Source organism: Clostridium kluyveri DSM 555, from assembly GCF_000016505.1.
In the GTDB taxonomy this organism is placed as follows: Bacteria; Bacillota; Clostridia; order Clostridiales; family Clostridiaceae; genus Clostridium_B; species Clostridium_B kluyveri.
The window spans coordinates 2,475,886-2,533,556 of record NC_009706.1; the positions used below are offsets into that span (position 1 = coordinate 2,475,886).

52 protein-coding genes and 1 pseudogene (2 of these 53 only partly in view) are annotated in these 57,671 nt (G+C 32.8%); 17 read left to right on the forward strand and 36 right to left on the reverse strand.

Annotated elements, in window-relative coordinates; genetic code table 11:
- The 15 genes from CKL_RS11755 to CKL_RS11825 all read right to left on the reverse strand — a co-directional run.
- Positions 1 to 1,069: the 5' portion of an NCS1 family nucleobase:cation symporter-1 gene (locus CKL_RS11755; RefSeq protein ID WP_012102747.1), read on the reverse strand. Its footprint begins 431 nt before the window's first position; only the first 1,069 of its 1,500 coding nucleotides appear in the window; its start codon is at positions 1,067 to 1,069; its stop codon lies off the left edge, out of view.
- Positions 1,070 to 1,108: 39 nt separating this feature from the next.
- On the reverse strand, positions 1,109 to 2,335 hold the full coding sequence (locus CKL_RS11760; protein ID WP_012102748.1) for a Zn-dependent hydrolase: 1,227 nt from the start codon (positions 2,333 to 2,335) through the stop codon (positions 1,109 to 1,111).
- A gap of 129 nt (positions 2,336 to 2,464) precedes the next feature.
- Complete coding sequence (locus CKL_RS11765) at positions 2,465 to 3,823, reverse strand: aminotransferase class III-fold pyridoxal phosphate-dependent enzyme (protein WP_012102749.1); 1,359 nt, start codon at positions 3,821 to 3,823, stop codon at positions 2,465 to 2,467.
- Between the two features lie 11 nt (positions 3,824 to 3,834).
- Entirely contained in the window at positions 3,835 to 4,983 is a 1,149-nt protein-coding gene (locus tag CKL_RS11770; RefSeq protein ID WP_012102750.1) for an iron-containing alcohol dehydrogenase, read from the reverse strand.
- 228 nt (positions 4,984 to 5,211) lie between these two features.
- Entirely contained in the window at positions 5,212 to 6,426 is a 1,215-nt protein-coding gene (locus CKL_RS11775; protein WP_012102751.1) for a PucR family transcriptional regulator, read from the reverse strand.
- Between the two features lie 220 nt (positions 6,427 to 6,646).
- Positions 6,647 to 7,594, reverse strand: coding sequence for an agmatinase (gene speB, locus CKL_RS11780; protein ID WP_012102752.1), 948 nt, complete (start codon positions 7,592 to 7,594; stop codon positions 6,647 to 6,649).
- A 180-nt stretch (positions 7,595 to 7,774) separates the two neighbouring features.
- Complete coding sequence (locus tag CKL_RS11785) at positions 7,775 to 9,007, reverse strand: NAD(P)-dependent malic enzyme (protein ID WP_012102753.1); 1,233 nt, start codon at positions 9,005 to 9,007, stop codon at positions 7,775 to 7,777.
- A 106-nt stretch (positions 9,008 to 9,113) separates the two neighbouring features.
- Positions 9,114 to 10,580: an MFS transporter gene (locus tag CKL_RS11790; RefSeq protein WP_012102754.1), complete on the reverse strand. Its 1,467-nt coding sequence runs from the start codon at positions 10,578 to 10,580 to the stop codon at positions 9,114 to 9,116.
- Positions 10,581 to 10,683: 103 nt separating this feature from the next.
- Positions 10,684 to 11,862 carry a PDDEXK nuclease domain-containing protein gene (locus tag CKL_RS11795; RefSeq protein ID WP_012102755.1) on the reverse strand — a complete coding sequence of 393 codons (1,179 nt, stop codon included), beginning with the start codon at positions 11,860 to 11,862 and terminating at the stop codon, positions 10,684 to 10,686.
- Between the two features lie 165 nt (positions 11,863 to 12,027).
- Complete coding sequence (locus tag CKL_RS11800) at positions 12,028 to 12,939, reverse strand: ribonuclease Z (RefSeq protein ID WP_012102756.1); 912 nt, start codon at positions 12,937 to 12,939, stop codon at positions 12,028 to 12,030.
- A gap of 166 nt (positions 12,940 to 13,105) precedes the next feature.
- Entirely contained in the window at positions 13,106 to 13,327 is a 222-nt protein-coding gene (locus CKL_RS11805) for a helix-turn-helix domain-containing protein (RefSeq protein ID WP_012102757.1), read from the reverse strand.
- A gap of 115 nt (positions 13,328 to 13,442) precedes the next feature.
- The gene (locus CKL_RS11810) at positions 13,443 to 15,617 is read right to left on the reverse strand and encodes a methyl-accepting chemotaxis protein (protein ID WP_081428016.1); all 2,175 of its coding nucleotides are present in this window, start codon (positions 15,615 to 15,617) and stop codon (positions 13,443 to 13,445) included.
- 174 nt (positions 15,618 to 15,791) lie between these two features.
- A complete protein-coding gene (gene pdxT, locus CKL_RS11815) occupies positions 15,792 to 16,358 on the reverse strand; it encodes a pyridoxal 5'-phosphate synthase glutaminase subunit PdxT (protein WP_012102759.1) in 567 nt (188 codons plus the stop codon).
- A gap of 3 nt (positions 16,359 to 16,361) precedes the next feature.
- Positions 16,362 to 17,231: a pyridoxal 5'-phosphate synthase lyase subunit PdxS gene (pdxS, locus tag CKL_RS11820; RefSeq protein ID WP_012102761.1), complete on the reverse strand. Its 870-nt coding sequence runs from the start codon at positions 17,229 to 17,231 to the stop codon at positions 16,362 to 16,364.
- Positions 17,232 to 17,396: 165 nt separating this feature from the next.
- The gene (locus CKL_RS11825) at positions 17,397 to 18,725 is read right to left on the reverse strand and encodes an alkaline phosphatase family protein (protein ID WP_012102762.1); all 1,329 of its coding nucleotides are present in this window, start codon (positions 18,723 to 18,725) and stop codon (positions 17,397 to 17,399) included.
- 194 nt (positions 18,726 to 18,919) lie between these two features.
- On the opposite strand from CKL_RS11825, the gene CKL_RS11830 reads away from it, so the two are divergent.
- Together CKL_RS11830 and iadA are read left to right on the forward strand one after the other, a co-directional pair.
- A complete protein-coding gene (locus CKL_RS11830) occupies positions 18,920 to 19,906 on the forward strand; it encodes a biotin--[acetyl-CoA-carboxylase] ligase (protein WP_012102763.1) in 987 nt (328 codons plus the stop codon).
- Positions 19,907 to 19,987: 81 nt separating this feature from the next.
- Positions 19,988 to 21,154, forward strand: a complete 1,167-nt coding sequence (gene iadA / locus CKL_RS11835; RefSeq protein ID WP_012102764.1) for a beta-aspartyl-peptidase — start codon at positions 19,988 to 19,990, stop codon at positions 21,152 to 21,154.
- Here the strand turns inward: iadA and CKL_RS11840 are convergent.
- Positions 21,151 to 21,897, reverse strand: a complete 747-nt coding sequence (locus CKL_RS11840) for an ATP-binding protein (protein WP_012102765.1) — start codon at positions 21,895 to 21,897, stop codon at positions 21,151 to 21,153. The genes iadA and CKL_RS11840 overlap by 4 nt on opposite strands.
- Positions 21,898 to 22,020: 123 nt before the next feature.
- Between CKL_RS11840 and CKL_RS11845 the strand changes: the two genes are divergently transcribed.
- A complete protein-coding gene (locus tag CKL_RS11845) occupies positions 22,021 to 22,698 on the forward strand; it encodes a Crp/Fnr family transcriptional regulator (protein ID WP_012102766.1) in 678 nt (225 codons plus the stop codon).
- Between the two features lie 346 nt (positions 22,699 to 23,044).
- Here the strand turns inward: CKL_RS11845 and CKL_RS21575 are convergent, their stop codons facing one another.
- The 6 genes from CKL_RS21575 to CKL_RS11860 all read right to left on the reverse strand — a co-directional run bounded on the left by CKL_RS21575 (position 23,045) and on the right by CKL_RS11860 (position 27,010).
- On the reverse strand, positions 23,045 to 23,167 hold the full coding sequence (locus tag CKL_RS21575) for a sporulation protein YjcZ (RefSeq protein ID WP_148204844.1): 123 nt from the start codon (positions 23,165 to 23,167) through the stop codon (positions 23,045 to 23,047).
- Between the two features lie 311 nt (positions 23,168 to 23,478).
- Positions 23,479 to 24,234 (reverse strand): SIMPL domain-containing protein, encoded by a 756-nt coding sequence (locus CKL_RS11850; protein ID WP_012620672.1) that lies wholly within the window; start codon positions 24,232 to 24,234, stop codon positions 23,479 to 23,481.
- A 225-nt stretch (positions 24,235 to 24,459) separates the two neighbouring features.
- Positions 24,460 to 25,092 carry an HDIG domain-containing metalloprotein gene (locus CKL_RS11855; protein ID WP_012620673.1) on the reverse strand — a complete coding sequence of 211 codons (633 nt, stop codon included), beginning with the start codon at positions 25,090 to 25,092 and terminating at the stop codon, positions 24,460 to 24,462.
- Entirely contained in the window at positions 25,058 to 25,216 is a 159-nt protein-coding gene (locus tag CKL_RS20835; RefSeq protein ID WP_172634763.1) for a CPC_1213 family protein, read from the reverse strand. The genes CKL_RS11855 and CKL_RS20835 overlap by 35 nt, the downstream gene beginning before the upstream one ends.
- A gap of 10 nt (positions 25,217 to 25,226) precedes the next feature.
- On the reverse strand, positions 25,227 to 25,388 hold the full coding sequence (locus CKL_RS20840) for a hypothetical protein (RefSeq protein ID WP_155814028.1): 162 nt from the start codon (positions 25,386 to 25,388) through the stop codon (positions 25,227 to 25,229).
- Positions 25,389 to 25,453: 65 nt separating this feature from the next.
- Positions 25,454 to 27,010 carry a glycosyltransferase family 2 protein gene (locus tag CKL_RS11860; RefSeq protein WP_242649419.1) on the reverse strand — a complete coding sequence of 519 codons (1,557 nt, stop codon included), beginning with the start codon at positions 27,008 to 27,010 and terminating at the stop codon, positions 25,454 to 25,456.
- Between the two features lie 254 nt (positions 27,011 to 27,264).
- Here CKL_RS11860 and CKL_RS11865 point away from each other — a divergent pair, with 254 nt between their 5' ends.
- The gene (locus tag CKL_RS11865; protein WP_012102771.1) at positions 27,265 to 28,791 is read left to right on the forward strand and encodes a class I SAM-dependent methyltransferase; all 1,527 of its coding nucleotides are present in this window, start codon (positions 27,265 to 27,267) and stop codon (positions 28,789 to 28,791) included.
- Positions 28,792 to 28,920: 129 nt separating this feature from the next.
- On the opposite strand, the gene CKL_RS11870 is transcribed toward CKL_RS11865, so the two are convergent.
- On the reverse strand, positions 28,921 to 29,973 hold the full coding sequence (locus CKL_RS11870; RefSeq protein ID WP_041700973.1) for a glycosyltransferase family 2 protein: 1,053 nt from the start codon (positions 29,971 to 29,973) through the stop codon (positions 28,921 to 28,923).
- A 260-nt stretch (positions 29,974 to 30,233) separates the two neighbouring features.
- The gene (locus tag CKL_RS11875) at positions 30,234 to 32,783 is read right to left on the reverse strand and encodes a DNRLRE domain-containing protein (protein WP_012102773.1); all 2,550 of its coding nucleotides are present in this window, start codon (positions 32,781 to 32,783) and stop codon (positions 30,234 to 30,236) included.
- A 733-nt stretch (positions 32,784 to 33,516) separates the two neighbouring features.
- Here CKL_RS11875 and CKL_RS11880 point away from each other — a divergent pair.
- The 4 genes from CKL_RS11880 to CKL_RS11895 all read left to right on the forward strand — a co-directional run bounded on the left by CKL_RS11880 (position 33,517) and on the right by CKL_RS11895 (position 37,035).
- Positions 33,517 to 34,005, forward strand: coding sequence for a MarR family transcriptional regulator (locus tag CKL_RS11880; RefSeq protein WP_012102774.1), 489 nt, complete (start codon positions 33,517 to 33,519; stop codon positions 34,003 to 34,005).
- A gap of 221 nt (positions 34,006 to 34,226) precedes the next feature.
- Positions 34,227 to 35,519 carry an MFS transporter gene (locus CKL_RS11885; RefSeq protein ID WP_278184204.1) on the forward strand — a complete coding sequence of 431 codons (1,293 nt, stop codon included), beginning with the start codon at positions 34,227 to 34,229 and terminating at the stop codon, positions 35,517 to 35,519.
- 493 nt (positions 35,520 to 36,012) lie between these two features.
- A complete protein-coding gene (locus tag CKL_RS11890) occupies positions 36,013 to 36,381 on the forward strand; it encodes a metal-dependent transcriptional regulator (RefSeq protein WP_012102776.1) in 369 nt (122 codons plus the stop codon).
- A gap of 153 nt (positions 36,382 to 36,534) precedes the next feature.
- Positions 36,535 to 37,035, forward strand: coding sequence for an amidase domain-containing protein (locus tag CKL_RS11895; RefSeq protein WP_012102777.1), 501 nt, complete (start codon positions 36,535 to 36,537; stop codon positions 37,033 to 37,035).
- A 43-nt stretch (positions 37,036 to 37,078) separates the two neighbouring features.
- On the opposite strand, the gene CKL_RS11900 is transcribed toward CKL_RS11895, so the two are convergent.
- On the reverse strand, positions 37,079 to 37,834 hold the full coding sequence (locus CKL_RS11900) for a class I SAM-dependent methyltransferase (protein WP_012102778.1): 756 nt from the start codon (positions 37,832 to 37,834) through the stop codon (positions 37,079 to 37,081).
- A gap of 29 nt (positions 37,835 to 37,863) precedes the next feature.
- Entirely contained in the window at positions 37,864 to 38,184 is a 321-nt protein-coding gene (locus CKL_RS11905; RefSeq protein WP_012102779.1) for a heavy metal-binding domain-containing protein, read from the reverse strand.
- A 185-nt stretch (positions 38,185 to 38,369) separates the two neighbouring features.
- On the opposite strand from CKL_RS11905, the gene msrB reads away from it, so the two are divergent.
- Positions 38,370 to 38,819, forward strand: coding sequence for a peptide-methionine (R)-S-oxide reductase MsrB (gene msrB, locus CKL_RS11910; protein ID WP_012102780.1), 450 nt, complete (start codon positions 38,370 to 38,372; stop codon positions 38,817 to 38,819).
- Between the two features lie 157 nt (positions 38,820 to 38,976).
- A complete protein-coding gene (locus CKL_RS11915; protein ID WP_012102781.1) occupies positions 38,977 to 39,642 on the forward strand; it encodes an SdpI family protein in 666 nt (221 codons plus the stop codon).
- Between the two features lie 39 nt (positions 39,643 to 39,681).
- Here CKL_RS11915 and CKL_RS11920 read toward each other — a convergent pair whose 3' ends face one another.
- From CKL_RS11920 to CKL_RS11930, 3 genes and pseudogenes are all read right to left on the reverse strand, one after another.
- Entirely contained in the window at positions 39,682 to 40,428 is a 747-nt protein-coding gene (locus CKL_RS11920; protein ID WP_012102782.1) for a MerR family transcriptional regulator, read from the reverse strand.
- A gap of 84 nt (positions 40,429 to 40,512) precedes the next feature.
- Positions 40,513 to 41,004, reverse strand: a pseudogene (locus tag CKL_RS11925) (response regulator transcription factor); the annotation flags it as partial.
- 21 nt (positions 41,005 to 41,025) lie between these two features.
- The gene (locus CKL_RS11930) at positions 41,026 to 41,685 is read right to left on the reverse strand and encodes a sensor histidine kinase (RefSeq protein WP_012102784.1); all 660 of its coding nucleotides are present in this window, start codon (positions 41,683 to 41,685) and stop codon (positions 41,026 to 41,028) included.
- Between the two features lie 486 nt (positions 41,686 to 42,171).
- On the opposite strand from CKL_RS11930, the gene CKL_RS11935 reads away from it, so the two are divergent.
- Positions 42,172 to 42,783: an ABC transporter ATP-binding protein gene (locus CKL_RS11935; RefSeq protein WP_012102785.1), complete on the forward strand. Its 612-nt coding sequence runs from the start codon at positions 42,172 to 42,174 to the stop codon at positions 42,781 to 42,783.
- Between the two features lie 129 nt (positions 42,784 to 42,912).
- A complete protein-coding gene (locus tag CKL_RS11940) occupies positions 42,913 to 43,740 on the forward strand; it encodes an ABC transporter permease (RefSeq protein WP_012102786.1) in 828 nt (275 codons plus the stop codon).
- Between the two features lie 99 nt (positions 43,741 to 43,839).
- Here the strand turns inward: CKL_RS11940 and CKL_RS11945 are convergent, their stop codons facing one another.
- Positions 43,840 to 44,514, reverse strand: a complete 675-nt coding sequence (locus CKL_RS11945; RefSeq protein WP_012102787.1) for a MarR family winged helix-turn-helix transcriptional regulator — start codon at positions 44,512 to 44,514, stop codon at positions 43,840 to 43,842.
- 278 nt (positions 44,515 to 44,792) lie between these two features.
- Between CKL_RS11945 and hcp the strand changes: the two genes are divergently transcribed.
- The 3 genes from hcp (at position 44,793) to CKL_RS11960 (ending at position 48,247) form a co-directional block, all read left to right on the forward strand.
- Positions 44,793 to 46,445 carry a hydroxylamine reductase gene (hcp, locus tag CKL_RS11950; protein ID WP_012102788.1) on the forward strand — a complete coding sequence of 551 codons (1,653 nt, stop codon included), beginning with the start codon at positions 44,793 to 44,795 and terminating at the stop codon, positions 46,443 to 46,445.
- A gap of 287 nt (positions 46,446 to 46,732) precedes the next feature.
- Positions 46,733 to 47,680, forward strand: a complete 948-nt coding sequence (locus tag CKL_RS11955; protein ID WP_012102789.1) for a DUF3137 domain-containing protein — start codon at positions 46,733 to 46,735, stop codon at positions 47,678 to 47,680.
- 3 nt (positions 47,681 to 47,683) lie between these two features.
- Positions 47,684 to 48,247 carry a LemA family protein gene (locus tag CKL_RS11960; RefSeq protein ID WP_012102790.1) on the forward strand — a complete coding sequence of 188 codons (564 nt, stop codon included), beginning with the start codon at positions 47,684 to 47,686 and terminating at the stop codon, positions 48,245 to 48,247.
- Between the two features lie 173 nt (positions 48,248 to 48,420).
- On the opposite strand, the gene CKL_RS11965 is transcribed toward CKL_RS11960, so the two are convergent.
- The 4 genes from CKL_RS11965 to CKL_RS11980 all read right to left on the reverse strand — a co-directional run bounded on the left by CKL_RS11965 (position 48,421) and on the right by CKL_RS11980 (position 54,053).
- Positions 48,421 to 50,169 (reverse strand): ABC transporter ATP-binding protein, encoded by a 1,749-nt coding sequence (locus CKL_RS11965; protein ID WP_012102791.1) that lies wholly within the window; start codon positions 50,167 to 50,169, stop codon positions 48,421 to 48,423.
- Positions 50,162 to 51,922, reverse strand: a complete 1,761-nt coding sequence (locus tag CKL_RS11970; protein ID WP_012102792.1) for an ABC transporter ATP-binding protein — start codon at positions 51,920 to 51,922, stop codon at positions 50,162 to 50,164. Before CKL_RS11970 ends, CKL_RS11965 begins: the two co-directional genes overlap by 8 nt.
- Before the next feature lie 143 nt (positions 51,923 to 52,065).
- Positions 52,066 to 53,031: a helix-turn-helix domain-containing protein gene (locus tag CKL_RS11975; protein WP_012102793.1), complete on the reverse strand. Its 966-nt coding sequence runs from the start codon at positions 53,029 to 53,031 to the stop codon at positions 52,066 to 52,068.
- 182 nt (positions 53,032 to 53,213) lie between these two features.
- Entirely contained in the window at positions 53,214 to 54,053 is an 840-nt protein-coding gene (locus CKL_RS11980) for a pirin family protein (RefSeq protein ID WP_012102794.1), read from the reverse strand.
- A 126-nt stretch (positions 54,054 to 54,179) separates the two neighbouring features.
- Between CKL_RS11980 and CKL_RS11985 the strand changes: the two genes are divergently transcribed.
- On the forward strand, positions 54,180 to 54,476 hold the full coding sequence (locus tag CKL_RS11985; RefSeq protein ID WP_012102795.1) for a 5-fold beta-flower protein: 297 nt from the start codon (positions 54,180 to 54,182) through the stop codon (positions 54,474 to 54,476).
- Positions 54,477 to 54,997: 521 nt separating this feature from the next.
- Positions 54,998 to 55,759 (forward strand): flavodoxin family protein, encoded by a 762-nt coding sequence (locus CKL_RS11990; RefSeq protein ID WP_012102796.1) that lies wholly within the window; start codon positions 54,998 to 55,000, stop codon positions 55,757 to 55,759.
- A 203-nt stretch (positions 55,760 to 55,962) separates the two neighbouring features.
- Here the strand turns inward: CKL_RS11990 and CKL_RS11995 are convergent, their stop codons facing one another.
- Together CKL_RS11995 and CKL_RS12000 are read right to left on the reverse strand one after the other, a co-directional pair.
- On the reverse strand, positions 55,963 to 56,706 hold the full coding sequence (locus CKL_RS11995; protein ID WP_012102797.1) for a TIGR03943 family putative permease subunit: 744 nt from the start codon (positions 56,704 to 56,706) through the stop codon (positions 55,963 to 55,965).
- Positions 56,706 to 57,671 carry the 3' portion of a permease gene (locus tag CKL_RS12000; protein ID WP_012102798.1) on the reverse strand. The gene runs 705 nt beyond the window's last position, so the window shows 966 of its 1,671 coding nt (coding positions 706-1,671); the start codon falls outside the window, past its right edge; it ends in the stop codon at positions 56,706 to 56,708. Before CKL_RS12000 ends, CKL_RS11995 begins: the two co-directional genes overlap by 1 nt.

A 57,671-nucleotide genomic window follows, 5' to 3' on the forward strand; every position in this document is an offset into this window, starting at 1 on the left:
TTATGTGTTTAGGTGCCATATTTGAAAAATCATTTGCTGGAGAGACAATATTTGCCGCTATATTGACAGAAAGAGAAGCCACCACTATTCCGAAAAATCCAATTAATAATGCTACAGGATTAGTAAATTTAGCTATTATATCTACCGGATCCCACATGGCTTTGCCATATATAACTACGGTAGCAGAAGTTATTATTATACCCATTGCAGAAAATATAGTCATAGTTATAGGAAGCCCTAAAGACTGTCCCACCATTTGCTCTTTTTGTCCTTTTGCAAATCTTGTAAAATCAGGTATGTTCAATGAAAGAGTAGCCCAAAATCCTACCATACTGGTAAGTGCTGCAGGAAATACCTTCATAAAATCGCCCATAGTTTTAAGCTTACTTTCCTCACTTAAAAGAGGTCCAAAGCCATGTGCAGAGCTAACTGCCCAAATTACCAAAAATACGGCTAAAATTATTACTGCCGGTGCAGCCCAATTTTCAAATTTTTTAAGCTGTTCCATTCCTTTAAATATAATAAACATCTGTATGCCCCAGAATATCATAAATGTTATAGCCGCAGGCAAACTCAATCCCGCTATTTCAAAGCTTCCACCCAGAGTTTTCCATCCTGGAATTACAGCTGAAAATAATACATTTAACGCACTTCCACCTATATAAGTATTGATTCCGAACCATCCGCAGGCTACAACAGCTCTGAGTACTGCAGGTATATTGGCACCAAATACTCCAAAGGCCGCTCTAGAGAAAACAGGAAAATTTATTCCATATTTAGTTCCAGGATGAGCATTTAATAAAATAGGTATTAAAACTATAAGATTTCCAAAAGTAATGGTAAATAAAGCCTGTTTCCAATCCATTCCCAGTGATATTAAACTCCCTGCCAGCATATAGGTGGGTATACAGTGAGCCATTCCAATCCAGAGTGCAGTAAAATTATAAGTATTCCAGGTTCTCTCTTTAACAGGTACAGGGGCATTATCATCATTATATAATTTGCTTTCTGTAACATTTATATCTGATTTATCTAATTCATATATTTCTTTTTCCACCAGTTGTTCCATAATAATCCCTTCTTTCTTTTAATAAACAAATATATTGTTTTACATCTTATCTATATCTAATATAGTCTGAAGCAATACATTAGTCCCTTTTACACAGTTATCAAGAGGAGTTTTTTCTATTTCACAATGGCTGTGTCCGCCAATACTTGGAACAAATATCATAGTTACAGGCAGCATATCCGCTGCAAACTGGGCATCATGTCCTGGACCGCTGTACATTCTCATATTGGAGTATCTATAAAGATTTGCATTTTTTTCAACTAAATTCACCAATTCTTTATTAAAGCTGACAGTTTTACGTGCCCACAATTCCTTGTAGTTAACTTTACAACCTGCAAGTTCAAAGGGAATGTTCTTAATGATTTCAACTACCTGCTCTACTACTTTTGGCTCTTGGTGCCTTGCATCCAAAGTAAATTTAACATGCTCTGGTATAATTGTGTGCACATTTGGTGAGCAGCTAATTCTGCCAGTGGTATAAACTAGCTTGTCATCAAGTTTGTCAAGTTCTCTGTGAAGATACAAAATGGCCTCAGAGGCAGCTAGAAGGGCATCCTTTCTCATTTTTTGCGGGACAGTTCCTGCATGTCCAGCCTGACCTATAAATTCAAATTCATAGTTAACCATTCCAACAACACCTTCTACCACACCAATGTCCTTTTTTGCGGCCTCAAGTACTGGTCCCTGCTCAATGTGCAGCTCAAGAAGAGCTTTATAATCCTTAGGATTTATCCTATTTTTTTTATCACCCTTATACCCACTTGCATCCAGGGCTTCTCCAAAAGTTATGCCTTCTGTATCTTTTGATGCCAGCATCCGTACCTTATCAAATTTACCGGTAATAACACCTGATGACATCATGGCAGGGTCAAAACGTGCCCCCTCTTCATTAGTCCAGATCATAACTGTAATTGGATGACGATGTGGAATATTTTCTGTAACTATAGTTTCAGCTGCTTCCATTGCAGTTAAAACCCCTAAAATTCCATCATAATTTCCGCCCTGTACCACTGAATCACAATGGGATCCCATTGCAATACGGGGGAGATCTTCTGAACCTTTAAAAGTAGCATACATATTTCCCATATCATCCGTTATAATTTCTGCACCCAGTGCTTTCATTCTCTTTGAAAATTCTCCTCTCGCCTGAAGTGCTGCCTCAGATAAGGATAACCTTGTTATGCCGCCCTTTCCAGTATCACCGAATTTACTAAAAGTTGTAATTTTATCCTCCATTCTCTCTTTATCACAGGTAATTTTTTTCATTTCTTCTACTTCCATAAATAAATCTCCTTTACAAATTCATTAAATTGGTTTAAAATATAATACGCAATTATTTTTAATTTATAGGTGTCTTTGTATATATTTCGAAAGGCACTTATTTTTTAATTTTTTCTATTTCTCTATATATTCATCTACGAAATCTAATACTTTATCCAAAATATCCATTGCCTCTTCCAATTCTTCCTTCTTAATAATAAGTGGAGGGGCTACCATTATACAATTTTCATGAGAATAGGTTGAAAATCCTTTTTCCTTTAACATCCCTACAATTTTACCCATTATACCTTCTGGATCCCTTCCATAAGGAACTAATGCTTCTCTTGTATTTTTATCTTTAACCAGCTCTACCGCAGAGAATAGACCTATATATCTAACATCTCCTACACTTGCATGTTTTTGTTTTATCTGTTCCAGTTTTTCTCCTAAAACGACACCCATTTTTTTAGAATTTTCTATTAAGTTTTCTTCTTCATATACTTCTATAGTTGCACATCCTGCAGCACATCCCAGTGGATGGGCATTATAAGTAAGTCCACACATAAGCACATTATCATCAAAATACTCACCTATCTTTTTGCTTACAATAACTCCTCCCATAGGAACATATCCACAGGTGACCCCTTTTGCAAAAGTAATAATATCTGGTTCTACATCCCAATTATTGCAGGCAAACCATTCTCCAGTTCTACCCCATCCAGCCATAACTTCATCACACACCATCACTATTCCAAACTCATCACATAGCTTTCTTATACCTTGAAGATATCCTTTAGGTGGAATAATTACACCATTACTTCCTGTTACAGTTTCCAGGAAAATAGCCGCCACAGTTTCAGTTCCCTCATATATTAATTGTTCTTTTAATTTTCCAAGATAATATTCACATGCCTCTTCTTCACTTTCAAATCTTATACTTTCCCTATAAATATAGGGATCAAAAAATTTAACAAATCCTGGTATACCAGGTTCACAGGTATACCTTCTTGGCTCTCCTGTTAAATTTGCAGCTCCAAAACTTGCCCCATGGTAAGAACGGTATCTGGAAAATATTTTAAATTTTCCCGTTGCCATTTTAGCTATTTTTATGGCATTTTCATTTGAATCCGCCCCACCTAATGTAAAAAATACTTTTCCCATATTTTCAGGAGCTTTTTCTATAACTTTAGCTGCAAGCTTTGACCTTACATCAACTGCATATCCAGGACCTATAAAAGGCATTTTATCTGCCTGCTCTTTTATAGCATTTATCACTTTTTTATTTCCATGTCCTATATTTAAATTTACAAGCTGTGAGGACATATCAAAATACTTTTTACCTGTACTGTCCCAAAAGTAAATTCCTTCAGCTTTTGTAATTACAAGTGGATTTAATTTTTTTTGTGCACTCCAGGAATGTAAATTATACTTTTTATCATATTCTTTTATTTTATTACTTTCTAAACACAATTCCTCATTTTGCAAAATTTCCATTTCTATTCCCCCTAATATATGGTTTCATATATTTCTATAAGCTGCCCTAATGTGGGCTTTCTAGGATTAAGTGTTGTACTCTTATTCTCTACGGCATCCTTTGCCATTTTGTCAAAATTATCTTTATCCACTCCCACTTCTTTTAAACTTTTTGGAAGTCCTGTTTCTGAAAATAAATTTTTTATGGATTCTATAGCCAAATAGCTGGCTTCTCTTGTAGATTTTCCCTCTATATTTTCTCCCATAGTCTTGGCAATAAATTTAAATTTCTCCGAACATGCAGCTCTATTAAATCTCATTACTTCTGGAAGAAGCAATGCATTTGCAAGGCCATGTGGAACTTTATAATAGGCTCCAAGAGGCCTGGACATAGCATGAACAAGTGCCACAGATGCATTGCTAAAGGCAAGACCCGCATACATCTGTCCAAGCAGCATATTGCTTCTTGCCTCCATGTCATCCTCTTTTAATACCGCTTTTATCAAATTACTTGTAATAAGCTCTATGGCTTTTACTGCATAAACATCACACATAGGTTGGGCAGCCTTGGATATATATGCTTCTACAGCATGGGTAAAGGCATCCATACCCGTTGCTGCAGTGACACTTGGAGGCATCATTTTAGTAAGATTTGGATCTAAAATAGCCACCTTAGGAATGAGAAAATCATTGCCAATCAACATTTTAATTTTTCTCTCTGTATCTGTTATTATAGAATATTTTGTAACTTCACTGCCTGTACCTGCAGTAGTTGGCAATGCCACTATAGGAATTCCCTCAATCTCTGGAGCCTTTTTTTCATAATCTAAAATATCTCCCCCGTTAGTGGATACCATACTTATGGCCTTGGCAGCATCTAGCGCACTTCCTCCTCCTAATGCCACTATCACATCTATATTTTTCTCTTTGGCAGTCTCTACTCCCAGTCTTACTGTATTTACACTGGGATCTGATTCCACTTTGTCAAATATTACATACTCTAAACCTGATTTTTTTAAACTATCTGAAACCCTATCTAAAGCTCCAGTTTTTTTAGATGAATGTTTGCCAGTTACTATCAATACCCTCTTTCCCAATTTCAAAGACTTGGCTCCTGTTAAATCCACCGCATCCTCTCCATAAATTATGTCTCTTGGACACTGGAACATAGAATAATTCATAAAAACACCTCTGCTCATTTAAAATTCATTAATTTATCATAATATTTTTTAATAATATAATAAATATTATGGATATAAATTATCATATATAAAAACGTAATCATATATCCATGGTGTACAAATATATTGTTATTTTTTTGTACATTATAAATTTATATAAAAAAAATAAAAATTACAAAAGATACTTTTGCAATTTTCACTCCCTAAAAGTAAGGTATGAACCTTGAATTACTTGATTAGATTTAAGAATATTCCTATCCTTATACAAAGTTTAATGTTAAATATTACCTCCTCATCTTTCAAATCACAATTCAATATTTCTTCTATTCTTTTCACCCTATATTTTATGGTATTCCTATGAATATATAATATCTCTGCAGTTTTACCCAAATTTCTATTTTCCCTTAAATATACAATCAAAGTTTGCAGAAGATTAGAAGAATTTTTTTCATCATATTTTTTTAATTTTAATAAATTTTCATTAAATAATTTTCTCATTTCATTGTGATTATTTATTTCAAAAAACAATCTAAATATGCCTAAATCCTTGTAATTTATAATGCAATCATCTTTTTTATAAAACTTTGTCATTTCAAGAGCTTTTCTGCCCTCCAAAATAACTTTGTTAAAGCCCCTTAAATGGTTACAAATTCCCCCAATACCTATGCTTACAGTAATAAAACCAATAGTTTTATTTATCTGATTTTTTATGGTTTCTGCAATGTAATCTATATTATTATTTTCTTTCTCCATAGGCACCATAAAAAAGAAAGCATCACTTTGCATGGTGTAAAGACATTTTTTATTATTTTTATACATTACATATTCAATGGTTTCCTGAATACGATTTTTTATATTGGAAATCGTATCCTCATCTTGCAATTCATTTTCTTTCAAATAAAGTCTGAAATTATCTATATCAACTACTAAAGCACAATAGTTTTTATTTTCATTGTATCCATATAGAGCAGCCCTGCTTAACATTTCTTCAGTGATATTTACATCCTCAAAAATTATTTCTCTCATAAAATTACTCATAGATTCTTTTTCCAGCTTTTCTGTAAAAATAGTTCTACAAATATTTTGAGTTATATCTATTAATCTAACTTCAAAGGGCAGTTCAAATATTGGAAAATCCACATTGTCTGCAAAATCTAATATCTCCTTAGGTGTTTTTTCAATATAAGGGCCTATATTTATAACAAGTCCTGCCAGCTTTCTCATATTAATATCCTTTACAAATTGCATCAGCAGCTCTGTATTATTTCCTATAGCTACGCCTGTAATAAATAAAAGTTCTCCACCTTTTACCCAATTAGACACATCAGGAACTTCAGTAACATGCACCCATCTGATTACTTTATTTAGACCGCCTTTTCCTGCTACAACTTTCATCTTTTCAAGTCCTGGTAGATTCAATATGTTTTTACAAGTTACAAACATACTTCTCACTCTCCATAAAAAATAAATTTAAAAATCTACAACTAAAATGCATTATATTCTATTATAACTTTATTTGATGTATAAAATAAATATCCACATATGATAAACTTGAGGAATTGCCATATAAAAAGCTTAAAATAAAAAACTGCTGCAATAATTAACGCAGCAGTTATCTGTATTCAATTCTTTCAAATCTATAACAACCTTTCAATTAAATTATTCATAGGCACTGCTTTTTACATGCCAATATAGACATGAATTCAAAGCCAATACTTGCCGCCAGATATGCAGTAATTTCACTGCAGTCATAATCTGGAGCCACCTCTACAATGTCACATCCTATAAAATTAATGTCTTTTAGTTGTTGTATATAAGACAATGTTTCATGGGATGTAAACCCTCCAACTTCTGGAGTTCCAGTACCAGGGGCATAAGCCGGATCTACAAAATCAATGTCAAATGTTAAAAATGCTTTTCCCTGTCCTACCCTTCCTTTAATTTTCTCTCCTAATTCTTCTTCTGTCATTTTGTGTAATTTATGTGCTGTAATGACCTCGAATCCTAAATCTTCTGCTATTTTAATATCATTTAAATCATACATAGAACCACGTATACCAATTTGGATTGAGGTTGAAGGGTCAATTAAGCCTTCTTCCAATGCCCTTCTAAATGGCGTTCCGTGGGTATAATATTTGCCAAATACACTTTTACCCAAATCCAAATGAGAGTCAAAATGTATTAAAGAAACTTTTCCATGTTTTTTATAAACAGCACGTAATTCACCTAAAGTAATTGAATGATCTCCACCTAAACACAAAGGCACAGCTCCAGCATCTAGAACTTCAGAAACGCTTTTGTAAATAGCATCATAACTTTCTTTTATATATCCAGGGACAATTGGAACATCTCCCAAATCTGCTATATTTAGAATATCCACAATATTTACTCCCATTATTATATTGTTAGGTTTAATCATAGTAGAGATCTTGCGAATACTACTTGGACCAAATCTGGAACCAGTGCGAAATGAAGATGCTGTATCAAAGGGTATTCCTAAAATTCCTACATCCAATCCATCTGCATTTTCTTTTTTTTGTAATCTCATAAAATTGCCCATATCACAAAATCTAGGTAATAGTGAAGAGTCTGGTAATTGATTTTTACTCATAATAAATTCCTCCCGTCTAATACATTATTTAAATTATAATCACCATATAAATAAATTGTCAATAATAAACCTATTATTTTAACATTTTAATATTAAATATTACTGTCAAAAAAAGAACAACTAAAACTAATAGTTGTTCCCAATTTCAAGAAAAATTCTCACTAAAATTATATTATTCCTTTATATACCTAAAATATTTCTAGTATGTTGTTCAACTTGCTCTGGAGTAACATCTGTATTTCTTGCAACTTTCGTATCAATAGCAGCTTTAGCTACCGCAGCAGCTACTTTAGGCGCTATTCTAAGATCAAAAGCCTCTGGTATGACATATTCTGGTGAAAGTTTATCTTTATCCACCAAACCTGCTATGGCATAAGCTGCAGCTATTTTCATTTCATCATTTATCTGTGAAGCATAAACATCCAGTGCTCCTCTGAATATGCCTGGAAAAGCCAGTACATTATTAACCTGATTTGGGAAATCTGATCTTCCAGTACACACAATTTTAGCTCCTGCTCTTAAAGCAGCCTCTGGCAATATTTCAGGATTGGGATTTGCCATTGCCATTACTATTGGATCTACATTCATGGACTTCACCATTTCCTCAGTAACACAATTGGCTTTAGATACTCCTAAAAATACATCTGCCCCTTTTAATGCCTCTTTTAAATCTCCCTTTACAATGGATTTGTTGGTTATATCTGCCAGTTCTTCTTTATACTCATTCATTCCTGAAGTTCTTCCTTTGTATATTGTGCCTTTGCTGTCACAAATTACTACATCATTTACTCCCATTTTCAAAAGAAGCTTTGTAATAGCAGTGCCTGCTGCACCTGCTCCATTTATCACCACTTTTATATCGGAAAATTCCTTATTCACAATTTTTAGTGCATTTATAATACAGGCAGAAGAAACTACTGCAGTGCCATGCTGGTCATCATGGAATATGGGAATGTTACTTATTTTCTTCAATTTATCTTCTATCTCAAAACACTCTGGTGCTTTTATGTCTTCTAAGTTTATTCCCCCAAAGGTTGGCTCCATCAACTTTACAGCCTCTACAATTTTATGTACATTTTTTGTATCCAAACATATGGGAAAAGCATCAACTCCGGCAAAGGCCTTAAATAATACACATTTTCCTTCCATAACAGGCATTCCCGCCCCGGCTCCTATATCTCCAAGGCCAAGTACCGCTGTTCCATTTGTAACTACAGCTACCCAGTTCCCTTTGGAAGTATATTCATATATTTTACTTTCATCTTTTTTAATTTCCAGACAAGGCTCTGCTACTCCTGGAGTATATGCAAGAGTCAAATCCTCTTTATTTTTTACAGGTACTTTACATTTTAATGCAATTTTGCCTTGATTTTCACTATGAAATTTTAAGGCTCTTTCCCTTAAATCACTCATATATAAATTGTCCTCCTAAAATTTATTTTACTTTGGCATCTAAAATAACTAAGATGCTTTTTTACCACAAAATTTAGTATATCACTATTTTTAATCCATGTCATGACTATATATCCAGCTGTTCCCCTTCAAGTCTCTTAGGTAAAAACAAACAAAGTATCAGTGAAATTACATTTAAAATAATAAAACATATAAATAGCACATGCAATCCTGAATTCAAAGACCCTTTTACAAGTTCAGCCGAAAGATTATTGTTTAATGCTGGAGTATTATATAAATTACTAGGTTCTATACCTTGTATGTGTAGGTTTTCAAAATATTTTATTATACTAAAATTAAATATGCTTCCAAATACACTTATTCCTATGGTTTGACCCAAATTCCTTAAGAGGGTGTTAACTGCCACTGCTGCCCCTCTCGTAGAATACTCCACTGAATCCTGTATAACTATAGTCTGGGTATTTAAATTACCTCCAAATCCAAAACCCAGTATTGATACCGCAAGTATTACTAGAATTAATGGAGAATTTATGTTAAATAGAGGTAATACCATACTTCCAATCAATAATATAATAGAACTTAATAAAACTATATTTTTTTTACTATATTTAGTTATATATTTTGCCAAAAACATTGAAGACATAAGCCAGGTAAGGGACATAGGTGCCATACAAAGACCTGAAATAGTGGCACTAAAGCTGAGCACATTTTGAATGTATAAGACTACATACACATCCATTGCAATCAATACAGCGGATTGCAGAAAACCTAATATATTCACTATGGTACTTGATTTAGTAAATATCTCAAAGGGCATAACAGGTTCTTTTGCTTTTTTTTCTATAAAATAGAATATAACAAGAAGCACACCTGCCAATAAAACATATACAAGCACAAAGAGTATATTTCCACTTTCTTTCTTTTCTCCAGCTAAAAATCCATATAAAAAAAGTATAATAGAAATAGTTAAAATAAGTGTTCCAAAATAATCTATATGTACATCTCTTTTTTGAAAATTTTCTCTAAGATTTCTTTGAATAAGCACCACAGATATTATTCCAAAGGGTATGTTTATAAAAAAAATCCAGTGCCAGGACAAAGTATCTATTAAAAATCCTCCCAAAAAAGGTCCTACCAGACTTGCAACTCCCCACACCGTACTTAGCCATCCTTGAACTTTAGCCCTTCCAGTAACAGAAAATAAGTCTCCTATTATGGTGTAAGTTAATGTAAATATAGAACCTGCTCCGATCCCCTGGACAGCACGGGATGCTATAAGAAAATACATATTTTGAGAAAGCCCACATAAAAAGCTGCCTATTAGAAATATTATTATACCAAAAGTTAAAATATTTTTTCTGCCATATAAATCTGCTAATTTGCCATATATAGGAGTGGTAATGGTTGATGTAAGCAAATATGTAGAAAATACCCAGCTTATAAGGTGAAATCCATTTAAATTCTTTACTATAGTTGGCACAGCTGTAATTACAACAGTTCCCTCCACAGCCGCAAGAAACATAGCCACCATGCTGGCAATAATTATATTTCTCTTCTCTTTCTCTAAATTCATATTAAATTTCACTTCCTTCCAAATACCGTCAAGCACTCTCCAAAAAACTTCAGGTTCATTTACGATCCTGAAGTTTTTCATTGAATATATTTACTGTAAAAATTTATTCTACCTTAAGCTTCATCTTAATCCCAGAACCTATTTCCTCTACTGTAGGAAGTATTCCTTCAAATTGTTCTGGAATGTCCCCGTTGAGCTTATATTCTCCATCCCCGGCGGCTTCTTTATCTTTAAAAGCATACTGTACAATTAATTTTTCTCCATCTTTACAAAGAATTATACCTACAGAAGGGTTGTCTCTTTCTTCTTTAACTGAATCATCTACTATGGATAGATGGAATGTTAGAATTCCTAAATACTCAGGTTTAAACTTTCCTATTTTAAATTCAACAATTAAATAACATTTAAGCTTCAGATTGTAGAAAAGCAAATCCACATAATAATCAGAACCAGACAATTCTATGTGATACTTTTTCCCAACTAGTGCAAATCCTCGTTTTAAATCCAGAAAAAATTCTATCACATTTTTCATGAACTGTCCTTGAAAATACTTTTCTTTTACTTCATCGGAAATTTCCATGAAATCCAATAGGTATTCATCCTTTAATACATAAAAATAATTTTTTAGTTCACTTTCATTTCCCAAATTATTTTCTTTTAAATCTATATCCTGTATAAAATGAGAATTATCTGAATTTAAATCAGCACTTTTTTTTAACTTGATATCTTCATCCAAATTATTTTCCTCTGTAATAATGTTCTTGCTTTCAATAGATTCCAAATCCTCATAACAGGTATCCTCTTTTAATGCTTCTTCCTCCTCACCTGTTATGCCATATTCCATGTCTATATTATTAATCAATTCTTCAGTTGACCAACCTTTTTCCATAACCTTATTTATAAATTCTAATCTTTTATCTGAATCCTTTATTTTATGCATTATAATTATATTACAGGACCAACTTACCTTTGAAGCTATTTTATCTACCAAATCCTGCGAACCGTATTCTCTGGCAAAGGCAGCCATATTCCTTAAATTCTTCTCTGTAAAACTCAAGTTCCCAGGGAATTTAAGCTTAAGGTAACCTGCTGAGATGTTTATAAATTCTATCCCACACCCTTCATCATCCTTGGCTAAAATTAAATTTCCAATTTCCCAGTACAACCTAAACATATTTTTACTTATATCTTTATAGGCCATATTTTTAGAAAGAATTATATCCATATTTAAATGTTCAAGGAGTGCTCCTATATCATTATGGTTATTATGATACTCCAACATGCAAAACCACCTCATAACTCCTATTGTTTATGTATCTTATTTTCACCTTAGCAATTGCATAATAATATTATAAGGTAAAATCTACAATATTTCTACTAAAATTAATAGTATTTATTTTGGTATATTTAATTGAAGATCACATTGTATGATATTACTACATTATGTTTATTCTTTAAAATTAATACTTTTCACATATCTATCCTGTCCTATTATAGTATTTTTAAATATATTTTTAGCATTTTCTATATAGGCTTGTGGTTCAATCAGGGAAGGACTAAAGTGGGTGAGCCATAGTTCTTCTACCTCTGCCTCTTTAGCAATAACTGCCGCTTCCGAAAAAATCATATGCTTATATGAAATAGCCTTATGCTTTTTTTCATCATCTCCATACATTCCTTCACATATAAAAACATCAGATTTCTTTACAAATTCAACCAATTCCCTACTAGGTCTTGAATCTGTACAATAGGATATTTTTAATCCTCTACGACCATATCCAAGCACCATATCAGGTGTATACAATTTATCCCTTTGTTTTATTTCTTCTCCCTTTTGAAGTTTACTCCAGAAAATCAACGGTACTTTATTTTTTAAGGCCTTCTCCCTATCGAATTTTCTATTTCTCTGTACATCTATTGAATATGCAAAACAAGGTATTCCATGATCTACAGATAATATATTTATATTAAAGTATCCTATTTTTTGAAAATATTTCTCTTTTCCATGAAGTTCAACTAGCTCTATACTATAGGGAAGTACCGGTGCTATTACTTTAAGACCCATAACAATTTTTATCAATCCATAAGGTCCTATTATAGTTATAGGCTCTAATCTTCCTGAATTTGCTATGGTAAGCAGTAGTCCCGGAAGTCCTGCTATATGATCTGCATGAAAATGTGTAAATAAAATCACGTCTATATTTCTAATTTTCCATCCCAATATTTTTAAACTTACCTGAGTACCTTCACCACAGTCTATAAGCAACTTTCTTCCTTGGTAGGAAACTATCATAGCTGTAAGATTTCTGTCCGGTATAGGCATACTTCCTCCACATCCTAACAAGCACACATCCAACATAATTTCCAGTCTATCCTCTCTTTCAACTCAATATTATAATATCCGTCTTATTGTATATTAAACAATTAAAGCTGCAGATATACCTGCAGCTTATGTTACTATGTTACATATTATTAATTTTAACTATTATCCATATATAAAATTTTATAAAAATTAATTTTAAAATCTATGCACTTAATATTAAATCATCAATTTTACAGCCAAGTATTTTTGCAATTACAGCAACTTTTTCAAGGCTCGGATTTTTCTTATCCCCTCTCTCCAGTTCTTCTAAATAAGATTTTGAGATTGAAGTTTTAAATTTGGTATTTCTAGTAATATTTTGGATATCCTGAGTAGTATACCCTAAACTTACTCTTATATCACGAATTTTTTTTCCGTTTAACATAAGAAAACCCCCTAATTTAATATTAACTTTTATGTTTTTAATTATACTACTTTTTAATAGAAAATTACAATTAAATTTTATTTTTAGTTACATCTCAAAATCACATAATTTGTCATCAAGTATTGAATTTTTTTAATATGTGAAGAAGATTGCTGGCCTTTGATGCATTTTCCACAGTAAACATTGCTATGGATTTGTTCTCACTTTCTATTTTTTCTATATTATCTGATATATTTATAGAAGTTTCCGTACACTGATTTGCAGAATCTACTATCGAATCCATTATTTCACTTATTTCTACAGATGAGCTGTTAACATTTTCCGTTAATTCAGAAAATATTTGTATCACAGACTCGAATTTTCTACCATCTTCTTCATATTCATTACTTATGTCTATAACTTTTTCATAGTCTGACAGAATATTATTCTCTATCATCTTTAACATTCCCTCTGCTGAATCCGACAGTTCTACTACAGATAATAAAATATCCTTTACATTGTCCTGTATGGTATTTACCATATCAGAGGACTGTACAGCAAGCTTTCCCACCTCCTCTGCCACTACCATAAATCCTTTTCCATATTCTCCTGCTTTTACAGACTCAATACGGGCATTTAAAGCCAGCAAATTTATATTTTTTGATATATGTTTTATTTTTTCTGCCACTTTTGAAATAGTACTTACAACTTTAACCGCTTCTAATGACTTTTTCAATTTTTCACTGGATTTAATATAATAATCTTCTAAATTACGTTTTGACTCTTCTGTATCCTTTTTAATATTTGCAGCTTTTTCCTTTATACTCTCTATAAGGATCATTCCTCCATTAACTTCTCTTACTATACCACGTATTTTATCTTTTACTTTTGAAATTTTTTCATCTACTCCTTCTATGGAATACAATGTTTGTGATATATTAGAACATATTTCAGAGGATTTATCACATACAAGATTTAGTTCTTTATTGGATTTTTCAAACATTTCATTTACACTATTAGTAACTTTAAGTGTTTGTCTACTTTCTTTTTTTATGCCTTCTATAATATTTTTTATATCCTCCATGGCATAATTTAACGCTGAAGCTGTGTCTCCAAATTCATCTTTTTGTTCAATTTGTATACTATAGTTTAAATTAAATTTAGATAATTCAAGAGCATATTCCCTTATTTTAAATAGAGGTTTTTTTATGCCCCTTGCTATAAGCAGTGCCATAAGAAGCCCTACCACTATAAATATAACAGTTATAAAGATTATTTTGTATTTAAGCACCTGTACTTCATTAAATATCTCTTTTTTATCTATGGTGATTCCAAGATACCAATGTGAATTAGGTATAGGTGAATATGCCATAAACATATCCTTTGTTCCTTCCTTATAGTAGCCTGACCCACTTTTGCCCTTTATCATATTTCCTTCCAGTTCTGCAAGAGAGGTAAGAGATTTATCTTTCTTCGCATTTTTTATGGTATTATCCCCATTTAAAACCAGGGTTAAATTCTTATGAACTACTTTAGTACCCTGTTCATTAATTATAAAACAATACCCACTTTTACCAACTTTCATACTCTGAACAAGTTTATTTAAATTTTCCATACTGATATTTGAAAATAATACTCCCACAACCTTACTGCTATTATCCTTTATAGGAACGGCAACTGCAATTATTTGTTCTCCGTTAACATTAAAATAAGGACCTTCAATTTCCGTATTCCCATTCAATGCATTTCTAAGATATTTTGAATCATTACTTTCTAAATTCATCTGTGTTTTTTCCCCACTTTGGATATAAGTTAGTCCTTTTAAATTCATTACACTAAGACTTGCATAATTTAATGCTTTTGCCCTTTCTTCTAAGACAGGAATTTGAGAAAGAGGATTCATAGACTTTATTTCTTCTCTATTTGCTATTTCAATCATAACTTTAGCTTCCTGATTTAACATGGATGCTATCAATTTAGATGATTCCACCGCTTTATCCTGAAGTGAAGAATCTATACTTTTTTCCATTGTCTTATAGGAACTATAGCAGGCTATTACTCCAAGAACACCACAGATTAATACAACCAATAGAGCTATCTGGGCAATTATCTTCACAACTACACTATTAAAAGACAATAAGCCCAATCTCTTTATTTTAGCTTTTAAAAATGGAGACTGAAATTCTCTTATTTTGCTTATTACAAATGATAAATTAAATTTTTTTATTTTACTTACTATAAAGGGTAACTTAAATTTTTTTATCTTGTTCTTTATGTAATTAGGTAACTCTGATAATTTAAATTGCCTCATTTGAAACACTGCAATTCCCTCCTAATTAAATTCTATATATGAAAAATGCCATTATCTACTATGATAATGTATGAATTTTAACTTATGGTTAAGAAATTGCATTCTTAAATTAAACTTAACTTAGAATTAACCTATGTTTAATTTAAATACTATCATTCTAAAGTTCTAAATTTTTTATCTGCACGTAGATAAAAAGTATTTATGAAAACTTAAATCATCTGTAAGTTCAGGATGAAATGAAGTTACGAGAATATTTTTATATCTTGCAGCAACTACATTGCCTTTTATACTGCATAAACTTTTCACATTACTGCCAAGGTAGGTAATAAAGGGGGCTCTTATAAAAACCAGAGGTATCTTAGAAGATGATATATCAGGAATTAGTGTCTCATAATAAAAACTATCTATTTGACTTCCATATGCATTTCTTCTTACTTTAATATCTATAACCTTAAGATAACTTTTATTTGAATTCTCTATGGAATTTGCAAGTAATATCATACCGGCACAAGTTCCCCAGGTTGGCAGTCCTTTGAGTATTTTTTCTCTTAAAGGTTCAAGCATATCTGTATCCATTAAAAGTTTACCCATAGTAGTACTCTCTCCACCTGGGAGTATAATCCCATCAATATTATTTAATTCATATTTATTCTTTATTTCTACAGGAATAGCTTTAAGTGATTCAATATGATGAATATGTTCTATTACCCCTCCTTGAAATGATAATACTCCTATTCTCATATCCTACCATCCCCGCCCTGCATATTTCTCTTTTAAGTTTTCAATTTCAATTCCAGGCATGGGCTCTCCAATATCTTCTGAAACTTCCTGAATTGTCTTAGGATCATTGTAATAAGTTGTGGCAAGTACAATAGCATGGGCTCTTTTTTCTGGATTTTCAGATTTAAATATTCCCGAGCCTACAAATACACCTTCGGCCCCCAACTGCATCATAAGTGCTGCATCTGCAGGAGTTGCAATTCCACCTGCTGCAAAGTTTACTACAGGAAGTTTTCCATTTTCCCATACATATTTTATTAAATCATAAAGTGCCTGAAATTCTTTTGCAAATGTCATGAGTTCTTCAGGTTTTGCACTTTTAACTTTTCCTATCTCATCTATCATAGTTCTCATATGGGTTACAGCTTCAACTACATTTCCAGTGCCAGCCTCTCCTTTAGTCCTTATCATGGATGCTCCTTCCCCTATTCTTCTAAGTGCTTCTCCCAAATTTCTAGCTCCACATACAAAAGGTACTTCAAAATCCCACTTATTTATGTGATAAAAGCTATCTGCAGGAGTTAAAACCTCACTTTCATCTATAAAATCTATATTTAATTGCTGTAATACCTGAGCTTCTACAAAATGTCCTATTCTAACTTTTGCCATAACAGGTATTGACACCGCCTTTTTTATTTCTTTTATCATTTTAGGATCGGACATTCTTGCAACTCCACCCTGTTTTCTTATATCTGAGGGTACTCTTTCAAGAGCCATAACAGCACAAGCTCCTGCCTTTTCAGCAATAACGGCTTGTTCTTTATTTACCACATCCATTATCACTCCACCTTTTAACATTTGAGCTAAATTTTTATTTATTTCATATTTGTTCATACTATTTTTCCCCCTATAATATTTATTAAGTGATTTAAAATCAGATAATTATATTATATTTTATATATCATATTTGCCAAATGTACCGGTACATTTTAAGATTAATTTAATTTTCTCAAGCTAAAGAGCTTATCCCATAACTGATAAGCTCTTTTAACATTGCTATTAATTACTAATTTGTTTTGTACAATTTTCATCCAATATATATTCTAAGACTTTTCCATCTGTATTTTTCAATTCTAATCCTAACAGCTTAGCAATAGTTGGTCCTTCATCCACTAAACTCATCTCTTCTACAATTACTCCTTTTTTTATCCCCTTGCCTGATGCCATAAATACAGTAGTATAATCAGGCTTAAAAGGAGAATATCCATGGTTGCATAACTTACATCCATTTTCTCTCTGTAAATTCCCCCCATTAAATTCCTCTATCAACTTTCCACAAATCTTATCTTGAAAATAATAGGGAAGTTTTGCCTCAAGCAACAAAGAACACCTCCCATCAGCACCAAATTCTAAAGCTTTTTCCCTGGAATAAATAGCATCTATACATTCATGTACTCTATTGAAATCCTCAATTAACTTTGTAATTTCTTTTAATATTTTAAAATTATTTTCTTTTACGTATAAATACCCACAACCATCACAACTTTTAAATATAGCCTTATAGTCAATTATCTTACCTTTTGAATTGACTTCAATATACCCTCTATCTCTCAAAAGGATATTAAGATTAATTACCTTATTCACATCCAGACTGCTGTGGTCACCTAAAATAATAATAGTACTTTCCTCATATATACCTTTTTCTTTAAGTGCCTGTACTATTTCTCCTATTCTTTTATCATGCCTTTTTAAAGCAAGTTTGGCCTCCTTGGAATTAAAGCCATAATCATGCCTTATGCTATCTAAATCCGTATAATGCACTAAAGTTAAATCCAGCCACTTATTCTCTATAGTATATAATAATGACTGGTGAACAAAATTATCAAGGTTGGGTTGTCTTATACCATCTCTTAAATAACCGAACCTTTTATTTAACTCATATTGAAATAAAGGAGTACCATTTAACAAGGACACCAGAATCTGACTTTTCCAAAACCTATTGGCAAAAATCTCCGGCATATTGTACTGTATTTTTGACTTCGCAGTAACAGGCCACAGCAGTGCTCCTACTTTCATTCCCTTTTCTACAGCCAGGTCATAAAAAGTATCTCCTTTTATATTATCCCTATACCAATACCAATCTGGAGATTTTCTATTAGGCTGAAGCAAAGTATTATTTACTATTCCATGATTTTTAGGATATTTTCCTGTAACAATAGATACATGGGCAGGATAAGTTAATGTAGGATATACACTATACACATTTTTACAGTAGGAAGCTTCAGCTAGAAAGTTTTTAAAATTGGGTAAAGTGCTGATATATTGAAAATCCAAACTAGATAATGCATCTAATGAAATAACATATAAGTATTTTGATATTGCACTCATATAATTTACCCTTTCTTGAATAATAAATTTTTAAATATACAAATTATATCTATATAAGTTTACATAAGCATTAACTTAATGTAAAAATAATTAAACATTACTAAATATATATAATTAATAACATTATAACATCTCTAGAAAGTGTGTAACTGTGTTATAATACCCTTAAATACTATAAAAAGGTGGTTTTTTATATGAAATATGAAGTACTTCATATATTAAAAAAAAATACCCATACATTTGTATCCGGTCAATTAATAAGCGACAAACTGGGTGTAAGCCGTACTGCTGTGTGGAAATACATAAATAATTTAAAAAAAGAAGGCTATATAATAGACTCTTCTTCCAAAAAGGGATATAAATTATTGGAATCTCCAGACATGCTATCTTTTGAAGAAATTGAAAAATACTTAAAAACAAAGTATATAGGTAAAAAAATTGTCTATCTTGAAAGCGTAGATTCTACTAATAATAAAGCAAAAGAGCTGGCCAGTAAAGGTGAAAATCATGGCACTTTAGTCATAGCTGAGGAACAACTAGGAGGCCGCGGAAGGCTGGGAAGAGCATGGTGTTCTCCTAAGTACAAGGGTATATGGCTATCTATAATCTTAAGGCCAGATATAAACCCCATGCAAATACCTAAGCTCACTCAAATAGCCGCCGCTTCCGTAATAGAAAGCTTAAAGGATTTTAAAATAGAAGCAACTATAAAATGGCCTAACGATATAATACTCAATGGTAAAAAAATATGTGGTATTTTAACTGAAATGAATGCCGAAATGAATAAAGTACACTATGTAGTATTAGGGATAGGTATAAATGCCAACTTAGGTGAAGAAGATTTTCAAAAGGATATACTGAGTAAAGCCACATCTATTAAAATAGAGACAGGACTTACTTTAGATAGAAAATCCTTTGTAGGAAATTTAGTAAATAAATTCGAATACTTATATGAAGAATTTGAAAAAACACAAAATATTGAATCTTCTATAAAAATTTGCAGAACCAATTCTGCCGTTATAGGAAAAATTATAAGAATAATTAGAGGGGAAAATGAAACCTTTGCAAAAGCTTTAGATCTAGATAAAAATGGAGGATTAATAGTTCAATATGAAAATGGAACCCGTGAAAATCTTATATCTGGGGAAATTTCTATACGAGGATTAAATGGATATATTTAAAATTTAGTATTTCTATGTTTAAATTAAATCAAAATAGTAAACCATAATATATATTAAAATATCTTCAGGATGTGTTCAATTATGATTTTAATAAAAAATGTAGAAATATTTGCTCCCGAGTCTTTGGGAAAAAAAGACATATTAATATGTTTTGATAAAATAGCCTATATATCTGAAAATACACATATACCCAAAGGAAATTTTCCTGAAATTGAAATAATAGAGGGAAATGGCCTAAAAGCAGCTCCGGGTATAATTGACCTTCACATACATATAAACGGTGCTGGAGGTGAAGGAGGATTTAATACCCGTACCCCCGAGATGAATCTCACAGATTTTACTTTAAATGGCATTACAACCTGTATAGGTCTTTTGGGTACAGACGGAATAACAAGAAATATGGGTGCATTACTGGCAAAATCAAGAGCTCTTGAAATAGAAGGCTTATCTACATACTGCTGGACAGGATGTTATGCAGTACCTACAAGAACCCTTACAGACAGCATAAGAGGAGATATAATACTCGTAGATAAAATAATAGGGGCCGGTGAAATAGCCATTTCAGATCACAGGGGAAGTCATCCTTCTGAAAATGATTTAATACATTTAGCCTGTGAAACCAGAGTAGGTGGACTCATTTCAGACAAATGCGGAATATTACATATGCATGTAGGTGATGGAAAGAATGGATTAAATGCCGTATTTAATTTGATAGATAACTCAAATATACCTTTTGAGAACTTATTGCCTACACACCTTAATAGAAATAGTCTATTACGTAAACAATGTGTAGAATATGTAAAAATCGGTGGTTTTGTGGACATAACCACTGGAATTAAAAATGAAGGAGATGAAGCTGTAAGTGCCTCTCAGCTATACAATACATTACTAAAAGAACATATTTCTCCTTATCACATAACAATGAGTTCTGATGCTGGAGGCAGTATGCCATTCTTTGATGACAAAGGTAATCTAACTAAACTAACCAGAGGTATGCCAAATACAAACATTAACTCAATAAAAGAATCTATAGAGTTGGGTATACCTTTGGAGCTGGCTCTCATTCCCCTTACTTCCTCCCCTGCAAAATTGCTAAAATTGAAAAACAAAGGCAAAATAACTGAAGGCTGTGATGCTGATTTAATTTTATTAGACAATAAATTAAATATTAATACTGTCATAAGCAAAGGGAAAGTAATGGTTCAAAATTACTCCCCCTTAGTTTACGGTACCTTTGAAAATAGTTAAGAGTTGAAAATAATATTCCCCTCTGTAGATATTATAACTTCCCTGTATGAAAGTATAGTTTGTGTTTTCAACATAGCATTTTTAACTGCATTTACAATGCCGCTGCAGCAGGGTACTTCCATTCTGACCACAGTTATACTTTTTAAGTTATTGTTTTTTATAATTTCTATAAATTTATCCTCATAATATTTTATATCATCTAGTTTAGGACATCCTATTACCGTGATGTGGTTCTTTATGAAATCTTTATGGAAATTACCGTAGGCATAAGCGCTACAGTCAGCAGCTACAAGTAAGTTTGCCTCTTTAAGATAGTCTGCATTGCTATTTATAAGTTTTAATTGAACGGGCCATTGATTTAATTCAGATGTACTCTTTAATGCATCTGATATATTCTCTGTATTTTTCACCTTTACTTTATCATCATGGTAATTTCTCTTTATTTTTTTTGCAGCTGTACCCGGACATCCACAGGGCATTGGTTTTTGTTCTTTCAATTTTTTTATTTCTTTAATTCTCTTTGTAACAAGCTCCTCATCATATGCTCTACTTTCCCTTTCAATTATACTTATAGCGCCAGTAGGACACTCAGGAAGGCAGTCTCCCAGTCCATCACAATACTCATCACTTATAAGCTTTGCTTTCCCATTTACCAATTCTATGGCATTTTCATGACATGCCTCTGCACACAAACCGCATCCATTACACTTTTCTTCATTTATATCAACAATTTTTCTTATCATCATATATTCCTCCCTTATCTTGATATGTTCATTATAATAGAATATAATTTTAATATCTGTAACTTACGTTACACGTGTAATAATTAAGTGTAAAAATATTATATCAGATAATGGGAGACTAATATGGAAAACGCTATTAATGCACTAGAGAAATGTGTGCTTACAAAAAATTTTTCTAAAGAATCCATAGAAGATTTTTTAAAAAATATAAATTATACCCTCTCCTCCTACTCTAAAGGAGAAATTATAGCCGTGGAAGAATGGAATTGTTCCAAAATAGGCATAGTTATAAAAGGAAATGTGGAGGTACAAAAAATATTCGCCTCTGGAAAAACTATTACAATAAGCAGGCTGGAAGAAAGTGATATTTTTGGAGAAGTTATAATATTTTCTAACAGGAGCACCTACCCTGCTACCATAGTTTCATCAAATGAATCTATTATAATGTTTATCTCCAAAGAGGATATATTGAACATATTTCCCTTATTTCCTGCATTTTTAAATAACTTCATGACTTTATTATCCGACAAAATATTAATGTTAAATAGAAAACTTAAAAACATATCTTATGAAACTATTCGTCAAAAAATTGCTTTTTATATTTTAGAGGAATATGCCCAGAAAAAAAATTTAAAGATACATTTATCCTATACACGAAAAGAAATGGCAGAACTGCTTGGAATTCCGAGGCCCTCTCTCTCAAGGGAACTTATAAATATGAAAAGGGATAATATAATAGACTTTCATAGAAATAACATTGTAATAAAAGATCTGGAAACTTTAAGAAATTTATTATTTTGACAATTAAAAAGGAAACGAAAAATTTTTCGTTTCCCCTTTAATAATTCATTCTAGCACCATGAATCGCATCCGCATCCACAGCATAATAATAATATTATTATTATTACTACTATTTCTTTTCCGCGTCCATGTCCATATCCACCATCACATCTGCGTGACATAAAGATCCCTCCTTGTTATCCTTAAACACATATTTTAAGTTATCTAACTTATCATCATCTGTTTCATGCCTTATCGCTTTATAAGCCTATAAGGCTAATTGGTGAATTACAAAATCTATTTAATAAAAAGCATGTATCTTTTTATTAAATCTTTTTTACTTCCTTAGTTATTTAAAACATTCTCTTTAGCAAATACTACCGCAATTAGCACCACAACATAATAATAAAAGTATTATTATAACTAGTACTTCTTTTCCACGTCCAAATCCACCGCAACCACTATCATATCTACGACCACATCTTGACATAAAGATCCCTCCTTGTCATCTTTAAAATAATTTATTTAGGTATTCTTTTTTTTCATCATGTGTTCTATACTTCTATAATATTAATCATAAGTATAAATGTTACTTTTATTTTTATTATATAGTGAAGTTATTAATGGCTATACCATTTTTCATAGAATTGATTTATATTAAACTTTTATACAAGATTAATATAACTACTATTTTTAAAAATTTTCACAAAAAATAAACTATAAACAATCGCTTAAATTGTTTATAGTCTGCTTTAACTCTTTTAGGTAAAAACAGCTTGTCTATATATTTCTGTCTGTATTCTAATACTGATAGACTAAGCTTACATTAGCTTTTATTTTATAAAGTCCTGTTTCTATAGTAGTACCTTGTCCTCCAGAGTTTTTTACTGATGATGAATCATAGAAAACAGGATATTCACTAGGAATGCCATTTGAATTCTCTGTTACTGTAGTTAAAGTTGATAGTTTCACATCCAATGTATCAGCTATTGCCTGTGCTTTAGATTTTGCATTTAATATGGCATTTGCCAAGGCTTTATTATAGTATTTTTCATAATCACTAACTCCAAAAGTTACTCCATTTGAGTTATTCGCCCCATTTGCCACCGCAATATCAATTACATTTCCAACTGAAGCTATATTTTTAACTGTAACATTCAAAGTACTATCAACTGTATATCCAATAATTGTACTAGTTCCTGTTTCCTCATTATAATTATATTTAGGGTTAATATAATAATTTGAGGTTTTAATATCCTCAGCTGCTACTCCTGCTGCTTTTATAGCTTCAACAACCTTATTTATTGCAGCAGAGTTGTTTTGTTGGGCTTTGTCTACCGTACTATCTTCTGTAGTTACTCCTAAAGATAAATTAGCAATATCAGGTACTACATTCACTTCACCATCTCCAGTAACATTTATGGTTCTGGTTTCTGCAGCTAATACCTTATAATTGGAAGCTGAAATCGTTCCAAATAAGAAGAGAAACATAACTGTAGACATAAAAATTAATGGCCATTTCCTTTTTAACAAGTTAATACCTTTCAAAGTTAACACTCCTTACATTTTTATATTAATAAATTAAAAATTTATTTCTCTGATATTAAATTCCACATTTCCTTCATTCATGTATAAATCCTCTGATTTTTATCTTTATGCCTTCATAAATTTAGACGATTAAACATAAAATTCCGTTTCAAAAACTTCAAAAAATAGAAGAACTATTACACTAACGATTTAAAAAATCGCTAACGCAATAGCTCTTTTTTACCCATATCCTCACTAATTTTTAATACATTTTTCAATAAATAATTTTATATTATTTTCCTCTTTAGCTCTATTACATCCAATTCTTCCCAGTCTATCACACAACCCAAGTAAAGCTACTTCATAAACATCTCCATATTTCTTCATACCTTTTATGTCTGCAAAAGGCAGCTTATTTAACACAAAAAGTATATGCATATGGTATCTTATCAAATAACAAACTTTATCTATAAATTCAATGTTATTTGTAAACTCAGATAAAAAATCTTTTGAAAGTTCTGCTCCCACTTTATCATGGTCATAAGAGGTTATTTTATTTCCTCTAACTTTTGTGGTAGATGGTTTGCCAATATCATGAAGTAGTGCCGCCCACATAAATGCTGAAACATTCTTACTTTTATTTTTTACTCTGGCCCCCTCATCCACAACCATCAATGTATGGTTCCAAACATTACCTTCTGGATGATATCGCAGTGACTGTTCAGTTCTTTTAAGCTCATATAACATATTAAAAGGATATATTTGAAATTCCTTATAGTTGATTATACTATTTAGATATTTTGATGGTTCTTCATCCTTTAACAGATGATAATTTATCTCTTGAAATAAATTTTTAGAAGGACTCATTTTTGTTCTCTGTATTGTCATTATCTAAATCAAAAACAGCTCTTGCACTTTCTGCTTGAGGATCATGTTTTATATGCTTGGAATGAAATTTTCCATCCTGTCTTTTTTCATTTCTAGTGCTTCTTTTTTTATTTCTCTTGCTCATATCCTTCTCCTTATCTTTTATTATTGGAACCCAATGCCTCTTTTTTTGAATTGTGTGTTTGATTAATATAAGAACCGTTAACCTGAATGGAGTTTTCAAGGTTAGCAAGTTTTTGTTGATCATTTATTGGATTTTCAAATGTTTTATTATCGGAATTTTTATTCTTAGACATACTATCACCTCAAAATTAGTATCCCTAATTTTAATATTTATATTCTGATACTAATATCTCATAAGTCACTCCCATTTTATTAATCTTGGATTTTCATCTATAATGGATTTATACTGTTCTAAACTCCCGTATTTACCTTCAGGATCTGCTCTTAAATACCGGATATACTTAGATTGTCTTAATTCATTGGTAGACCAGCCAAAATGTTTTAATCTTACATAACATATGCACCCCGGAAGGCTAAATATATTCTTAGGAATTCTACCACAATGCAGTGGTTTTTCATCCCAGATATAATTGAAATTGGGCTGATATCTTATTAAAAATGGTCTATAATACTTGTGTGCCCCCCAATAAAAATCTTCTCTATAATGATTCTCGTCCCACATATCATATAATCTAAAGGCATAATAATCAAAATTAGGTTGGTTAATTAATGCTCTGATGACTTCACATATTCTATCTTCAAAAATTTCGTCAGCATCTAAAAATAACATCCAATCTGGATTTATACTTGTTGCTATTTTCCATAATTGCTTTCTCAAAACAACTTCATTATTAAATCCGTGTTCTTTATTTTCAACTAAAGTCAATGGTACATTTTCAAGTACCTTTTTACATATTTCAACTGAATTGTCTTCACTGGCATCATCTAAAATCACAGCATTATCTATATACTTAACTGCATGTGTTAAAACCCTTTCCAAAAATTTTTTACTTTCATTTCTTACAAGCATTACAAGCGTTAGCTTATTTCCTGTATCTTTATCAATTCTTATTCGTTCATAATATAAAGAATTATTAATATCATATATACATTTATTTCTAAATTGTTCTACTCCTTTTAAATCCTCTCTTCTATATATGTGGTAAGCCGGATAAGTGGTATCAACATACAGCTTAAAGCCTAATGCTGCTGCCCTTATACAAAAGTGTCTATCCTCTCCCCAAAAAGACAAATTATAGATTTTATTGAAATTAACTCCTTTATTCAGGGCCTTTTTACTTATTAAGGTACATGCACCTAAGCCTCCTACCTCATATATACCTGGTTTTTTTAATTTTTCTATAAAATCTGTATATCTTTTATTAGATTCTTCTTCAGTCAATATTTCATTTCTTTCTTTAGTGATAAATGAATACTCATCACACATCCAAACCTGTGGCAATTCATCTGCATTTTTTTGCCATCTGGTCCAAAATACCTCACATATTATATCTTTGTTACTATTTATTAAACTTGATAATGTCTTAGGGTGCAGCATTATATCTGAATCTATCAAAAATAAATAATCATAACAATTTTCTTTAGCATATTCTATAATTCTATTTTTATATTGCGCTATTTTCCAGATTAAACTTTCTTTCCAATAGTGTGTGTCTTCCGTACGCACATAAGTGTCTATTTTTTCTCCTGCCTCGATAATAACCTTATTTTTAGATTCCACAGCAAAATTTTTAAGCAAAGTACTTGAATTAATATCGTCATTATCATCTATAAAAAAATACTCTATATTTATACCCTCTTCCATAATATTTGATAGAGAGCTTATAAAGTTTACTAATATATTATAGGTTTGCCTTATAGGACTCCCTATTAAAACTTTTGTATTCTCATTCATCAATTTTCCTCCTATATAATTTACTGTAGATAAAATAATTACCTAGTAAATTATTCTCCCTATATACTATTCATCAATTTAATTTTTGCCTATACACGATAATAGCATTATTTTATCTAAAGATTATGTCTTCTCATAATATCATCTGAATCTGTTAAACCCATTGATATGAAAATTCCAAAGGAACAGGTCACTTTTATGATTTCACCTTCATATAATATATTTATCAATTATAAGCAGGAGGTTTCTTAATAATGAATATTTATATGATACCGTTTTTCATAAATAAAGAAAATTATAATGAAGATATAGCGATGGCATATCAGTGTTTAGAAAGTTTGTCTTATTCTAAGGATGTCAATTTACTAATTTTCAATCAAGGATGTTTATCTAATAAAGAATTAAGTTCCATTTTACAAAAATTTAATTTTAACTATAAGCTATTGGGTAATGGTGAAAATGTAGGTATTACACTATCTAGATATATAGGATTTCGATATATTATAGAAAACTATTATCATATTGATTATGTTACAGAAGCTCATGTTGATATGATTTTCCCGCCTAATTGGACTGAACCTTTAATTGATTATTTGAATTCATCTGAAGAACCTATGATATCTCCAAAAATAGTAACTGATTTTCCAGATGAGATTTCTCCAAATACTATTACTAGTTTAGAGGCTAGAATCAAATACTTATCTGCAAAGGGAGAAGATAAAATCACCCATGGATTTGTACATCCTGTCATTCACAAATTAAGTATATTAAAGGAATTATGTCCTTATGATGTAGGATTTTTAACAGGTACCCAAGGTTATGAAGACGATAGTATTTTATTAGGATATAATTATTACATGGGGACAAGTAAAAAATGGACACCTAAAATATGTCATAAATCCTGTGTCTATCATAAAACATTATTTCAAAGATTTAAACTTCCAAACTTGTCTGAATCATTCAATAAAAATTATCAAGGATTAAAATTAGAATATGGATCCTATGGATTAAAAGAATTAGCTAGAATTTATCCTGACAATAATTTTTTCATAGGTGAATATCATAAATCTATAGTAAACCCTGACATGTACAGAAAATACAATAAGTATATTGGAGAAAATGATATTAAAAAATGTTGTACAAATAAAAAATCTTCTAGATTTATAATTAATACTGATGAAGAAAAAACAGAATGTCTATTAAAATTTCCTGATGATTGGTGGAGCAGATGCTATGAATATACCTGGGCATCAAATTTCTCAGAAGAAAATGACACTTGTTTAGATGCAGCCTGCGGTGCTCCTCATCCATTTAAATTTTATTTAGCCAGTATATGTAAAAATGTATATGCCTGCGACATTGATACTGATATATTAGATAAAAATAAAATCTTATCAAGAGTTAGTGAATACTTTGATGAAGAAGATGTTAAAAAAGCCGCCAAGTATATAGATAAAATAAAATTTTCAAATAGCAGTTTGATAGCTCTTCCCTACGAGAACAATAAATTTGATAAAGTCTATTGTATTTCAGTACTTGAACACCTTACTGTAGAAGATATAAAAAAATCTATTAGTGAATTTTATAGAGTTTTACAAAAAGATGGGCTGCTTGTATTAACTATTGATTACCCAACTACGGATTTAAATTTGCTAGTTGACTGTTTAAAGAATACTGGATTTAAATTTGTAGACTCATTTGACCCTAAAATATACCCTAATGCCATATATTCTAAATTAATTGGAGGATTATATTGTTTTAGATTATTATTAAAAAAATAACAATTTATTCAATTAAGAACAAAAACTCTATGTAAAGCATAAATAATAAAGGCTGCAGAATCTAACTCTTCACAGCCTTATTATAATATGAAAAATTATTTATCCAAACCTAAGAATAGTTTGATATTCTTATTTAATCCCTATGCTTTGAAAATAATTTCTATTGTAAAGTATTTTTTTATCATTAGGTCTGAATTTCCCTGCAATTTCATTGTGCTCATAAGCTAATTGATGTTTACCTATTCTGTCATAACAAACACACAATTGTAAATGAGGAAGCCACGTCCAGCAGGCATCACTAAAAAACCCCAAGCTATTTATTGGCTTTTTTAAATTTGCAGCTGTTTCGTACCAAAATATTGCCTGATTAATCTTATTTTCCTGTAAGAAGGAAAAACCAAGTCTGCAGCATGCTTCAGCTCTTGGAGAATCATATTCAAAACTTTTAAATGCATATTTACGGCACTCCTCACCATTATTAATTGATTGATAGTAGTCACATATCTTTCCACAAACATGAATATTATCCTCATACCATCCTCTTTTTGAATCTAAAAAATCATTATAATATTTTAAAGCATCTTCAAACATTCTGTGCTCATATAATTCATTTCCATAATATAATATATCTCTAGGAGTAAATTCCACTCCTTCTTTTAATTTATTTTGAAAAATCTCAAGATTACGATTAGGCGAATAGTTTATTTTTTTGTGAGTTACACTGATTTCACTATTAATTATATTTCCATATACCTCTAAATACTCATGAACAAAACCAATCCATTTAAAATTCTTTTCTTTTTTAACTAATCTATTGCGTCTATAACTTGTGGTTACATTACTATATTCATCAAAGCTTACATTATATCTCATCGTTACAGAATCTATGGAGGTATCTAAATTTTTCTTCAAAGCTTTAAACTTTTCTACATCTTCAGGAAGTAGTACATCATCTGCATCCAGCCAAAAAATATAATCTTTAGTTGCCTTACTAAATGCAAAGTTTCTTGCAGCTGAAAAATCATCAATCCATTCAAAATCATAAATATTATCCGTATATTTTTTTATCACATCTTTAGTATTGTCAGAAGAACCTGTATCTACTATTATAAATTCATCTATTACATCCTTTACAGAATCTAAACATCTGCCTATAGTATCTTCTTCATTTTTTACTATCATACATAAACTCACAGTTATGGAATCTTTCAAAAAATCATCTCCTTTTAATGAACTTTAATATCAAATTAAAAACTTTTTTATTTATTATATAAAGAGCCTTCTGCTTTAAGCGGAAGGCTCTAATACCAATTTAAACTTATAATGGACAAAGATGCATATTTCTGAATGGATAAAATCACCATAAATTTAAAGTAAATAGTACTTGTTCACAATAGAGCAATTTATAGATATATCTTTGAATATACACTAATTTCTTAACATTAGGTCAGTCGATATACAGACCATACAATACCTGTTGAAGGACCCCCAAGGTCAAGACCTATTGTTAAGCCATTTGCTTCATAGAAAAGTCCTATAACATCTCCTGCATTCAATTCAACTTCACCTGCCAAAGTAACCGTACCGCTTCCCAACACTCCTCTTAATGTTAATACAACTACAGCTATATTTAATACAGGAAACAGCCCACTAATTAAATCCTCAGTCGTTGGAGAAGTTCTTCTAACTACAAAGGCAGGATTTACACCGGCCCCAATAGCAACTGATATAGCTGCAGTGGTAGAATAATTAATTGTAGCTTTAATAGAATATACTCCAGTTTCAGGAACAGTGTAATTTCCTGTAGTTTCGTCAAAGCTGGTATTATCAAAGAATGGAGAATCGACAGTCCATCCTGTTAACTGCGTACTTGCAGAAATATCAAGTGTAGAAATAAATGCCGAAAAACCTTCTTCCGATACATTTGGACCTGTTGCTCCTGTTGGACCTGTATCTCCAGTTACTCCCGCTGCTCCTGCAGATACTAAAAGATTATAATCCGGTGAAGTATCTGGTGTTCCAGATGATGGAACTGAAGTTACTATATAAAGACTTCCATTATACTCTACAACCTGGTCAAGTGGATAGTTCGGTGCTTCTATCGGATCAAATTGTACTGCTGAAGATAATCCTACTCCTGCCGCTCCGGTTGCACCTGTTGGGCCTGTGTCTCCTGTTGGTCCCGTTGGGCCTGTGTCTCCTGTTGCTCCAGTTGGTCCTGTGTCTCCTGTTGCTCCTGTATCTCCTGTTGCTCCAGTTGGACCTGTTGGTCCCGTTGGGCCAGTTGCACCTGTTTCGCCGGTTGGTCCGGTTGGTCCCGTATCTCCTGTCACTCCAGTTGCTCCTGTTTCGCCTGTTGCCCCAGTTGGACCTGTATCTCCTGTTGCTCCCGTTGCTCCGGTTGCTCCTGTGTCTCCTGTCGCTCCGGTTGCTCCTGTGTCTCCTGTTGCTCCGGTTGGTCCCGTATCTCCGGTTGCCCCGGTTGCTCCTGTGTCTCCTGTTGATCCAGTTGCTCCCGTATCTCCGGTTGCTCCGGTCGCTCCTGTGTCTCCTGTTGCTCCTGTTGCTCCGGTATCTCCCGTTGCTCCTGTTGCCCCAGTGTCTCCTGTTGATCCGGTTGGGCCTGTGTCTCCTGTTGCCCCAGTTGCTCCTGTGTCTCCCGTTGCTCCTGTTGCCCCGGTTGCTCCGGTGTCTCCTGTTGCCCCAGTTGCCCCAGTGTCTCCTGTTGCTCCTGTATCTCCTGTTGCTCCTGTTGGACCCGTGTCTCCTGTTGCTCCTGTTGCTCCGGTGTCTCCCGTTGCTCCTGTTGCTCCCGTATCTCCGGTTGCTCCAGTTGGACCCGTGTCTCCTGTTGCTCCTGTTGGTCCTGTTGCTCCAGTGTCTCCTGTTGCTCCTGTTGGTCCTGTGTCACCGGTTGCTCCGGTATCTCCTGTGTCTCCCGTTGCTCCTGTTGCTCCAGTGTCTCCTGTTGCTCCTGTTGGACCCGTGTCTCCGGTTGCTCCAGTTGCTCCTGTGTCTCCTGTTGCTCCAGTTGCTCCTGTATCTCCTGTTGCTCCTGTTGGACCTGTGTCACCGGTTGCTCCAGTTGCTCCGGTATCTCCCGTTGCTCCAGTTGCTCCCGTGTCTCCTGTCGCTCCAGTTGGGCCTGTGTCTCCTGTTGCCCCGGTTGCTCCTGTATCTCCCGTTGCTCCGGTTGCTCCCGTGTCTCCTGTTGCTCCTGTTGCTCCTGTTGCTCCTGTTGCTCCTGTATCTCCTGTTGCTCCCGTTGGACCCGTATCTCCTGTTGCTCCCGTTGCTCCTGTATCTCCCGTTGCTCCTGTTGGGCCCGTTTCTCCCGTTGCCCCAGTTGGACCTGTGTCACCGGTTGCTCCAGTTGCTCCGGTGTCTCCTGTTGGACCTGTTGGTCCTGTGTCTCCTGTTGGACCTGTTGGTCCCGTAATACCAGTAGGTACTAATGTACCATATTCTATATTTAAAAATGGTCTCTGACTAGGAACTGTCCATTCTTTGGAGAAATATCCTATTATAGTGTCAATAGCACTTTCTATTCCAACTAATGTGACTCCATTATTTATAATAGAGCCGTCGATCCAGCTACCCACTAAATCTGTTATATCAATACTAATAAAATTACCAACATCACTATCTGTTACATTCACAGAATAGGTTGTGGGATTCAATGAAGGTGCATTATTCCACGTAACTGTATTCTCTGAAAAACCACTTGCATTTGTAAATACATTGACAGTTTGAGGTGATAACACTGCATCAGGCATATCTTTTCTAAAAACAAATAACTCTAGTGAAGCTTGCAATACGCTACTTCCTGGAGGAATAACATTAGATAAATCAAATTTTAATAAACTCCTAAATACATCGTTGGGCTGAACAAATTCTCCCGTAAATAAAAGGCTTGAATTGCTAAAATTTGTATTAGGATTTAATTGAGATATATATGCATCATCACTAGGATTAACTTGTATAACTGGCATAATTTCATCTCCTTATTCTCTTTTGATTTTATGAGATTGTTTATAATTGGGCTATTACACTATATGTAATTAGAATAAAATTGGATACATTAAATAGATATTTACCATAAGTATATAACCTTATTATTAGAGCAATATATAGTAAGCAAACTATTTCAAATTACAAATATCCTACAAAAACTACTGAAAACCATAACGAATGCTACCAAACTTTGCACTTTAGCCAATAGGTACATGCATCTTATTCATAATTACATTGAAGTATACAAGCATAAATTCTTACTTTACTTCATCGTCAGCCTGCAAGTTTGAATTATCTAACAAACAAATCTTAACATTGGACAATTTACATAACAATGGCTCATACTAAATCCGATTTTTTTATGGCAGAAGTTTATTCATACTTGGCAGAATGCCATAAATAACTATTATTCACCGCTTGCTTTACTGACTTGTGGTCATCAGATTATAAAGCTTTACATTACATGTAAATTTGTCTGCCAAGGACGCAAGGGAGCTTCTGGTGCTATATCAAGAAAAAGTGCAAATTAAAATGAGAAAATACCAGAATATTTCCATATTTTAACTTACAATAGACACATTATCACCTTTAGAATCCGGATCTATTCTAATAAATTTTTATTCTAGTATCACAATTTCTAAAGCATTGTTGAAATAGAAATAAAAATCTAATATAATGTTATTAATACACCAACAGGTGGGAGGACAGGTCATGAACAAAGAAGAACAGGTCATAATGGGTTTCTGGAACTTATTTAATAAGAAAATTTGGCTTGATGAATTTAAGATGAAAGACAGTCTTAAAGGTTTTAATCCTTCTGAATTACATTGTATCGAATACATTGAAAGAAATGTGGATTCCAACGTCACAAAACTTGCAGAGTCCTTTTATATGACTAGAAGTGCCATAAGTAAAATAACTAAGAAGCTCATAGAAAAAGGCCTTATCGAAAGCTATCAGAAGCCGGATAACAATAAAGAAATCTATTTTAGGCTTACTGAGAAAGGGAAGGCAATTAATAAAGTCCATGAGGAACTGCACAAAGAGTTTCAAGAACGAGATAAAGTCGTATTTGAGCAGGTAACCGAGGAACAATTTGACAGCATGCTTAGTTTCGTAGAAAAGTATAATAGGCATTTAGAAGCAGAAATAAAGAAACTAGGGGTAGATATTAAGTCGGGATGTTGTGATAAGCTATAATTGTACTAGAATCCTTTTGAAGCACGTTATAGAATACGAAATTGTTAGACACAAATATTGTAAAAATGCTTAACTATAATAGAAATAAATTTGAATAATGAAAATGAAACCACAGGCAGCCCAACTCTATTGAAAACAGGCTGCATTTTTATTGCTGTTATTTTGTTGACAAGGACACAAAAACGCGATACAGTAAATATGCGTCCAAGGACATAAAAATCATCTCAAAAGGAGAACAAATAACCATGCATAGAAAAACGATATTCCAAAAAGATTTTACACTTGTTGTGATAGGCCAGATTATCTCCATATTTGGTAATCAGATATTAAGGTATGCCCTTCCGCTTTACCTGCTAAATCAAACAGGCTCATCTGTTTTATTTGGAACAATTTTGGCAGTCTCTTTTATTCCAATGATTTTACTGTTTCCGATAGGGGGAATAATTGCTGATCGCGTTAACAAAAAAAACATCATGGTAATTCTGGATTTTAGCACGGCAATACTAATTTTTCTGTTTTATTTGCTGGCAGGGAAAATAGATATTGTTCCACTTATGGCAATCACAATGATTATTTTGTATGGCATACAAGGCGCCTATCAGCCAGCGGTTCAGGCAAGTATACCCTTTCTGGTAGAAACTGAACATATCATGAAAGGAAACTCAATTGTTAATCTAATTAACTCCGTGGCCAGTATGGCTGGGCCGGTAATCGGCGGTATTTTATTTTCTCTTATTGGATTAATGCCTATTCTATATGTAAGTATCGGTTGCTTTTTCGCGGCTTCAGTAATGGAAATTTTCATTCACATTCCATTTGAAAAAAAGAAACTAAACGGAAATATATTTGCTACTGGTTGGGGCGACCTTAAAGAAAGTTTTCACTTTATGTTCAGGGAGCGGCCTGTTCTGTGGAAAATATCTTTGATATACGCCTCTATGAATTTATTATTGACTTCTTTGACTTTAATCGGAGTTCCCGTTTTAGTTACACAACGTTTGGGGTTTGCTCTAGATACCGCCAATCGGTTATATGGATATGCGCAGGGCGTAATGGCCGTAGGTGCTATATTGGGCGGTTTACTTGCCGGAGCATTATCAAATAGGCTGAAAGCAAGGACAAGCCCATTTCTCCTAATTGGGTGCGCTTTGTCCATACTCATAGGAGGAATTGCATTGCAAACGTTAAAAGGGCCTATGGAAATCTATATTATCTTACTAATTGGGTGCGGTCTGTTAGTGGCATTGTCAACATTATTCCAAATTCAGATGCTGACATATCTGCAACTTTTAACGCCTAAAGACTTAATCGGAAAAGTCATTTCATGCTTTATATGTGTTTGTATGTGTGCAAATCCCCTTGGCCAGTTCATTTATGGTATTGTTTTTGAACATATAAGAAGCAGCACATACCTTCCATTTTATGTAGCGGCACTAATAATGATAGGAATTAGTGTCTTTACCCGCCGTATTTTCTATGGAATTGACCATAATAAAAAACAAACAAATAAGTAGGTGGTTGAGTATACTTCAAGAAAATGCCATACTGACATTCTTAACAACTAATACAAAACCATTGTTTGTATGGAACAAGCTCTGTCACTTCGGATCAACTTGTCCCGAAGTGTGAGGAAAGATTAACAGCCACCATTTTTGCCTATAGAATGGTGGCTGTTTGTATTTTCTCATAGGACAAACGGGAAAACACATATATTTTTATTATTGAATCATATAAGGTTGATTTTATAAATGTTGAATGATAAACTATAGAATAATTAGAAAAAACTAACTTATCAGATCATCTTATCTAGAGATTGCAATTAACTAACACTTCCAAATTCTTCAAAGTGCAGGATGAGCACTGCCATATCTCTGGATAGGCTTTTCCGAAGTTTAGATAGGCAAACTTAGCCTAAACCCAAAAATAACTTGATATACAATATATAAATTACGGAAATTTATATCATATGACTTGCTAAATCTATTTTTAATAAGGAGACCACTAATAATGAATAAATTAACCTATACCATGGAAAATTATCTGGAAGCAATATATGAACTTTCAAAAGAAGAGTCAGGAGTCAGAGTATCTGATATAGCCTACCGCCTAGGTGTTACAAAAGCCAGTACTAATAGAGCAATGACTACACTAAGCGAAAAAGGATTGATTACAAATGAAAAATACAAAGAAATATTTTTGACTGATGCTGGGAAAAAACTGGCAGAGCAAACTTCTAAAAAGCATCATGTTATCCGTAAATTTCTTATTGAAATTTTAGATGTTGAGCCAGATATTGCAGATAAGGATGCCTGTGCCATAGAACACGTTATCAGCAATGAATCTGTTCTTGCTATGCTAGAATACTTTAAAAAGTAAAATATATTTTCTATTTTTACCACAAGGGATAATTTTTAAAGATGAGAGATAAGCACTGATTCCCCTCTTTATAAGTTCTTAATATTAAATACAAAGTAATTTTTTATTACATATTCACATAAATTATAAAGTAAACAATTTAGTGGAGTAATTATGAATTTTAGAAGTAATTTACCTTATTCTAGAATAAAAGCTGTAAATTATGCCTTAAACTATGCTAAATCACCAAATCCTGCTTATAAATATTTCCCAGTACAAGGTGATAACGGAGGTGACTGTACAAATTTTATATCCCAATGTCTTAAAGCCGGTGGAGCTCCAATGGTGTCTTCACATAAGAATCAATGGTGGTACAGCGGCCCCAAGTGGTCGGTTTCATGGACTGTAGCAGGTTCACTTTACTGGTATTTGAAAATCAATGCTGATGAACAATTATACGGTGCCAAAGGTACAGAAGTTGATTCTGTATCAATGCTTGATGTTGGTGATATAATCTTTTATAAAAATAAAAGAGGTAGAATTCAACACTCAGCAATTATAACTTCATTTGACAAAGATTATCCCTTAATATCGCAACATACTCCGAACCATTTAAACATATCCTATGAAAAAGACTGGGCTATTAAGATGCATTTTCTAAAAATATCCTTATAGTAACTTCTTCTTTTAAAGACTAGTTGCGGCAAATACCATTGGCTCAAATTTTCTTTTTCAGAATTTCCACTCTATATGTAGTTATATAATTTTCACTATAAGGATAATACTCTTTAACCCTTCGGGATAAATTATCTAAAATTCCAAATATTTTATCCCTATCTTTTTGTTCTGTTTTCATAAGCTCAAACCATTGAGGTAGTTCATACGAAACTTTATGGAAATTCAATTGTCCTTTTTCTAAAGGAAGCTCTCTTAGTAATTTGGTCCATAAACGTGGTGAATATGAAAATACATGAGAACTATCCCTCAATAGTTCAATCTCATTAAACATCTTTTCGGACTCATCTCCATCAACTACAGAACAATCTAAAATATATAATTTTCCTCCTGTTTTTAAAACTCTGCACATTTCTTTAAGTGCCATTTTGATATTTGAAAAGTGGTGTGCAGCTAATCTACAGACAACAATATGAAATGTGTTGTCTGGAATTTTCATATTATGAACATCTTCAATACGAAATTCTATATTGGTAATTCCATTTTCATATGACTGTTTTTTTGCTTCATATAACATTTCACGTGTAATGTCAATTGCTTCAACCTGTTGAGTATATTGTGCAAGTTTTATAGCTGTATGACCCGTACCAGTTGCCACATCTAAAACCTTATCTTCAGGTTGTGGATTCAATAATTTTATCATTCTATCAAGATCCCGGGCATTATTATGGACTGAACTATACCTATAATTAGAAGCATTTTTCCCAAAATTTTGTTGTACTCTGTTTTGATTTTCCACCTACAATCCCCCTTGAATTAAATCTATTTTTACTCAACTACTACTGCTGTTCCTGAAGCAGTTACCATGAGCATATTTCCTCCCTGTCCTAATACCTCATAATCAATATCTATCCCAATAACAGCATTTGCTCCAACAGCATACGCCCTATTTTTCAATTCTTCTAACGCTTCTTCTCTAGCCTGTATAAGTTCTCCTTCATAAGATTTTGAACGTCCTCCAAAAAAGTTAGTAAATCCCGCTGCAATATCTTTAATAGCATCTACTCCAGAAATTACTTCTCCAAAAACAATTCCTTTATATTCTAAAACTTTCTTTCCCTCTATACAATTTGTAGTTGTTACAATCATCATTATACCTCCAATTTTAAATTTTAAAAAGTTTATTATTAAATAACTCGATTGATTTTTTATACACTTTAAATAATATCAAATAATTCTAATATAGAAAAATAATTTAATATTTTAGTACACTTCCATTAAGGTTATAATAAACATATATTAATATTTTACAATAAATTAAAGGATGTGTTCTTATGTCAAATACTTATAATAAAGAATGTCTAAAGAAAAAGCTTTCTTCTATACAATATAAGGTAACTCAGGAAAATGAAACTGAACCCCCTTTTGAAAATGAATATTGGGACTTCAACGGAGAAGGTATATATGTGGACATCTGTAGTGGAGAACCCTTATTTACCTCTCTGGATAAATTTGATTCTGGCTGCGGCTGGCCAAGTTTTTCAAAGCCATTGGTTCCTGAAAATATAAATGAATCCAAAGACAATTCCCATGGAATGATTAGAACAGAAGTAAGAAGTAAAAATGGTAATTCTCATTTAGGCCATGTTTTTGATGACGGTCCAAAGGCATTAGGAGGACTCAGGTATTGTATAAATAGTGCTTCCATAAAATTTATACCTTTAGATGATTTAGATAGAAAAGGGTATGGTGAGTATAAAAAATTATTTAAAACATATAAATGATTTTTAAATAATCAAAGTAAAAAATTAAAAAATTCTACGCTTATAACAGATGAACGAAAAGGTCAAAATATTTATTATTCTCTGAATACTACTGTACTGCAGGAAGTAATTAATTGGTTCTTAAATGTAACAAATGCTAATAAAGGAGGTGCTGCAGATGAAAAAAATAGGTAAAGTTTTAAAAAAAGACTGGATTATTTTAATTATTATAATTTTGGGATTTGGATTTGGAGCATATTTCTATAGTTCACTTCCCGATAGAGTTCCTATACATTGGAATATAGAGGGTGAAGTTAACGGTTATGGAACCAAGTTCTTCGGAGCTTTTGGACTTCCATTAATAAATCTAGGATGTTATTTAATGTTTATTATACTTCCATATATAGATCCCAAGAAAAAAAATTATGAAAAATTCAATTCCACTTATCAATATTTAAAATATATATTAATTATATTTTTATTTGGAATACAAGTTATTACCCTTTTAGCATCAACTGGAGTAGTCATTAATATAGCAGATTATATACAAATCATGATATCATTGATATTTATTTTAATAGGAAATGTAATGGGAAGGTTTAGTCACAACTATTTTGTGGGGATAAAAACTCCCTGGACTTTAGCGGATGAACAGGTATGGAAAAGAACTCACAGAATTGCAGGACCACTTTGGGTTATAGGAGGTATTTTAAATTTATTATTAACTTTTACAGGTATATATTTTAAGAAGATAGGTTTTATAGTTATTCTAATAATAATTGTAGTTATCCCCATTATTTATTCTTATATTCTCTACAGAAAGATACATCCAAATATGAACTAGGTATAGGTGATAAATTTATCACCTATACTTTACTATAACCTAATTTAACTCTGCATACATTTCAGCTATTGTATAAAGATAATAACTAAGTCCAATTTGCTGCTTTTCAAGAACATCTCTGTGAAAATCATCTTCTAGAAAAAATCTGGCCTGTTTAACAAATAATTTTGAATTTATATTCATACTATGATTGTTTAAAAATTCAATATGATCTTTTAACACCTTTTGAAGTCTTTTATCACTTGCCTTCCATCCACTCTTTAGAGCAGTTGCCAAATATTCTATAAATCTTTGTGCTTCTTTTGCAGATTCATTCATATTTTCTAAATTTTTATATTTTATTTTAGGAATTTCATATCCATAGTTATCTTTAATATAGTTATTATGCTCTAAGAGTGCATTTTCCCATTCATCTACATTAAGTCCTTTAAACATTTCTTCTTTATTCATTGTTTCTCCTTTCTTTACTAGATTGATAGAACTGTCAATAGTCTCCAATAAAACATCCAATCTCTGCCTGCGCGCAAAAAGCAGTTTTTGCTGTTTAATTAAACACATTATACGACTTGGTTCATTCTCAAGTGTTTTCTTAATATCTTTTAGGGAAAAATCAAGTTCTCTATAAAATAATATTTGCTGAAGACGTTCAAGTTCTTTTTCTCCATAAAGACGATATCCTGCATCACTTATTTTACACGGCTTTAGCAATCCTATTTTATGATAATAATATAAGGTTTTTATTGTAACTCCTGTAAGTTCTGAAATTTTCTTAACCTTGTATAACATAATTTTTCACCTCATATATAATCATACGCCCTTACCAAAGGTCAGAGTCAATACTTTTCATATTTTTATAAATAAAAATTATATTTATAATTTAAACCTATACCCAGTTCCCCACGATGTTTCTATAAATTCTGGATTTTGGGGATCCTTTTCTATTTTCTTTCTTATTTTCTGAATATGTACTGCTACAGTGGCCAGATCACCAATAAACTCACTTCCCCATATGCTGTCGAATATATTCCCTTTAGTAAATACTATATTGGGATTTGAAGCCAAAAATACAAGTATCTCGTACTCCTTCGAAGTTAATTTTACTTCTTTCCCATTGACAGTTACTCTGTGGGAAGCTCTATTGATTTCAAGACCCTTAACCGCAATAATTTCCGAAGAAAAATTATTGCCCTTAAGCCTTTCATATCTGCTTATATGAGATTTTATTCTAGCTGCAAGCTCAGCAGGACTAAAAGGTTTTGTCATATAATCATCTGCTCCAAAATTTAGCCCTCTTATTTTGTCAATATCCTCATTTCTTGCAGAAACTACTATTACAGGTATTTCAAATTTCTTTCTCACTTTATTATTTCAAATCCATTTTTTTCAGATGCCCGCACACAAATAATCTTTCATTTCATATAATCTAACTTCTATCTTTATAACATTATTACAACTGTATTTTACTACATTTCCAATAATATTTCTAAATATCTGATTAACTCTTTTACAGTCAATATTTATATAACAATCTTTTTTCAATTCATCTACATAATTAAATTCAATTCCCCTATCTTCCATATCATATTTAAATTCTTCCATTAGATCATTCATAAAGTTTTTTACATCTACTTTTTCAAAATTCAATTCTAATTTTTGCATATCCAATTTTGAAAACAAAAAAAGATCCTCGATGAGTTTATTCATATAAACAGAATTATTATATATTATTTTATAATATTTGTTTATTTTATCCTGAGGTAAGTCCCTCATTTCTAACATTGTTTCAATATAACCTTGAATTGAAGTAATGGGAGTTTTAAGATCGTGAGAGATATTTGCAATAAGAAGCTTTCTATTTTCCTCATAGGCCTTTTTTAACTTATTTATTGGTTTGAATACATTGTTTTCTAAATTCATACTGAATAACACTTGATTTACTCCAATGGAACCAAAAATTATGGCAATAATTACTGCTACTGTTTTCCCTCCAAAATATCTGAATATAAGAAACCATAGTATTAAATTAAAAATTACGATAAACATATGTGAATGTCTCATATGCCTGGATTACCATTCAAATTCTCTATTATTTTTATATTCTATTTCAAATTTTTTGCGCATTTTTTCTTTTACCTCATGTATTTTATGGTGATTTTTTCTTTTCTCCTTTATATATACGTACAATTTCAATTTTTTTATCAATTAATTCAATAAATTTCACAGTTTTTTTCATAATATCCCCTAATCTTTTATCAAGTTCTTCTAATGTTCCGACGGAATTTGCTCTAAAGAAATGCCTATATATAATTTTAATCCAATTTTATTTATTTATAAATTATTTTAATATGCTCAATTAATATAGACATGTAAAGTGATTCTTAGACTCAACTAAAGTTTGTCCATAAAAATGTTTTTTTCATCTAAATCCTAGAAGAATTATTCAGGTGCTTAGTAATACTCACTTCTTATTTGAAGAAAATAAGAGGTAAATAATAACAGCGTTAGTATAAAAGTTAGGAGGTAAAAATTATGGAAAGTATAATTCAAGTAAAAAATTTCACTAAAAAATATGGGAGTTTTACCGCAGTAGATAATGTTTCTTTTGAAGTAGAGAGGGGGAGTATTTTTGCATTTCTAGGTCCAAATGGTGCAGGTAAGAGCACAACTATAAATACCCTGTGTACTATAATAGATAAAACTTCAGGTGAACTTAAAATCAATGGTCGTGAAGTTTCAAAAGAAAAATCTAAAGTTAGAAATGACATAGGCATAGTATTTCAAGAGTGTACTTTAGACATCAAGCTGACTATTGAAAAAAATATAAAATTGCACTATGAATTCTATAATGTTCCAAAACCTGAAATTAAGGGAAGAGTTGATTTTGTACTGGAACTTGTACATTATCCCAAAGTACTTTTCTTGGACGAACCAACCAAAGGTCTTGATCCTCAGACTAGATTAAATATAATGACCATAATAGACCATGGAAAAATAGTAGCCTATGATACTCCTCACAATCTTAAAAGAGAATATACTTCAAAACTGACTAAAATAAAAGTTTCAGATAACGATTCACTTATAAGATACTTAAAAATTAAGGGCATTGAGTATACATTAGAAAAGGATATATTTAAAATATAATTCCAATGAATTAAAAAATATTTTAGATATCATAACCATATTTAAAGAATCAATCTGTGATTTTGAAATTAGCACAGGTACTCTAAACGATGTATTTTTAACCTTGACAGGAAAGGAGATAAGAGAATAATGAGAGGAATAATTGCTATTTTAAAAAGAAACCTAACTAATTTTATACGAGATAAAATGAGACTTGCATTTTCAATAATTATGTCTGTATTTTTTCTCTTTGTATTTTCCTTCGTTATGAAATCCACTGCAGTAGGTATTGTCCAGCCTCTTAACTACCTTATTTCTGGAATAATAATCATGACAGTTTTCCAGGCCGCATTGAGCAATTCTACCAGTATAATTGAAGATATGTCCATGGGTTTTATGAAAGAGATAATTGTCTCACCTATAAAAAGATGGCAAATATCCATAGGACAAGTTCTCTCCTCTACTGTAATTGCATTTTTTCAGGGTTTACTGGTTATAGTTCTGGGTATGTTTATGGGACTTAATTTGAGTATATTTCAATTTTTACAGATGTGTGCTGTCATGTTACTGGTTGGGATAACCTTTAGCTGCATTGGACTGTATCTGGCTTCCCTTGCAAAAAGCTCTACCACCTTTCAGATAATGATAACTGTATTTACTTTTCCTCTAACTTTTTTATCCGGTGCCTATATTCCAACTACTATTATGCCAAAAATAATTCAACCTTTGGTGTATATAAATCCACTTACCTATACTACTTCAATTTTCAGATATATTACACTTGATATGAAAAATTTAACCTTAACTGCATTGATAAAAAGTGGAGTGGCATTTAATATTCACGGTTTTATTATAAGACCGTACGCAGGGTTATTTATAATTTCCATCATGTGTGCTGTTTTTTTCATACTTTCAGTTATCCAGTTTAATAAAGCTGATTTTTCAAATATTAAGGTATTTGATCCCCATGCAAAATAAAAATTTATAGAAATATTTACAATAAACAAAGGTGCCGCTCTTTGACTCTTAGATATGCGGCACCAACATTGTGATATTAAAATTTCTTACATCTATTTATTATTTATCCTCCGGCTTTTTATCCCTTTGTTCACCAAAGTGAAAACCGTTCTGCCAGTTACCATGTGGATCGTGGTCATTTGGGTTAGGTGGCTCATGTGCCAATTTTCTGGACCACATATCATGGAATCTTGAACCGAAAAATCCGCCGCGCATGGACCTGAGGCGTTCAACTTGCTCATGTCCCATACGGGAACGAGCAGCACACATCCACTCATCCCACTCGTCATCGTTCACTTCAGCACCAAGTTGAGACTCCAGCACAGTGATTATCCTGTCCAGATATTTGCCGAATGCCGCCTGTTCCTCTTCACTGAGACAGCTAAAAATACTTTCAGAATTGAGACCTGATTCCTGGTGTTCATTTTTACCCTTCTCAGTCAGCATTACCAACATGATACGCTTATCCTCCTCAGACGGAACACGGACGACGTAGCCCTTCTTCTCCAGCTTGTTTAGCAGCTCATTAAGTGATTGCTGCCGAATACCCAACAGATAGGAAAGGTCTTTGGTACTAATTCCCTCCTGTAGCTTGAGTATAGCTAGAACCCTGCCCTGCCCGCGCGTTGGATCGGCCATTGGACCGTATTGTGCATGACTCAACAAATGGTGGCGCTGCAAAAGCCACTGGAGTTTTGACATCTTTTCATAGAGTTCGTTAAAATTATTTTCCATCTAGTAAATCCTCCTTAATTAATTTATAACAGGTACCTTTAGTATTATTATACTGGTACCTGTTATAAATGTCAAGATATTTTTCACAGGTGCCTGTAATAAATTATATGGCAAAATGACCAAACCACCCACTTCAATAAATCCATTATTTGCCTTTGGCAATATATAAAACAGTGATATTACTAGAATAAACTAATAATGAATACCCATAGAATAATTATTGCCAAAAATATAATAATAACTATATGGAATAATTATTTACAGGAGGCGATATTAAAATGGGAAATTCTATGTTTTGCTATCAATGTGAACAAACTTTTGGTGGAAAGGGATGCACAAAAAGTGGGGTTTGTGGTAAAACTCCGGAAATTGCAAATTTACAGGATTTATTGATATATCAATTGAAAGGTATATCCTGTTACGTAAAAAACCTAATTGACAGAGGAGAAACTATAGATAAAAATATAGTAACATTTTTGGAGAATTCTTTATTCACTACCCTTACAAATGTAAACTTTGATTCAAACTCTCATGTAAAATTATTAAAAGAATCACAGAAAATAAAAGAATCATTGAGAAATAAATCTCCAGAAGGAAAATATCCAGATGCAGCTACATATAATTTAAGTGACACAAAAGAGGATATGTTAAAAGATTCAGTTAAAGCTGGAATTATGTATGACGAAAATCTGGATGCTGATATCAGATCCCTGCGCTCTACCATATTGTATGGATTAAAAGGTATAAGTGCCTATGGCCATCAAGCAAGATTTATAGGATACACCAGTGAGCAGATAGATCAATTCTACTTCTTAGCATTAGAAGCCACCACCAACGATAATTTAACCCTGCAAGACATGATTCGCATGACAATGAGAACCGGTGATATGAGTGTAGAAGTTATGAAGACACTGGATAAGGCAAATACATCCAGATATAAAGATCCCTCTATCCATAAAGTTAATGTAAATATAAAAAAAGGCCCTTTTATAATTGTATCAGGACATGATTTAAGAGATTTAGAAATGCTTCTTAAGCAAACAGAAAACAAGGGAATCAATATTTATACCCACGGGGAGATGCTGCCTGCGCATGGATATCCAGAGCTAAAAAAATATAAACACCTGGTAGGTAACTATGGTTCAGCCTGGCAAAACCAACAGAAAGAATTTGACGGAATACCTGGTTGTATTTTAATGACTACCAATTGTTTAATGAGACCAAGAGAAACATATAAGGATAGAATATTTACCACCAGTGTTGTTGGGTGGGATGGTGTTCAGCACATAGATGTAAATGAAGACGGAACAAAAGACTTTAGTGTAATAATAAATAAGGCCTTAGAACTTGGAGGATTTAAAGAAGATGAAAAACCAAAAGAGATTTTAGTAGGATTTGGTCATAAAGAAACTCTATCCCATGCAAGTGAAATAGTAAACGCCGTAAAAAAAGGAATCATAAGACATTTCTTTTTAATAGGCGGTTGTGATGGGGCAAGACCTGGCAGAAACTACTATACCAGCTTTGCACAGATGGTACCTAATGACTGTATAATACTTACTTTAGCCTGTGGAAAATACAGATTTAATAAATTGGATTTTGGAACAATTGAGGGCCTTCCAAGATTACTTGATGTGGGTCAATGCAATGATGCTTATTCAGCAGTTAGAATAGCTACAGCACTTGCAGATGCTTTTGACACAGATGTAAATTCTCTTCCACTGACAATAATACTATCCTGGTATGAACAAAAAGCAGTAGCGGATTTATTGGCATTACTGTCCCTTGGGGTAAAAGGAATATATTTAGGACCAAGTTTGCCTGCATTTATATCCCCTAATATACTTCAATATCTAGTAGATACCTTTGATATAAGGCCAATCAGCACTCCTGAAGAGGACTTGAAAAGTTCTCTTAAACAAGCAAATTGAAAAAGTGTTGAAAATGGAAAATTCCCATTCCATAAGGATGTTTTTAGTTTTCAAGATTTGCCGTAGGATATATTTTATATTTTACGGCCTTTTTCTTGCTCTAAATCCTGCCTGAGAAGTTAAATTACGCCTCCAATCTATTTTTAAAAAAATTACTAAGATTTCTTAACAATTCACACAGAAGATAAAATTCATGTTAAACTCAAATTATTTCACAGGGAATAAAGCATGAAATTATCCTTCTGCTTGGTACAGTTGCCCAGCAAATTATTTTTAGGAGGGGTCAAATGAAAACAACAGAAAAACCAGTAGTTGAAACAGATGTCCATGATAACGAACTTAGTTCCAATTTACAAATTCTTAGAATAAAGTCTCTAGTTGGCAAAACCCTGTTCTACTCAACCATTCCCTGTGGATTTGCAATTCTTGCATACTTTTCAATACAGGAGGTATGGGCAGCCGCGGCTGCAACAGTAGCCCTGGGGTTTGTGGTTCTTTTTGTAAGTTTTAATGTCTGGACATCCTCCTCGAGCAAGCTGAAGAAGATGTTAGGTCAAAATATCACTAAACCTATTTTGGAGGGGATTTTCCAGGTGATAGACTATTTACCTGAATCGGGAATTTCAGTAGATTTAATTCGCTCCTCCAATCTCATCCACCATTGGGACACATACAGTGGCAGCGACTTCCTACAAGGGAAATACAAAGGGATAGATGTTCTCTATTCTGATATTCATCTACAGGAAAAGATTGAAGAAACAGACGAAGACGGAAAAACACAAACACGTTATGAGACAAGATTCAAGGGCCAATGGCTTATCTGTGATTTTCATAAAGAGCTTGCCGCTTACTTGCAGATCAGAGAGAACCGTGAACACAGGATTTTCAAAGGGTACAAAAAGTCCAAATCGGATATACAAACCGACAATCCGGAGTTTAATGAGAAATTTCAGATTTTGACCTCAGATGGACATACTGCATTTTATGTGCTCACTCCTCACTTCATGGAGCACATCATATCCACAGACACCTTGGCAAAAGCACAATCTTTCTTTTGCTTTGGGGATGGCAAGGTACATATTGCTCTGCACAGCGGGCGGGATTCCTTTGAACTTAAAGGCATAAGAATAAATGACCTTGAGAAAATCCGCAGGGATTTCCGCAAGGAACTTATCCATATGACTGGAATCATTGACGAGCTTCTTCTCAATGATGAATTATTCAAGGAGGTATAAGTCATGGATCTTTTAACATCTATTATACTATCTGTTATTATTTTGATTTTAATCATAGTGCTTATCACTGTCATTTGGTGGATCATGACCAGCAACAATTTCAAGCGTACATCTATCAAAACTTCCGAAGCTCTGTCGGGCATTGAGGTGGCACTAACCAAACGATATGATATGCTTACAAAATTATTGGATGTAGCCAAAGGCTATGCATCTCATGAGAAGACCCTTTTTATGGAAACTATAACCCTGCGGAAAGGCATGTCGGTATCTGAAATAAATGATGCAGACAACCAAATTAACGCCATGGCTTCTCGCATCAACGCCGTAGCAGAGGCGTACCCTGAACTACGTTCCAGTGATGTGTTTTGTGAGCTTCAGGCAGGTATTCGTGATGCGGAGGAGCATTTGCAAGCAGCGCGGCGATTGTATAACAGTATCGTGACGCGATATAATACGGCAATGGCAGTATTTCCCTCAAGCATCGTGGCAAACTCCCAAAAGTTGGCACCAGTTGATTTCTTCAAAACTGAGGAATGGAAAAAGGCCGATGTAAAGATTCAATTTTAATAATCCGATCTATTTTTCATAACACATCTGACAGTTTTCTACTGTCTTTTCCTCATGTACCTCAGTACCATAGCTTTTGAACCCCGCGTCTAACGTGGGGTTCAGGGCGTGGACAAATTCTATATTTTATTTATAAGATATAAGCAAACTTGAATTTCTCTTTAATATTGACGTTATCCTAAATTCCATCCAATGGCCTTTTTCCTTATCTGGATAAACTCCCTGTAGATGCCCTTCTCTCTTATAAGTTCTTCATGTTTTCCACTTTGTACAATATGTCCTCCACTCAACACGAAAATTTTATCTGCATTTCTCACTGTTGAAAGACGATGAGCGATCATAATAACAGTCTTGTATTTTGTAAGTTCTCGGATGGCAAGCTGAAGCTGGTTTTCATTTTCAGGATCCACGCTTGAAGTGGCCTCGTCCAAAATAATTATAGAAGCATCCTTTAGTATAGCCCTTGCAATGGAAATACGCTGTTTTTCTCCCCCTGAGAGACTGCTTCCACCTTCTCCAATTAACGTATTGTATCCTTCAGGAAGCTTCTCTATAAACTCATGACAGCTGGCCCTTTTAGCTGCTTCAACTACTTCCTCCATGGTTGCCTCTGGATATCCAAACTTTATATTGTTCAAAATGGTATCATGAAACAAATATACATTTTGAAATACCATGCTTATATTTCTCATAAGACTTTCACATGTGTATTCCTTCACGTCATATCCTCCAAGTAGAACTCTACCTTCATTTACATCCCAAAATCTGGCTATAAGGCTGCAAATAGTACTTTTCCCTCCTCCAGAAGGCCCTACAATAGCCACTGTTGAATTTTGCGGTATGGTAAGAGTTATGTTGTCTAGAATCTTTCTTTCATCATAGGAAAAAGATACATTTTTAAGTTCTATATTATAATTTTCAGGTTGAATGTCCCTCCCACTTTCATCCATAAGAGGTATTTCTTCTACGGTCTGAATTTTATCCATGCTGCTGTCAAGCAATCTAAGTACTCCCGATACAGTTCCAATTAGCTCAATATAGGAGTAAATCACAAAACTTGATACGACCATCATGAGAGTACTTAAAAGAGAAAGTCTGCCTCCTGAAAAAAGGTAGCAGGACATAAGAATGATAGTACATGCTGCAATCTTGAAAACATACAGATAAAGTGCAATCAACTTGTTAAACACCTTCTCAAGGCCCATATTCCTCTTTCGGCTTTCTTCAATGGCTTCATCCACCGCCCTGTTTGATTTTTCACCAAGTCCAAAAGATTTTACAATGGATATCCCCTGTATATATTCCAACACCGCAGAAACAAGGGCACCCTGTGCTTCCTGACGTTTTGGAGCAATATCAATACTCTTTTTCTGAAGTATGGAATTTACAATCATACCTAAAATAATGGCTAGAATAGATATAATACCCATGCGCCAATCAAAAATGCTTATTACAATACTTATTATAACTGCATGAACAAATCCCACAATAATCCTATCTAAAATATCCCCTGCCTTGTTCTCAATATCCCCAATGGTAGTAGTAACTGCAGAAGAAATCTCCCCAAGCCTATTGGAACTAAAATAACCCATAGGCATTCTCTTTAATCTATCCCCAATTTCAATTCTCTTGTCCGAACACATGGAAAAACATGCAATACTTCTTTTTTCATTAGCTAGATAACCAAATAATATTTTACCGGCCAGCCCTACAGCCATTATCAAAAATGCCAAAAATACAGTTTCCATAGTAATATTTTCTCCTGTATCTCTTGCAACTATAATGCTGTTTAGAGCATACACCATGGCGAAAATAGGCATTGCCTGACAAATGGAGAATATAACATCAAGTGCAAAGGACTGTATCAGCTTTCCCCTGTGCTTTCCCGAAAATATCAAAATCCTTTTTATGGTCTTAAGCATATTTTTCCCCTCCTTTTATCTCATCTTTATCTTTAGTTCCTATATGAGCCTCCCACATTTTTCTATAAAGATTGCAATTTTCAAGCAGTTTTTCATGAGTTCCCTGAGCTTCTATCTTGCCTTGATTTACCACAACTATATTATCTGCAGTTGTAATGGTGGAAAGCCTATGGGCTATTACAATTAAAGTTTTCCCCTTTACCATATGAGATATGGACTCCTGTATTATGGCCTCATTTTCAGGATCCGCATAGGCAGTGGCTTCATCAAGTACAATTACAGGACTATTTTTCAATATGGCCCTCGCAATTGAAATACGCTGCCTTTCCCCTCCTGAAAAATGCTTGCCTGCCTCACCTGCTTCTGTTTCATATCCATTTTGAAGACACATTGTAAAATCATGACAGCTGGCTTTTTTAGCTGCTTCTATAATTTCTTCATCCGATGCACCCTCCTTTCCAATTCTGATATTTTCCTTTATGGAGGTGTTAAACAGAAAATTTTCCTGTGATACATAGGATATCACATCACTTATCTGCTTAAGTGGAATATCTTTTACATCCACATCATCTATGGTTATCCTCCCGCCTGAAGCTTCCCAGAAACTGGCGATAAGTTTTGCTATAGTTGATTTTCCTGAACCTGATGGCCCCACAATAGCTGTCATTCTACGTGGGACTGTATCAAAGGATATTCCCTTTAGAATTTCAGTGTCATCATAGCTGAATGTCACATCTTGAAACTTTATTTTATAGTTCTTTAATTTTTTATATTGAGATGGACGTTTTAATTCCTCCTTATCTAATATTTGGTATACCTGTCCAATAATAGTTCCCATAGAAGCTATGCTGTCAGTGTACTGCATAGCCTGTACAAGAGGTGTCAAAAGTCCAAAACACAATATTATACAAGTTATGAACACTGAGAGAGCCAAAGTTCCATTTATGTAGAAATAAAGTCCTGAAGGTATGACAAAAAGCAGTGCCTCAGGAGTAACATACATAACAGCTGTATACAAAAACAGTGTGTTTTTGAAAAAAGCCGTCACTGCATCACAATTGTTTTCTACAGAGTCGGAATACTTCTTGTAGGAAGTTGAAGACTGGTTAAATGCTTTTATTGCCTCAATGCCGTTTACATATTCCACTACATTGGAATTCATCACATTACCGGCCTGGACATATTTCTTATAATAGTACACATATTTTTTCATGATAAGCTTATATAGCAGCATTCCCATAGGTATTGTAACAAGGGATATAAGAGCCATACGCCAGTCAAGGTAAAATAAATATAAAAGCACAAATATCGGTACCAGAAGGTTTGATGTCATTTCTGGTATTACATGGGCAAGAGGTTCCTCAAGTTTTTCAACCGTATCCACCATTATTGTCTTCAATTCTCCAGATGGATTTTCCAGTACATATCCAAGAGGAACCTTTGAAAGTTTTTCAGCAAACTTTACACGAATATTTTTTAGGATTGTAAAGGCTGCACTATGGGATATAGAAGTGGAAAGTGCATTAAAGCCTACTTTTCCTGTATATCCTGCCAAAGCAGCAAGGACAACATATGAAAGCTGCCTGAAGTCAGAGTTTCCATCTATAATTTTCACCGTAATGTTTGCAGCAGCAAAATAGGGTATCATGCCGCAGGCCACACCAAGTACGGCAAGAATCACCGAAACTGTCATTTTGTCCTTGCACTGAGAAGCAAAGTACATCAATTTTCTAAAAGTGCTATCTTTTTTCATGTTCAACCTCCTTATATTATTAAAGAAAAAAATAGGGATATAATTCAGTATAGTTAGTTCCATCTAACTATACTGAATTATATCCCTATGCCCCTTATTTATCTACTCCATTTATACATTTATGCTCCAAAACCGCCCATAAATTATCTTCTTCTAAATTTACCTGGAGTCATTCCCATAATATCATGAAAGGCTTTTGAAAATTTACTAGCATTTTCATAGCCCACCATCATTGCAATGCCCCCTACAGTATTTTTAGTATTCAAAAGCATTCCCGCAGCTTTTTTTATCCTAAATTCCCTTATAAATGCATAATAAGTTTTACCATATATCTCTTTAAAACACTCCGAAAATGTCCTAGTATTTATCTCATACTTATTGCCTATTTCCTTTATGGTAATATATTTTTCCACATTTTCCGTAACATCTTCCTTTATAAGTTTTACCTTGCTTATAATCCTTCTATCAAAATATTTTCCCTTTATTTCAGATACCTGTATATCCTTGTCAATCAAAAAAAGCACCAGTTCTGAAAATTTAACAATGGCCCTTTCTCTCCAAAAATCATCCTCTGATATTATATTCCCCATTATATCTTGTATGTACCTGTTATTGGACAATATCATGAATTTTCCATGGATATTCATCTTGTGAAGCAGCATATAACTTGTAATCCTGGTTTTTCCAAACATGTTTTTCAGAAAATCATCCAGATTCTCTTCTGTAGTAGTAATTGAAATACCCCTATAATTTCCCAGTGGAAAGTTGTGTTTATGACTGCCACTAGACAAAATCGCCACTGCAAAATCCCCTGGTGCCACATAAAATATTTTTTGATTTAAACAATCCAGTTCACACCTGCCTGCCATGCAGTAATTCATTTCTATAATACCTTTTTCCTCCACAGGAAAAAATTCATTAACCTTTAATTCAAAATCATGATATACAATCCATATACCTCTAAGTATTTCATACTGCACAGTTTTTCCCTTAATATAATTTTCATTGTAATAATAAACCGTCTTGTTTTCGTCCCTTTGAACTTTTTCAATCATATCTTCAAAGGAGGCATGCCATCTGGCATCGGCTATATACAACTCCTTGTCCAAAAAATTCTCCCCATTTCCATATTTTATTTTAATATCTTTGTTTTCATTATAATTGCCACCTATCTCTGTATTTTATCTTTCCACTTTCTCCAGTATGAACACTCCTGTACCCCTTATAAGTTTTTCTAAGGCTCAGATGATAAGAGTATTACTTATGAGAAAACTCCATCTGAGCCTTTAAATTACTTAATAAAAGTTCCATTATCCAGTTCCTTAAAAGCCATAGTAAGTTCATCATCTGAATTCATTACAATAGGGCCTCCCCAGGCAACTGGTTCCTTTAAAGGCTTTCCTGTAAATAAAATAAAGTGAATTTTTTCTTTATCAGATTTTACTTCTATTTTATCACCATTTTCAAAAAGAGCCGCACTTTTTTCATATATTGGATTTTTCATTCCTCCATCAAAATAACCATATCCTCTAAAAATATATATAAATGCAGTATCATATTCCTTCGTTTCAAAAGACCATTTTGAGTCAGCCTCCATTTTAACTTCCAAAATATTTGCTTTTACATATCCTCCATCAAAGTCCCCACTTGTATCTTTGTATTTTCCAGATATAACTTTTATATTACATCCTTGTTCTTTCACTTCACCTATATCTTTTCTTTCTATACTTCTATATTTTGGGGAACACATTTTATTTTTTCTAGGAAGGTTTATCCAAAGTTGAAATCCCATCATAAGCTCAAAGACCTGTGGCATTTCCTGATGAATTATTCCGCTCCCTGCAGTCATCCACTGGCAGCATCCATCTTCAATTACACCTATATTCCCCATACTGTCTTTATGTTCTATTTTCCCATTTATAAGATATGTTACTGTATCTATGCCCCTGTGGGGATGCCATGGAAAACCTTTTGTATAATCTTCTGGATTAGTAGAATCAAAAATATCAAGCATTAAAAATGGATCAAACTCCTTTACTGTACCAATAGACAGTATTCTGACAAGCTTCACTCCCGCTCCATCTTTTTCTATATTGCCTTTTATCACTTTTTTTATTGCTCTGGTTGACATAAAAATCCCTCCAATATTCATTATAAGTGTAAATTTGTAGCAATGGGACTAACTTTTCATATAATATAGCATATAAAATTAACTATTACAACTTATCTAAACACAATAGGAAAAGGTGAGGGTTATATGGAAAGAATATATGATAGTAATGATACAAGGGTAGGATATTTAAAACACAATGATACTGTTTATGACAGATATCACAGAATTGTTGGATATATTGATGCCCCAGTACTTTATGATGCAAATTATAGACGAATAGGCTACGTAAAAAATGGAACTATATATAAGCATAATGGCCATCCGGCATGTTATTTCAATGGTTGGCATGTTCATGACATGAGAGGCCACAGACTAGGACATGTAAACAGTTCCTGGCTGGGATTGCTTGCGGCCGGTCTATTACTAGGTCTATATTATTAGTTTGTGGTACCTAGATATAGTTGACTTTTGTAATTTAGATCCATAATGCTTTAATTTATCCTATGATAAAATTAACTAATACCCCCAGCTTCTTTAAGATGGGGGATAAACACCTTATATGCCCTATGTTTTAGGTATGATGTAAATAGACTCTAAATAAATTTAAAATTTAACGTATACTTTTAATACTGTGTATGTTAAATTTATAATACAGACTTGTAATATATTTACTACAATCTTAAAAATCAAATGATTATACCTTGTTGCAATCCACTTCCTACTAGTAATAAATCCACAAAATTCATTTACTTTTAATACATAAACAGTACTTTGTGTAAGAACACATATGTTGTGGAATTAACAATATATTCTGGTTCAGATGGTAGTAAACTCTTTAAGCCCACTTAGTCATTCATTTGTAGGCATAAAGAATGTTAACTCGACAAATGGCTTTAACATAAAATCCTGAATAAAGAAAAGGCCAAGGCTGGAACTGGATTAAGAAAAGGGGGAAAATAGAAATGAAGATTACTGTTATTAATGGAAGTCCTAAAGGTAAAGATAGCAATACTAATATAATGATTACCGCCTTCTTAAAGGGGGCAAAGAGGGCAGGGGCAACAACTGTTAACATTTTCTTGGCAGAAAAAGAAATTAAACATTGTCTAGGTTGTTTTTCCTGTTGGTTCGTTACTCCTGGACAATGTGTGATTAAAGATGACATGTCAGATATTATTGCTCAAGGTGAGGGAACAGATATTCTTATTTTAGCTACACCGCTTAAATATGCTAACCTATCCAGTATGCTAAAAGTTTTTATTGAACGAATGTTGGTGTTGTGCAATCCATATTTTGAAATAACTCCAATAGGAATCAGACACCCGAAAAAAATAGCAGCAGCAGAAGCACAGTCATCTTTTTATCGTTCTAAACTAGTAATGATGGCTAACGGTGCTCTTTCTACCAGAGATCATTTCCAAGTAATTTCCAAATGGGTTAATAAATTGGCTTTCTACAATCATACAGAAGTACTTGGAGAAATATATGCTCCGCAAGGACTTCTTCTCAATACCCAAAATAAGGAATTACGACCTATTATTGATAATTATCTGCAGCTTTTGGAACAGGCAGGTCAAGAATTTGTAACCATGAACAGACTGTCAGATCAGACAGCAAAATCATTGGAACAGAACTTTATTCCTACTGATATTTACGTTAAACAAGTTAATAGTTTATTTGATAATTTACTTGATAAATTGGAACATCCTTACTCCAGGTGGTAGATGAAATGGACATGCTAGGAAACATATGTAAGCAATTATTAGCAGGAGTTTGATTTATAATCATGTAAATCCTTATGAAAACTTAGTGATAATATTACATTAGATAAGATAGAAAAACTGCCTTTTAAATGAGTTCCCATTTTTTATATAAAATTAGGAACTCAAATACTGTAATAGATATTAAACTTAAAAATATACTAGTATCAAGGATAAATATATGGATTCTCAGGAGCCTCTATATTTTCTATTTTTTGTACAACTATTATAGGCATTATGTCTCCCTCATCTTTATCATCACTTCCATATTTAGTACTTTCAAGGGTACCTTCTACACTTATCCATTGTTCTTTATTAAGCTGCGATGCATTATCCCATCTGCACATTAATCCTATGACTTGAGCATCAGCAGCACAACAGCTCATCAGCATTCTTGACACAACAAATTCATTTTCCTTAAAGCTTTCTTCCTTATAGACAAAACCTCTTATTATTACCTTCTTTCCAATATACTGCTGAACTTTACCTTCTAATTTAAAAATATTTTCATAATAATTGTGATCATCAAATAAGATAATATCGCCAGTGATATCTTCTTTTATATTCTCATTGGTTGAACTATTATTGTTTGAATTGGTTATTGTGACCCCTTTATTATCAGCAATTTCTGCATTCAAACTATTTGGAACTGCTGTAAATCCAATTAGAATTACCGCAAAAAACATTAAATGTCTTACTCTGAATTTATTTCTAGTCATTACAGTAAATATTTTTGTCAGTTGAAATAAGGCTAATATGAAAATTGCCACTATAGTAATCCTTATATATATAAACATTTTAGGATTAATAAAATTATTAATCTTTCCTGTTTTCATCAAATAACATAAAAGAGCATTAAAAGCTATAAAAATAATAAATTTTACAAATTCTTCTGTATTAAATTTTCTCATTACACCACCCCCATGGCGGTTAATATATTTATTATGCAGCCAATTATGTAACAAACAGAGAAAATGTATATTATCAATCTTATTACAAAACCTTTTTTAAAGCTTGCTCCAAGCATTATGGTATTTTTTATATCCAGCATAGGACCTATAATCATAAAGGCAGAAACAGAACCTAGTGTAAATTGATTTAAAAATGTCCTTGCAATAAAGGCATCTGCCTCAGAGCAAACTGATAACACAAAAGCTAAAAGCATCATTACAATTATAGAATATACAGTGTGCTTTCCAAGAGGAGTTATAATACTTCTAGGTACAAATGTTTGAAATACTGACGATAACACAGCACCTATTATTAAATATTTGCTTATATCAAAAAATTCAATTGTAGTATGCTCCAGAACATTTGAAATTTTTGACCTTTTTAAACCATATTGATGATTATAACCACATCCGCAGAGAATATCACCATCAGACTCAAATTCTCTCCCTTTTACTGGCATGTCTTTACCTTGAACAATCTCTATAAGAAAGCCTATTGTTACAGCTGCTAAAATTCCAAATCCTGCTCTTAACAATACAACACTGGGTCTATCGTAAAAAGCACTATAAGTGGATAACAGTACAACAGGATTTACTATAGGTACCGCAAGCATAAATGTAACAGCTATACTAGCTGGAACACCTTTTTTCATAAGCCTTCTGGCTATAGGAACAATAGCACATTCACATATTGGAAATACAAATCCCATTAAAGAAGCTCCCATAATTCCCAAAAATTTATTTTTAGGCAGCACCTTTGAGATAACCTTATCTGACACAAAAACCTGTATCACTGCTGATATAAAAGAACCTAAAAGTATAAATGGAATGGCCTCCAACATTATACTAATAAATATAGTAAAAAAACTGTTAGTAAATCTCAAATTAAAATTAAAATCAGTTAATCCTCTTATTCCATTAAAGAC

What these genes read in the sequence shown, in the direction of transcription:
- CKL_RS11915 (WP_012102781.1), top strand. Translation starts at nt 38,977, where the DNA reads ATGAAAAAAATAGGTAAAGTTTTAAAAAAAGACTGGATTATTTTAATT.
- CKL_RS11965 (WP_012102791.1), bottom strand. Translation starts at nt 50,169, where the DNA reads ATGCTTAAGACCATAAAAAGGATTTTGATATTTTCGGGAAAGCACAGG.
- hcp (WP_012102788.1), top strand. Translation starts at nt 44,793, where the DNA reads ATGGGAAATTCTATGTTTTGCTATCAATGTGAACAAACTTTTGGTGGA.
- speB (WP_012102752.1), bottom strand. Translation starts at nt 7,594, where the DNA reads ATGAGTAAAAATCAATTACCAGACTCTTCACTATTACCTAGATTTTGT.
- iadA (WP_012102764.1), top strand. Translation starts at nt 19,988, where the DNA reads ATGATTTTAATAAAAAATGTAGAAATATTTGCTCCCGAGTCTTTGGGA.
- CKL_RS11765 (WP_012102749.1), bottom strand. Translation starts at nt 3,823, where the DNA reads ATGGAAATTTTGCAAAATGAGGAATTGTGTTTAGAAAGTAATAAAATA.
- CKL_RS11795 (WP_012102755.1), bottom strand. Translation starts at nt 11,862, where the DNA reads ATGTTGGAGTATCATAATAACCATAATGATATAGGAGCACTCCTTGAA.
- CKL_RS11785 (WP_012102753.1), bottom strand. Translation starts at nt 9,007, where the DNA reads ATGAGTGATTTAAGGGAAAGAGCCTTAAAATTTCATAGTGAAAATCAA.
- CKL_RS11830 (WP_012102763.1), top strand. Translation starts at nt 18,920, where the DNA reads ATGAAATATGAAGTACTTCATATATTAAAAAAAAATACCCATACATTT.
- CKL_RS20840 (WP_155814028.1), bottom strand. Translation starts at nt 25,388, where the DNA reads ATGTCTAAGAATAAAAATTCCGATAATAAAACATTTGAAAATCCAATA.
- CKL_RS11875 (WP_012102773.1), bottom strand. Translation starts at nt 32,783, where the DNA reads ATGCCAGTTATACAAGTTAATCCTAGTGATGATGCATATATATCTCAA.
- CKL_RS11855 (WP_012620673.1), bottom strand. Translation starts at nt 25,092, where the DNA reads ATGACAATACAGAGAACAAAAATGAGTCCTTCTAAAAATTTATTTCAA.
- CKL_RS11760 (WP_012102748.1), bottom strand. Translation starts at nt 2,335, where the DNA reads ATGAAAAAAATTACCTGTGATAAAGAGAGAATGGAGGATAAAATTACA.
- CKL_RS11995 (WP_012102797.1), bottom strand. Translation starts at nt 56,706, where the DNA reads ATGAGAAAATTTAATACAGAAGAATTTGTAAAATTTATTATTTTTATA.
- CKL_RS11960 (WP_012102790.1), top strand. Translation starts at nt 47,684, where the DNA reads ATGGATCTTTTAACATCTATTATACTATCTGTTATTATTTTGATTTTA.
- CKL_RS11905 (WP_012102779.1), bottom strand. Translation starts at nt 38,184, where the DNA reads ATGATTGTAACAACTACAAATTGTATAGAGGGAAAGAAAGTTTTAGAA.
- CKL_RS11970 (WP_012102792.1), bottom strand. Translation starts at nt 51,922, where the DNA reads ATGAAAAAAGATAGCACTTTTAGAAAATTGATGTACTTTGCTTCTCAG.
- CKL_RS11870 (WP_041700973.1), bottom strand. Translation starts at nt 29,973, where the DNA reads ATGATAGTAAAAAATGAAGAAGATACTATAGGCAGATGTTTAGATTCT.
- CKL_RS11860 (WP_242649419.1), bottom strand. Translation starts at nt 27,010, where the DNA reads ATGAATGAGAATACAAAAGTTTTAATAGGGAGTCCTATAAGGCAAACC.
- CKL_RS11955 (WP_012102789.1), top strand. Translation starts at nt 46,733, where the DNA reads ATGAAAACAACAGAAAAACCAGTAGTTGAAACAGATGTCCATGATAAC.
- CKL_RS11930 (WP_012102784.1), bottom strand. Translation starts at nt 41,685, where the DNA reads ATGTTTATCGTAATTTTTAATTTAATACTATGGTTTCTTATATTCAGA.
- msrB (WP_012102780.1), top strand. Translation starts at nt 38,370, where the DNA reads ATGTCAAATACTTATAATAAAGAATGTCTAAAGAAAAAGCTTTCTTCT.
- CKL_RS11770 (WP_012102750.1), bottom strand. Translation starts at nt 4,983, where the DNA reads ATGAATTATTCTATGTTCCAGTGTCCAAGAGACATAATTTATGGAGAG.
- CKL_RS11980 (WP_012102794.1), bottom strand. Translation starts at nt 54,053, where the DNA reads ATGTCAACCAGAGCAATAAAAAAAGTGATAAAAGGCAATATAGAAAAA.
- CKL_RS21575 (WP_148204844.1), bottom strand. Translation starts at nt 23,167, where the DNA reads ATGTCAAGATGTGGTCGTAGATATGATAGTGGTTGCGGTGGATTTGGA.
- CKL_RS11800 (WP_012102756.1), bottom strand. Translation starts at nt 12,939, where the DNA reads ATGTTGGATGTGTGCTTGTTAGGATGTGGAGGAAGTATGCCTATACCG.
- CKL_RS11895 (WP_012102777.1), top strand. Translation starts at nt 36,535, where the DNA reads ATGAATTTTAGAAGTAATTTACCTTATTCTAGAATAAAAGCTGTAAAT.
- CKL_RS11890 (WP_012102776.1), top strand. Translation starts at nt 36,013, where the DNA reads ATGAATAAATTAACCTATACCATGGAAAATTATCTGGAAGCAATATAT.
- pdxT (WP_012102759.1), bottom strand. Translation starts at nt 16,358, where the DNA reads ATGAGAATAGGAGTATTATCATTTCAAGGAGGGGTAATAGAACATATT.
- pdxS (WP_012102761.1), bottom strand. Translation starts at nt 17,231, where the DNA reads ATGAACAAATATGAAATAAATAAAAATTTAGCTCAAATGTTAAAAGGT.
- CKL_RS11935 (WP_012102785.1), top strand. Translation starts at nt 42,172, where the DNA reads ATGGAAAGTATAATTCAAGTAAAAAATTTCACTAAAAAATATGGGAGT.
- CKL_RS11990 (WP_012102796.1), top strand. Translation starts at nt 54,998, where the DNA reads ATGAAGATTACTGTTATTAATGGAAGTCCTAAAGGTAAAGATAGCAAT.
- CKL_RS11840 (WP_012102765.1), bottom strand. Translation starts at nt 21,897, where the DNA reads ATGATAAGAAAAATTGTTGATATAAATGAAGAAAAGTGTAATGGATGC.
- CKL_RS20835 (WP_172634763.1), bottom strand. Translation starts at nt 25,216, where the DNA reads ATGAGCAAGAGAAATAAAAAAAGAAGCACTAGAAATGAAAAAAGACAG.
- CKL_RS11825 (WP_012102762.1), bottom strand. Translation starts at nt 18,725, where the DNA reads ATGAGTGCAATATCAAAATACTTATATGTTATTTCATTAGATGCATTA.
- CKL_RS11790 (WP_012102754.1), bottom strand. Translation starts at nt 10,580, where the DNA reads ATGAATTTAGAGAAAGAGAAGAGAAATATAATTATTGCCAGCATGGTG.
- CKL_RS11880 (WP_012102774.1), top strand. Translation starts at nt 33,517, where the DNA reads ATGAACAAAGAAGAACAGGTCATAATGGGTTTCTGGAACTTATTTAAT.
- CKL_RS11845 (WP_012102766.1), top strand. Translation starts at nt 22,021, where the DNA reads ATGGAAAACGCTATTAATGCACTAGAGAAATGTGTGCTTACAAAAAAT.
- CKL_RS11940 (WP_012102786.1), top strand. Translation starts at nt 42,913, where the DNA reads ATGAGAGGAATAATTGCTATTTTAAAAAGAAACCTAACTAATTTTATA.
- CKL_RS11945 (WP_012102787.1), bottom strand. Translation starts at nt 44,514, where the DNA reads ATGGAAAATAATTTTAACGAACTCTATGAAAAGATGTCAAAACTCCAG.
- CKL_RS11810 (WP_081428016.1), bottom strand. Translation starts at nt 15,617, where the DNA reads ATGAGGCAATTTAAATTATCAGAGTTACCTAATTACATAAAGAACAAG.
- CKL_RS11775 (WP_012102751.1), bottom strand. Translation starts at nt 6,426, where the DNA reads ATGTTTGTAACTTGTAAAAACATATTGAATCTACCAGGACTTGAAAAG.
- CKL_RS11920 (WP_012102782.1), bottom strand. Translation starts at nt 40,428, where the DNA reads ATGTTATACAAGGTTAAGAAAATTTCAGAACTTACAGGAGTTACAATA.
- CKL_RS11805 (WP_012102757.1), bottom strand. Translation starts at nt 13,327, where the DNA reads ATGTTAAACGGAAAAAAAATTCGTGATATAAGAGTAAGTTTAGGGTAT.
- CKL_RS11865 (WP_012102771.1), top strand. Translation starts at nt 27,265, where the DNA reads ATGAATATTTATATGATACCGTTTTTCATAAATAAAGAAAATTATAAT.
- CKL_RS11985 (WP_012102795.1), top strand. Translation starts at nt 54,180, where the DNA reads ATGGAAAGAATATATGATAGTAATGATACAAGGGTAGGATATTTAAAA.